Here is a 56529-nt window from a genome sequence, read left to right as displayed (position 1 = left end):
CTTTTGTTCAGGATAAGCCCGCCATCGAACGTGGTTTGTTCGATGAAGAGCTGATTCCTGAAGAATTAACACAGGTTCGTATGGGTAAGATCATCAAAGATAAGTATCCTGAACTTGACGCTGAAGATCAGGAGGCTGTGCGTCAGCACGCTATCGCAGCGCTTAACCTCACGCAGCAGGCCAAACGTATTGTCAACGGCGAGAACGATGGCACGCTCAATACTGCCCTTATTGACGGAGTGCGTCGCTTTGCGATGGACGTACGCGATTTAGACATAGACCTTATCGACCGCATCAATCCCTTTGGTGAAGCCTACGCCATCCTTGCTAAGACAATGAGCGAAGATAGCTTGAAGCAGGTCGCGGCGGCCATCTCGGCCAAGCGTACCTCGGTCACGCCTGAAGATGCCAAAGTGATCGCCAAGCGCGCGGCAGAATTCAAACGTGAACGTGGGCGCCTCCCATCGTTAACTTCACCGGATGCCTGGGAAAAGCATCTTGCTGAAGGCGCAGCCGCGTTTATGCGTTTTAGGGCGGAGGGACGTTATGAGTAAATCTGATCTAGACGATTTGGCTGATGAACTTGCCGAGTTTGCACCACCTGAGAAGAAAAAAGGACGTCCAGCCAACGAGGAACGCATCATCGCAGGTTTTGAGGAAATCCAGCGCTTCGCTGACCAACATGGACGTGCACCGCAACATGGCGAAGATCGTCAGATCTTCGAGCGCCTCTATGCAGTGCGGCTCGATCGGCTACGCAGCCTCCCAGCCTGCCGTGCCTTGTTAGAGCCGCTGGATCATCAGGGCTTGTTGGCCGGAGGGGCCGAGGTAGCGGATTCAGTGGACGAAATTATCGATATCGATAATTTGGCTGCCGAACTGGCGGATGTTATCAGCGAGGAAGATATCACTGTCTTGCGTCATGTTCGTGCTAGCGCCGAAAAGCGTGCTGTACAAGCGATCGCGGATCGCAAGCCGTGCGAGGATTTTGATACGTTCAAACCGCTATTTGAACAGGTACGCAGTGATCTAAGTTCAGGATTAAGAGTTACCCGACCTTTTGGGCAGTATGCAACGATTGAAGTAGGCCATTGGTTCATCCTGGATGGTCAAACGGCTTATGTGGCTGAAGAAGGTGAAGAGTTTGATTCGCCACAGGGAAAGAAAGATGCTCGGCTGCGTGTCATTTATTCGAATGGTACGGAAAGCAACCTACTTCGGCTGTCATTGGTTCGTGCCCTGTATAAAGACGAAACAGCACGCCGAATTACCGATCCAGACATGGGGCCTTTATTCAGCGATGCTCTAGAAGAGAGCGATCTTGAAAGTGGCACCATCTATGTGTTGCGTTCGCTATCTGATAACCCTTATGTGGCTGAACATCGTGATGTCATTCACAAGATTGGTGTGACTGGCGGCAAGGTAGAGACTCGTATTGCCAATGCTGAACACGATTCCACCTATCTATTGGCGAAGGTCGAGGTGGTAGCTTCATACAAGCTCGCTGGCATCAACCGCACCCGGATGGAAAACCTGTTTCACAGGTTGTTTGCACCCGCACGGCTTAACATTGCCATTAATGACCGTTTCGGCCATCCAGTGCAGCCCGAGGAATGGTTTCTCGTTCCGTTATTCGTCATCGATGAGGCTGTAGCACGTATCAAGGATGGTAGCATCATTGGGTATGTCTATGACCCCATGTCTGCGAAGCTGGTGAAGTCATAGGGCAGCGAAACGCATAAATAACTTTGGCCCGAGGCCATAGTTACCGGGAAAAGAAAGGCATGACAGTAATGTACCAAGGTGATCGGACCAAGTAGTTTTTATCACCTAGCAAGTTGCGAACAAAATGATCACTGGGCCGTTGTAAGTTCGAGCAACTGCCCAAGCGTTTGCGTGACGTGTTGGAGGATATCAGCAAGGCCATCTACACAACAAACGCTATCGAATCGCTGAACAGCTTGATCCGGGCTGCCATCAAGAAACGCAAAGCGTTCCCGACAGATGACTCAGTGCAGAAGGTTCTCTATCTGGCAATCAATGATGCGTCGAAAAAATGGTGTTTGACGATCCAGAACTGGCTGCTGGCAATGAGTCGAGTTCGGTGACCGCCTGAGCGATCACCTTTAACGAGTGGGCAGTTACACAGAATTACTGACAGGCTCGTTTCGGCTGTTTGAATTGTACTCCTTCACCACAATGCCAACGCCCATATGTCCATATGGGTAAAATCAATCCACGCGGTTATTTTTCATGTTCTTTTGTAAACAACTCTCCAATACATCTCGTAAATCATCATATCTCTTACACCATGTTAATATTGCATTATAAAGATTATCGGTTTTCAAATTTATTTTGTTGTTGTTAACAAAAACCTCAAGCTGACCTACAACAGCGCCAATGGCTGCGGCTTTAGTTTTCCATCCTTCTGCCGGGCAGTTTACTTTAAGTAACCGTTTCAACTCATCCCGTGCGGGTGCTAAAGCCGTGGCGGTAGCCTCCCCTCCCTTCTTTCCATGATCTTGCTTTTTCTTTAACGCCAATTCAGCAGTCTCTACACGGTCAGCGTATAGCCCAGCCCCCTGCCAGACTCCACCACAACCAGCTGCTCTTGCCATAAATAGCAATCCTTCACGCCGGTACCCAGAGGAATAACAATACTGCCCCCAGTGGTAAAAGAAGAATGCAATGCCAAGATACGTTCCAAACTTTCCATTCCATTGTGCAGAAAAATTAGCATCGTAAAGCAAGCATTCAAAATTATCATCCATGATATGGCCGCCTTCCTCCTTGAATTTATTGATTTTTTCTTTTGCTTTACTCTCGCACCGGTCACGGAGTTCATTGTAACTACTGACATCATCATGACTACCGCTGAAGCAAGACATAAAACGCTCAGCTTCCTTCTTTACTGAATCAAAAATGCCATCCAGAACACTATCGTCTGTCATGCCAACCTCTCTTAAAACGTCATATTCCACAGTTTTTTTTTACTTTTGGTACATATCTGGATCCCATTTTGCCCTCTCGGTAAAGTTAGCCCCATCCATACAGGGCCAACAAGGAACAAATCGGTATGAACACTCAACACATAAAAATCCTTCGTATGTCTAGCGTTGTCAACAAGATAGGTGTAGCCCGTTCTACCATCTACGACTGGATTAACCCCAAGTCACCACGATATGACGCCACATTCCCTAAACAACGTCGCCTGGGCATGCAATCTGTCGGCTGGCTTGAGTCTGAATTGGATGAGTGGTTGCTGAAACGTCATCTGGCATCATCAACTACTATTGCCGAACGACCATAAATGCAGCGTTATCTGCTGTCCACTTATCAATAGCACGTGATAAACAAGAGTACTAATAATAAATTTATCATTAAACAGCTAGTGTATTTCAGCCTCATTTGAGATATACGCACCTTAATTACTAACGATGTATTAAAAATACTATAAATCATAATCATGATTAGTGAGTAACTCTTTATTTATCATGCAACATGATTGACTGTGATAAGAGTCTTATTATGGCTATTTGTAAAAGAAATAACTGTACGCTCTCAATTGGTGAATTACCTGATGAGCGGAAACTGCGCCTATGCCCAAAACATTATCAGGGTAAGCTATCTAATGCAGCTAAAAGAGCCCAAAGGTGTGGGCTGACGTGTCAGTACCCATCCTGTGGTATTAGTCTGTCTGGTACTCGTAATCAACGGTATTGCTGTATTGAGCATCGTAATAAAGACAGAAGGCTCGTAGATGACGATGCCATCGTCAGTCTGGTAAAGCATTCTTACTGGATCAACGTGGAGTCTATGCTGAAGAATAACCCCCTCGGGCTGGGAAGTATCACCGGTCCGGCGGATATTGCGGAACTCATCAGGTTATACGAGCGTAAGGCAAGCCACCAGAAGGCGTATAACACGCTAAACGGATATAGGGTTTGTGACTCATCCGGTAGAGCAGTAAAACGTCCAATCCCCTGGCTGGAGCTGGAATTATGCCATATTTACCCCAATTCCAAAGGCGGTGCCAATACTACATACAACATCATTATCGCTCCATCATTGATTAATAGAATGATGAAGGACTCAATACCTGTTTGTATCACCAGAAGAACATTCTGCGGCATAAAAGCAGCAGGTTCATTCTTGCCTGTTAAATCTACACTATTGAAATCGCTCACAGAGCAATACAGCCAGGTTGAAGTTCAGGAGGCTTTAAACCCAGTTAAAAATATTACATTTGCTGACCCTAGTGTATCACGCAGGCTGTTTGGTACAGATATTTATGCTTACCCACCTTTACTAAAACTTTTAAAGGAGGAATCATCACGCTTGGAACTCTGGGATTTAAGGGAATCTATTAATCATATTGAAAGTAGCCACTGGCTGTTTGCTGGCCCTGCAAATGAGTTATTTGCTGTCGCTGCTTTTCATGCCATGTTAAATGGAGATGCTGATAGTTTACTTGAGATATTTTCCGGGTTGCACGAAGACGTAATGGAACGGGCCAGGCAAAAAGCGACTTTGAATCATGCATATTACCAAAGCACTCTGGACCAGTATATGTCCCATCATTTTCGTCTTGACTTGCATAATCAAGAAGCCTGCTTTTTATTTTACAACACATTTTTCACAGTGCCGCCGCTGGACAAACGTGGGGTATTAATCATACCTCATCACTTCTAATGCTAAGTTGCGTACTAGTATCTGGGACCTTGTTGGGGACAGCTATAGTCAGCCAAATCCGGCTTTCTTTTAACTGAGAAATGGACAAAACCGGCCTATTGTTAACGCAAAGAGATCAGATTTAACATATTCGAAAGGTGGTATCATCATGCGATTTACCACCTTTCCTATTCCGTTCCAAACGGACATCTGCCTGAAGCCTTACTCAGCAAAATCTCTCTTTTATATTTAAATTACTCCTCCACAAATAAACGATAGTACTGAAATTAAAATTGGCGTTAGCCATCAAAGTGGGGGGCATAGATTACAAAATATCATGAAACAACACACAGCAAAAAAACAAATGAAAGTTCATTAATATTTTATAAATATATAATTACCATGAACCAGTACAAAACAGGGAAACAGCCAAACTCACAAATCATTATCATTATATTGATAATATTCATATACGATAAAAATCATTATGGCTGTTTGGACCCTCCCCTATATTTCCAGACACGCCCTGTCCGTATACATTTCTTTAGAGCATATATTAACCATTTTCGATGACACATCCGTGCAACAGTCCCTTTTACAGTGTGACCTCACATCACACTGACTGAGGACGGATAATGGCTGTCTACCGTAATGATACTGATTTGAATCTGCTGGGCCAGTGCAGCAATGAAGAACTGCAATTACTGGTTTCCATCCTGACCACTGACCCACGCGATGGCGACACTCGCTGGACAGAGAGTCTTACCGGAACCCCGGAGTTTCGTCTGCTGGCACCAGACCATCGCCGCTACTGGCAACTGATAGCCGCTGAGCTTCAGCGTTACGGCGCGAATACCCTGGCGAGTCTGGTCCGGCTGGGGCAAGGCGTGACCTATCGGGAAATTCTCGTTGATGTCTGTGACAAGCTTGATGTGAATTACAACCAGAAAAGTACTACCGAAACCATTGAGCTTGCTCTGTTGATGAAGGTACTGGAAAAGAGCCTGGATCAGATGACACCGGAAGAGCTGGCTGCTTTTTCCCGCAATATGCATCTGGATCTGACAAACCCCACGCCGCAACTCATTCTTATCGCCGTTCAGGCTGCCATACGGACTTCCTCGCTGGCTGCGCTGGAGCTGGCAACGATGTTGTCTGCCAGTGTCATTGCCTCTCTGGGTGGTATTGCCACCTGGGGGACAGTTGTGGTTACTTCGCGCGCACTTTCCGTACTGGCGGGTCCTCTTGCCATCGCACTGAGCTCAGCGTGGATGATTTCCGACCTCGCCGGTCCGGCTTATCGGGTCACGATACCCGCCTGCATCATTGTGTCCTGGCTGAGACAGCAGCACCTTTCCCGCTAACAACGTTTTACTTTAACCTCCAGCCCCGACGGGGCTGCTATTTGCGCAGGAAGCATCCCTCATGTCTGAACAGGAACAACGTTATGACCGCCTGGCAAGCCGTCTCGCCATACTGGTCAGCCGCCTCTTTATGGGGGAAACGCTCAGTGTCAGTCAACTTGCTCAGGAGTTTGGCGTCTCTGAGCGCACCGTTCAGCGCGACCTGCGTGAACGACTGCGCTATATCGACACGGAATATTCCGGGGGGAGTTTTCGCCTGCGGGATGCACGGGGCCCCTTTCGCACTAACAGTGACATTATCCGCTTTGCCCGGATAACCAGCGTGGCACATTACTTTCCGGCACTAGACCCCAAGTTGTTGTCTGTCCTGCTCGACAGCGGTCAGGATTCCCCCTGCATTATCTGGAATGCGCCACCCCTTCAGGCTCCGGCGTTGTTTGGCGGTTTTCAGGTCATTATCCAGGCCATCATCAGCAGTCGCCGCATTCATTTTCTGCACCACGGACACCATCAGTCCGCCGTTGCTCCTTACCGGCTTATCTGCCTGGAAGGCGAGTGGTACCTGACTGCAGTGACTGGCGAGCGGATTCAGGTATTTACCCTTTCAGCCATCTCCGATGTGGTCATGACCATCGGGGGCTTCACCAGAAGCAGCCATATCCGGCGGATTTTTGAAGACCCGCGATTTATTCAGGCCCTGCCGCATTTTCAGTACATCAGTGGGCTTATCCGGGAATGAACCGCATGTTCATTCGTCAGCCCACCAATTTACCTAACAGAAGGAGTTCATCTTGAAAAATGTATCGCTCAGCGCCCTGGTACTGGCAGGCAGTCTGCTGCCGGTTATGGCGCAGGCATCTGGCAACCAGGATACCTGGACCCGTGGATGGGGGCAGGGAGTATCAGAGTTTGTTATCAACGGGGAAGGTCAGTCGCAACTGTCTCTGACCTGTGAGGATTACGGCTCGCAACCGGCCACGGTCATATTTACTGACGCCAGCGGGCATCAGGTCAGTATGGATGAAGATAAAAGCCTTCAGGTCAGCATTGACGGCGGAGCCCCCATCGATATCAGCGAATCTGAAAGTCGTGTGGGCGGTAATAACCTCGCGCAGGCCTGGGCCCAGTTACGTAATGGCAAGCAGGTCTCAGTGACAGGAGACGGTGTTAAGCCTGCCACATTCACGCTGGCCGGGGCGGCCAAGGTTTTACCGGTATTCGGGACCCACGGCTGTGTGGGTAAAGATGCACTCTAGCCCGCATCTGAATTTGACGCCTGTTGATTACGTTATTTTTAAAAGGAACATATTATGAAATTTAAATACATGCTGGTACCCGCACTACTTGTATTCTCAGCCTATACGCTGGCAGAGCCAACGCCCCCCATCAAAGTGGAGACCAGTAACCAGGTCCATCCTGCCGGAACACGCTACGTCACTGTTGTGGTCACCTCCCTGGATGACAGTATCAACGTTGAAAACATAGATGTGAACCGCGGTAACTGTCGTATCGATAACCAGAAGTACCTGTCTTCAAAAAATAAGGAAACCATTCTGCCTGCTGCCCTGCGCTACGGGCAGTCCGTCAGAGTGAATTTTTATAATAACTGCGTGGCTTCTGAAGTCGTCGTCACCACGGATAAGGGGGGATGGCGTTACACCTACCACTGAGCCACTTTCCTGTATTAGCTTCCTCAAATAAATCTTCACTCCACCAGAGGGCTGCCGCTAGGCAGCCCGGAGCAAACCCTATGACCTTTCTGAAAATGCTGGTGACGGCCATGAGCCAGGTGCTGACCTGGTGCGGCGGACATCAGGCCCGGCAGTATATTGAAATTCGCCTGCGTCAGGCAGGCTACGATGACAGCAGCATTGATACAGCCCGGGAAGCGGTCACGTTGCTGGTCACTGCACTTATCACCGCCCTGATGGCGCAGATACTTAAGATTCTGGATACGCAGTAGTCCCGCCTGCCCTATCCGTTCATTGAGAACAACACATCCAGCCCCTGCCTCCTTACGGAGCAGGGGCTTTTGCTTTTATGCCGTCAGAGTAATCAGATGAGGAATCAACTATGCGATTAGCCAGCCGTTTTGGTCGGGTGAACCAGATTCGCCGTGACCGCCCCTTAACCCGCGAAGAACTGATGCAGCATGCCCCCAGCGTCTTCGGGGAAGACAAGCACTACTCCAGAAGCGAAAAGTACACCTACATACCCACCATTACCTTGCTGGAGAACCTTAAACGCGAAGGGTTCCAGCCGTTCTTTGCCTGTCAGTCACGTGTGCGCGACCAGAGCCGACGGGAACATACAAAGCATATGCTGCGCCTGCGTCGTGCCGGTCAGATAAACGGTCAGCAGGTGCCGGAAATCATTATTCTGAATTCGCACGATGGCGCATCAAGTTTTCAGTTACTGCCAGGGATATTTAGAAGCGTCTGCACCAATTCGCTCGTCTGCGGACAGTCGTTTGGTGAGATTCGTGTGCCACACCGGGGGGATGTTGTCGGGAAGGTGATTGAGGGAGCCTATGAGGTTCTCAGCATCTTTGACCGGGTGGAAGAGAAACGTGACGCCATGCAGTCCGTGCAACTACCGCCACCAGCACAGCATTCACTGGCTAAAGCGGCGCTGACATATCGTTTTGGAGCAGAGTACCAGCCAGTGACGGAATCGCAAATTCTTGCACCCCGCCGCTGGCAGGACGAGAGCGATGACCTGTGGACCACTTACCAGCGCATTCAGGAAAACCTGCTGAAAGGCGGGCTAAGCGGCCGTACCGCGCAGGGTAAACGTACCCACACCCGCGCAGTAAACGGAATTGATGGCGACGTTAAGTTAAACCGTGCGCTCTGGGTGATGGCCGAGAACATGATGGACCTGTTGGGCAGGTAATCACACGCGCCCCGCCACCGAACTTAAACCCCGATTCGACACTTCCATTCGACATCTCCATGCATAAGGAAAATTAACATGACCGATATTATTAATATTAACGATAAGCATCAGCGACCTCTGCAGGCTATAGATGCCAGTCCTGCACCAGCTCTGGCAGCCACGCCCGTACCGGACGAACAGCGTGTGGAATTCTGGCCGCAGCACTTTGCCAACATCCCGCAGTGGATAACCCTTGAACCGCAGGTCTTTGCGTGGATGGATCGGTTCTGCGCTGACTACAGCGGTGGTATCTGGAATTTTTATACTATCAGCAACGGCGGGGCCTTCATGGTTCCGGAAACGGACAACGATGCCTTCTGGTCGCTGTTCAACGCCATGAATGGCAACTCCGCAGACATGAGCGCCGAAGCAGCAGGGATTGCAGTCTGCCTTGTCGCTTACAGTCATCACGCATGCCGCACAGAATGCGACGCCATGACGGAACATTACTGGCGTCTGCGTGACTATGCGCTGAACCACGCAGAATGCAGCGCCATCATGCGCATTATCGACTGAGCGACCCGCCATGCCATATGAACTGTCTCACCTGAATGCCCTGTGGGATGCGCTGGGGAAAACAACGGTCAGGGATGAGGACGGAGAGGTTGTGACCGACGAACCCTTCCTGCAATTCCCGACGGGTACCCCTCTCTTCCATATATGGGCATGGTTCGAATCCCAGCACGACGAGTTCGTCGTTGCCGTGAAGTTGTACAACACATCCCCTCCCGACGCGTCAACAGACAGGAAAAGCAAATGAATACCACCACTTGTCCTCCCGGCAGCGGGGAAATATCTCCCACTGCACAGCGCACCATCAGACGTGCACTGACCTTACTGGAACGCCAGTTACGCGAGCCCGGCGCGGCATTCACCTCCAGCCAGGCGGTCCGCGACTGGCTTCGTCTGCAGCTCGCCGCGCTGGAGCGTGAAGTATTCATGGCACTCTTCCTCGATAACCAGCATCGTCTTATTGCCCATGAAACGCTCTTCACCGGCACCATCAACCATACGCAGGTACATCCCCGTGAAGTGATAAAGGCAGCACTGAAATACAACGCGGCTGCCATTGTGCTTTCACACAATCATCCGTCAGGTTATGCGGAACCCGGTCATGCTGACCGACTTATCACTGACCACTTGAAACAGGCACTTAAACTCGTGGATATCTGTCTGCTGGACCACCTGGTCGTGGGAGGCATGGACATCGTCTCGTTTGCCGAGCGTGGCTGGCTTTAGGGAGAGAATAACAATGAAAATCATCAGTAAACGTCAGGCAATGGCGATATACCGCCAGTATTCTGAGTCCCGGCTGTTTCGCTTCTGTGCCGGGAAATATAAGTGGTACGGCAGTATCTGTCATTACCACGGCAGGGAAGTGCAGGATATCCGGGGTGTACTGGCCGTGTTTGCTGAGCGCCGACAGGACCGTAACGGTCCGTATGTGATCCTGCGCAGCGTCACCCTGAATTAACTCACCGTTAAGGAGTACTGACATGCAGAAAACAACCCGTGTAATCAGCCATAACATCGCGGAACCCTGGTGGGGCCTCAGACGCAACGTCACGCCATGTTTTGGTGCCCGGCTGCTACAGGAGGGTAACCACCTGCATTACCTTGCTGACCGCGTCAGCATTGCCGGGACATTTAATGACGCAGATTTACGCCATCTGGACCAGGCATTTCCGGTACTGATGAAGCAGATGGAGATCATGCTGAGCAGCAGCGAACTCACGCCCCACATTCAGCGCTGCATCACGCTCCACGCAAAAGGGCTGATATGTGAGGCTGATACACTCGGTTCCTGCGGCTATTTGTATATCGTAATTTATCCGACATCTGCAACAACCGCATAAACCCCGGACGCTTTTCCTTAGTCAAACCAACAAAGAGCTCAAACTATGCAAATACAATCCCGGTCCCCTCAAAGGGCGGCATCGTCACGTCTGTCGTCAGTAGAAATCTGGCAAAAATTACTGAAGTATCTGCTGGAACAACACTACGGTCTGATGCTGAATGACACACCGTTTGGCAACGACGAAGTGATCCAAAAGCACATTGATGCGGGCATCTCACTGTGTGACGCGGTGAATTTTATCGTGGAAAAGTACGACCTTGTACGTACTGACCGTCACGGCTTCAGCGTGAAAGAGCAGTCTCCGTTTATCGGCAACATTGATATGCTCCGCGCCCGGAAGGCTACCGGGCTGATGACCCGCAAGGGATATAAAACCGTTACTGACATCACAGGCGGGAGATTCAGCGGAGGGAAATAATGACGTTACCCCTGATCGCAGAAGCCGACACCAACAGCGAGCAGCCCCTCAACATGAGGCCAATACAGAACAAAGGGAAGAGATCACACAATCGAATTCGCTGCTCTGATTGCCGAAGTTAGTGATCACGATTACTTACTTCGCGCTGCGGCCCCTCGGTGAAGGCCCACTGACGCCTGTACGAGAGCTATGGGTTCCCGGATCAGGCTGTGTTCGCTAAATGGCATAAGCGCCAGCACAATGACTGGCGCTTTTATCGAGTCATTATCAACTGATACGCGGCAGGATCAACTTGTAAAACAGTACTCAAACCCTTTCAATTGTAAGTATTTCACCAGTATCATCTAACTCGTCCGTAATGTACTCGACATCTTGGCTGCATTCGCATTCCGGACATTTGACCTCACCAGTATAAGTGTAAGAAGTTGTGTGATTTCCTGATGATCCATTGCTTTCTTTGTCTAACTGAGCGAGAACAACATCAAATTCAATCCCACATTCTTCATTACTGCATTCAATTGACGGCATCGTGTTATCCCTTTTTTTTGTGTGCCATCAATATTACCTAGGATGAAATGCTGATTCCATAAGAATTTAGCAGGCAAGCCCGAACTTCTAAAGCAACCCAGAATTAATGGGAAAGACAACCATATGAACTGTGATTCGTACGATAATCCAGTACGTGCACTTCAGACCATCTCCCCCCTTAGAACGCTTCAGAGATTACAGCTTGATTGTCGACTCTTTATCTCACTCCAAAAGGGTGAAAAAACTTTTAGGCACCTGTATAGGCACCAACGGAAAGTTGAATCAGAATTTATCTAAATAATTTCAAACAATTACACAACCAATTCAGACTCCGCCAGCCCACCAAAATTCTCCATCGGTGATTACCAGAGTCATCCGATGAATTCCTGAAAGCCCGCACGGTACAAGCCCTGCGGGCTTTTTTGTGCCCTCAATTTATCCCGCGCAGTCCAAAGAGAACTCATTAAATCCGCACCTTTTAGGCCCATTGATAGACCCAACGAAAAGATCTGTTGTTTTCGCGTTACCAATTACCCGGCAACCCATCCCTCTCAGAATTAGACCACCAACGACACCTTTCACCCTCCGGCCGCGTCCGCGGCCGGAGGGATAGATTTACCCCTTGTGAGAATACGCGTCCAGCATGGCAAGGACCGCCCGACGCGCCGCATCGTCTGCGATATTGTCAGGCAGCGCATCAGCCCGCAGGTTGACATAAGCGTCAGCAGCCCTTCGAATGGCAATCCCGACGGAGTGACGATCGTGTGTTGCCAGAGTGGAAGTCAGCAGGCCATCGGGATCAATGCCGAGGGCTTCTATTCGACGAACGCCGCGTTGCGGTAGATTGGCGCGACGAAACAGCATCGGTCCCAGCACTTGTTCCCGGAAGAAAGACAGCATCCCCAGCGCTTCGAAGAGTTCCCCCCTGCCCAGTTTAACCACGGCATAATGCAGCCAGATCCAGGCCCGGGACTCAAACCACTCCGGCGTCATGTTCGGCCAGTGCGCGCTAAATTTTGCCAGCTGTCGCTTGAGAGCATCGTTATCACGGGTAAATAGCACGGCAGGCTCCTCAACGCGCTGAGTGAGCATGTCCAGGGTGATAAATTTCAGATCGACATGCAGAAGTTCCGGGCCAAACAGGCAGATCAGCAGGCGAGGCTCACCGACGTGTTCCCCGGTGAAAGCATGTAGCAGATGGCCGAGCGTTCCGGCGAACGCCATACGCTGAGCCATGATTTCGTCATAATAGAGAGGGTCGATCACCACCACGAAATCCAGATCGGAGTATTGATCAAACCCGCCATGGATAAACGAGCCGCCGGCGAGAAGGGAGTGGATCCGCGAATCAGACTGTAATTTAAGCTTCAGTTGCTCTGCAAAACTTCTGTGTAAATCGGGTAGCGTATTAAGCATACTTTTTCCTGTTCACAAAAAAGACAAAGCATTACAGAATATCGAGTGATTCATCAGCAGACCAGATATTTCTGCTGGAACCCTACCCTCCATCGCGAAGCGCTAAATGCAAGCAATACTCCCCTCAAACCACCTCGCTCATCCACTCAGCAAATGCCCGCACGGCGGGAGAGAGAAAGCGCTGGTGCGGATAGAGCAATGTGACGGGTACCGGGGGCGGCTGCCAGTCCGTCAGCACTTCCACCAGTCTCCCCTCCTGCAGGTGGTCAGCAACGATATTCTCCGCCAGCTGCGCCAGCCCAAATCCTGCCAGGCACATTTTTATATAGAGCCCCGTTTCATTCACCGCGGCGTTGCCGCTGACGGGTACAGAAAAGGTCTCGCCATGGCGAACGAAGCGGAACTCATCGGCCCGCCTCGCCTGACCGGAGAAATAATGCACAGCCCGGTGCTGAGAGAGCGCCTCCGGTGACGGCGGCACACCATATTCCCGAAGATAGTCCGGTGACGCGCAGGTGACCCAGCGAAAGCGGCCCAGAGGGCGGGCCACCAGGCTGGAGTTGTTCAGCTCTCCCGTTCGTATCACGCAGTCGACGCCTTCCTGAATGAGATCGACCTGGCGATCGCTGACGCCGATCATCAGGTAGATATCGGGATAGCGCCGGTAAAAGTCCGGCAGATGCGGCATGACGATGAAATGCGCGATGCCCGCGGGCATATCAACCCGCAGGCGCCCCTGAGGCCGCGCGACAGACTCGCTCAGGCTGGATTCGCTATGTTCGATGAGGGCGAGAATTTCCCGGCACTGCGCCAGATATTGCAGCCCTTCCGGAGTGAGACTCACGCGCCTTGTGGTCCGGTTCAGCAGCCGCACCTTCAGGTATTGCTCAAGGTTTTTAATGGTACTGGTGACAGTGGAGGCAGGCAGGGAAAGGGTTTCCGCGGCGCGCACGAAGCTCCCTGCCTCCGCGACGCGCATAAACATCTGCATAGCCTGGATACGATCCACCTTCTTTCTCTCCTGAAGCAAGCAACTTACCGACAGACGGCATGATTATTCGTTAATTATGAATAATGAAAACAATTTACGCACCTTTTTGCGCTTAATAGCCTGGCGTATCGTTGCGCTATGGGTATCGCGTGAGGGGCCCAAAATGGCCATGCCCTCAATAAATATCCAGAGAATCATAACGTTAAATAACACGCATAAAGGAAAAACCATGTCCGTTCAGCCTGTCGAATTAAGTAAGGCCTATCGTTTATTGCAGGTCGGGTCCACCACCATGATTTCCGCAAAATATGATGGCGTCGAAAATGTCATGTCAGCCGCCTGGGTTGGGCTGGCAGGCGAGCGAAAAGTGGTGGCCTATATTGGCACCCAGGCTTTCACTCGTCAGCTGGTGGAAAAGAGCGGCTATTTCGTGGTGCAGATCCCCGTAGTCAGCCAGATGGCAACCGTCCTCTACGCTGGCGGGCGCAGCTATGCCGACGCGCCGGATAAAAATGACACCATCCCCTTCTTTTATCAGCCGGAATTTGATCTTCCTCTTGTGGCAGGCTGTGCGGGCTGGCTGGTGTGCAAAGTGATGCCCTACCCGGACATTCAGCAGCAACACAATCTGTTTATGGGCGATATCGTCGCCGCCTGGAGCGATGACCGGGTATTCCGCAACGGACACTGGATTTTTGATGATGCGCCGGACGAGCTACGGACCGTTCACTATGTCGCAGGCGGGCAGTTCTATGCCATCGGCAAAGGCAGCAAATTCGATCATGGGCCGGGTCAGGACTGACCCTCCCCGGTCATGCGGATCGCTGACGAGATGTCTGCGCAACAGAGCGGCTGATACTCCGGCGCCAGACGCCGGGCGCCTGGCCGTACTGGCGCTTGAAGCTGCGGTTGAAGGACTGCTGGGAGTCAAAGCCGAGGGCAATCGCCACGTTCAGGATCGGCTCGTTGCTGTGGGCCAAGCGTTCGATCGACTTTTGCAGCTTTTGCGCCCGAATATATTCTCCGAGGGGCTGCCCGGTATGTTCTTTGAAGATCCGCTGCAGGTGCCACTTCGAATAGCCGGCTCGTCGGGCAACGGTGTCAATATCCAGACGGCTATCAAGATGGTTGTCGATCCAGTCGATCAGATCCTGAATGATGGCGCCAGTGTTCATCATGTTACCCCCTCGCGGCCGGTTAAAAGCATCTTTGTCAGTTGCATTTAAAGGTGGCCTATTTTTACACAAAATGCAAGTTTTATTGTTACATTTAAATCCACGCCTGGATCGCGGTTTTTTATCTCCCCCTGGACCGCACATAAAGTGCAACAATTATTCTTGCACTTAGTTAAGCGCCTTCCTACAATCTCCGCGATAGTGTATTCGAAATTGTTACAGTTTTGTGGCGATGATCGACACAAATGGCCTTAAGCCAGCCCGGACAAAGGAAGTGGCGCGGCTTCTCACGCTGCGTCTTGCCCGGCGGCTACATTTACCGGAATAAAAATAATGAGCCTGCAAAAAACCTGGGAAAACATTCACCTGACCGCGCTCGGCGCGATGATGCTCTCCTTTCTGCTCGTCGGCTGCGACGACAGCGTCGCGCAGAATGCTGCGCCTCCCGCCCCGACGGTCAGCGCCGCTAAGGTGCTGGTGAAGTCGATCAGTCAGTGGGATAGTTTTAACGGTCGCATTGAAGCGGTGGAGAGCGTTCAGCTTCGCCCTCGCGTCTCGGGATACATTGATAAAGTGAATTACACTGACGGCCAGGAGGTGAAAAAGGGCCAGGTGCTGTTCACGATAGATGACAGAACCTATCGCGCCGCGCTGGAGCAGGCGCAGGCGGCGTTGGCAAGAGCCAAAACGCAGGCCAGCCTGGCGCAAAGCGAGGCGAACCGCACCGATAAATTAGTCCATACCAACCTAGTCTCCCGTGAAGAGTGGGAGCAGCGCCGGTCAGCCGCGGTTCAGGCGCAGGCCGACATTCGCGCCGCGCAGGCGGCGGTGGATGCCGCGCAGCTTAACCTCGACTTCACCAAAGTGACCGCCCCTATTGACGGCCGCGCCAGCCGGGCGCTGATCACCAGCGGTAACCTGGTCACCGCGGGCGACACCGCCAGCGTGCTCACCACCCTGGTCTCGCAGAAGACGGTGTACGTCTACTTTGACGTCGACGAGTCAACCTACCTCCACTATCAAAACCTCGCCCGCCGCGGGCAAGGCGCGTCCAGCGATAATCAGGCGCTTCCGGTGGAGATTGGCCTGGTTGGCGAGGAAGGTTACCCCCACCAGGGCAAAGTGGATTTTCTCGATAATCAGTTAACGCCGAGTACCGGCACCATCCGCATGCGTGCGCTGCTGGATAACTCGCAGCGTCTGTTCACGCCGGGGCTGTTTGCCCGCGTGCGTCTGCCGGGCAGCGCAGAGTTCAAAGCCACGCTGATCGACGACAAAGCGGTACTGACCGATCAGGATCGTAAATACGTCTATATCGTTGATAAAGATGGTAAAGCACAGCGCCGCGACATTACCCCAGGGCGGCTGGCAGACGGTTTACGCATCGTTCAGAAAGGGTTGAATCCTGGGGATAGCGTCATCGTCGACGGCTTACAAAAAGTGTTTATGCCGGGTATGCCGGTTAACGCCAAAACCGTTGCCATGACCTCCAGCGCCACCCTTAACTGATCCCTAATCAGAGAATCCAAGACATGGACTTTTCCCGCTTTTTTATCGACAGGCCGATTTTCGCCGCGGTGCTGTCGATTTTAATTTTTATCACCGGGTTAATCGCTATCCCGCTGCTGCCGGTGAGCGAATATCCGGATGTCGTCCCGCCGAGCGTCCAGGTGCGCGCGGAGTATCCCGGCGCCAACCCGAAAGTGATTGCCGAGACCGTGGCGACGCCGCTGGAGGAAGCGATCAACGGCGTTGAAAACATGATGTACATGAAATCGGTCGCCGGCTCCGACGGCGTGCTGGTCACCACCGTCACCTTCCGCCCGGGTACCGACCCGGATCAGGCGCAGGTTCAGGTGCAGAACCGCGTCGCGCAGGCCGAAGCGCGTCTGCCGGAGGATGTACGCCGTCTGGGGATCACCACCCAGAAGCAGTCTCCGACGCTGACCCTGGTGGTGCATCTGTTTTCGCCAAACGGGAAGTACGACTCGCTGTATATGCGCAACTACGCCACGCTGAAAGTGAAGGATGAGCTGGCGCGCCTGCCCGGCGTCGGCCAGATCCAGATTTTTGGCTCCGGTGAATATGCGATGCGCGTCTGGCTGGATCCCAATAAGGTCGCGGCCCGCGGTCTGACGGCTTCGGATGTGGTGACGGCGATGCAGGAGCAAAACGTCCAGGTGTCTGCCGGACAGCTTGGCGCCGAACCGCTGCCGCAGGAGAGCGATTTCCTGATCTCCATTAACGCCCAGGGCCGTCTGCATACCGAAGAAGAGTTTGGCAATATCATTCTGAAAACGGCGCAGGACGGCTCGCTGGTCCGCCTGCGCGACGTGGCGCGCATCGAGATGGGTTCCGGTAGCTATGCGCTGCGCTCCCAGCTCAACAATAAGGATGCGGTCGGGATCGGTATCTTCCAGTCACCCGGCGCTAACGCCATCGATCTGTCGAACGCGGTACGCGCCAAAATGGCCGAGCTGGCCACCCGCTTCCCGGAAGATATGCAATGGGCGGCGCCGTACGACCCGACGGTTTTCGTCCGCGACTCCATCCGCGCGGTGGTGCAGACGCTGCTGGAGGCGGTAGTGCTGGTGGTGCTGGTAGTGATCCTGTTCCTGCAGACCTGGCGCGCGTCGATTATCCCGCTGATCGCGGTGCCGGTATCGGTGGTGGGTACCTTCAGCATTCTCTATCTGCTGGGCTTCTCGCTGAATACCCTGAGCCTGTTCGGGCTGGTACTGGCTATCGGTATCGTGGTGGACGACGCCATCGTGGTGGTGGAGAACGTCGAGCGTAATATCGAAGAGGGGCTTGCGCCGCTTGCCGCGGCGCATCAGGCGATGCGTGAGGTCTCCGGGCCGATTATCGCCATTGCGCTGGTGCTGTGTGCGGTGTTCGTGCCGATGGCGTTTCTCTCCGGGGTCACCGGCCAGTTCTACAAACAGTTCGCGGTGACCATCGCCATCTCGACGGTGATCTCGGCCATCAACTCGCTGACGCTCTCCCCGGCGCTGGCGGCCCTGCTGTTAAAGCCGCACGGCGCGAAGAAAGACCTCCCTACCCGGCTGATCGATCGCCTGTTTGGCTGGATTTTCCGTCCGTTTAACCGCTTTTTCCTGCGCAGCTCGAACGGCTATCAGGGACTGGTAGGCAAAACGCTTGGACGCCGTGGCGCAGTGTTTGCGGTGTACCTGCTGCTGCTCTGCGCCGCTGGGGTGATGTTTAAAGTCGTCCCCGGCGGGTTTATTCCCACCCAGGATAAGCTGTATCTCATTGGCGGCGTGAAGATGCCGGAAGGGTCGTCGCTGGCGCGCACCGACGCGGTGATCCGCAAAATGAGCGAGATCGGGATGAATACCGAAGGGGTCGACTATGCGGTCGCTTTCCCGGGGCTTAACGCGCTGCAGTTCACCAACACGCCGAATACCGGGACGGTCTTTTTTGGCCTGAAACCGTTCGACCAGCGCAAACACACGGCGGCGGAAATTAACGCGGAGATCAACGCCAAAATCGCGCAAATCCAGCAGGGCTTTGGCTTCTCCATCCTGCCGCCGCCGATTTTAGGACTGGGTCAGGGTTCCGGCTACTCCCTGTACATCCAGGATCGCGGTGGGCTGGGCTATGGCGCGCTGCAAAGCGCGGTGAATGCGATGTCCGGGGCGATTATGCAGACGCCGGGGATGCACTTCCCGATCTCGACTTACCAGGCTAACGTGCCGCAGCTGGACGTGCAGGTCGATCGCGATAAGGCGAAAGCGCAGGGGGTATCGCTAACCGAGCTATTCGGTACGCTGCAGACCTATCTCGGCTCGTCTTATGTCAATGACTTTAACCAGTTCGGGCGTACCTGGCGCGTGATGGCCCAGGCTGACGGACCATACCGCGAGAGCGTGGAAGATATCGCCAATCTGCGCACCCGTAATAATCAGGGCGAAATGGTGCCGATCGGCAGTATGGTGAATATCAGTACCACCTACGGGCCGGATCCGGTGATCCGCTACAACGGTTATCCGGCGGCGGACCTGATTGGCGATGCCGATCCGCGGGTCCTCTCTTCTTCGCAGGCGATGACGCATCTGGAGGAGCTGTCGAAGCAGATCCTGCCGAATGGGATGAATATTGAGTGGACGGATCTCAGCTTCCAGCAGGCCACCCAGGGCAACACGGCGCTGATCGTCTTCCCGGTGGCGGTGCTGCTGGCGTTCCTCGTGCTGGCCGCGCTGTATGAAAGCTGGACACTGCCGCTGGCGGTGATCCTTATCGTACCGATGACGATGCTCTCCGCGCTGTTTGGCGTCTGGCTGACCGGGGGCGATAACAACGTCTTCGTGCAGGTGGGTCTGGTGGTCCTGATGGGCCTGGCCTGTAAAAACGCCATTCTGATCGTCGAGTTTGCCCGCGAGCTGGAGATCCAGGGGAAAGGCATCATGGAAGCGGCGCTGGAGGCATGCCGCCTGCGTCTACGCCCGATCGTGATGACCTCCATCGCCTTTATCGCCGGGACCATTCCGCTGATCCTCGGCCACGGCGCGGGGGCGGAAGTCCGCGGCGTCACCGGGATCACGGTGTTCTCCGGGATGCTGGGCGTGACGCTCTTCGGTCTGTTCCTGACGCCGGTGTTTTACGTGACGCTACGGAAACTGGTGACCCGCAGGAAGCCGGTCCAGGAGGATCTGCCCGCCTAGCCTGCAGCAGATAACAAAAAAACCGCCTTCACAATTTGAAGGCGGTTTTTTTTCGTCACCAGAAAATGATTAATGCGCTTTTTTAAAGCGGGCGATCATTTCCGGCACCGGGTCGCAGCCGCTGGTATCGGCGTTTTTGACCGCCTCCAGCGCGCTGGCCACGGTATGGCGAGCGAGGACGTTTAACGAAGCCTGCTCTGCTTCATCGGCAACCGATTTGAAGTACCAGCAGGCGTTGGCGCTGACCACGCAGCGGGCCGGGACGTCAGGACGCGACGCCCACAGTTTTTTATCTTCGATAACCGAAAGATAGATATCACGCAGGGTGATCTTGTCCGCCGGACGGCCAAGATGAATTGAGCCGTTGCGGCCAAGCGTGGAGACGATAATGCCGTCACTAGTTAGCGGAACCATTAGTTTACGGATAAAGCTCGGGTTCGCTTCCAGGCCGTAGGCCAGAATCGCACTCGTCGAACGTTCACCCATCTGCTCCGCCATTGCTACGCTGAGAACCATCTGCAAAGCTGTCGGGAAGCGGTAATCTAACATGGCAGTGTCCTGGGTTGCGGTGAATCTTGTTCTTTTTGGCACCGCAGAGGTGAATAATCAATGAACAACAATATAACAAATACGGGAATTTTTTTGAAGCAATCTGCGGTTAGCCTGCGAAGTAAATTTTCTGATTTCACGGGCAAAGGCGGGGCAAACACAGATTCCCCTTCGTACCGTTTTATTTAACGCAAACGCCATCCTTTGTTCCGCTAGCCGCGCCCTGTCGCCCCGCGACCTGTCCACACCAGCGGCGCCTAACCCTGTGGATAACCTGGAGGCAGTTGCCTGGCAGCCGCAGCCCGGGCGGGCTACCGGCTGCCGTTCGTTTTTTGAACAGGGAAAACTCCCCCGCCGGGCAGCGCGCTAAGCGCGAAAATCACCACCCCGGCGCAGGGAAGCGCCCGCCCCGCTTAATAATTCCACTTCGGCCGCGCCACCGTATTTTTCTTCAGCAGGTCGCGGAACGCTTTCAGGTAGGGCTCATTGCTGCGCCCGCGCTTACAGATGGCCGAGAACGGCGACTGAAAGCCAAACTCGTTGGGCAGCAGCACCCGCAGGCGGTTCTCTTTGATCCACGGCCAGGCGTAATGCTCCGGCAGATAGCCAATATATTTCCCCGAGAGGATCAGCAGCAGCTGGGCGTCGACGGTCTCGACGGTGGCGCTCCCTTTGCTGAAGCCCCGACGGCGGAGATCGCTGGTGTTCCAGTAGCTGCGGGTCACCAGCGGGCACTGGCTGATCTGCTCTTTATCGAGCTGGCGGCTGAAGAACATCGGGTGCAGATCGCTGCAGTAGAGCCAGTGCTGTTCACGGTACAGCGGCTCGCTGATGATGTTATGCACCTGCGAGTTGTAGCTGCCGATAGCCAGGTCGATATGGTTGTTCAGCACGCCGTTCAGTTGCTCCGCCGGGGTGCGGATAATCAGTTTGATATGCACATGGGGAAATTTGTCGCTGAAGCTGCGCAGAACCACCGGCAGCGAGAGCGCCGTTTCGGTCTCGATGGAGTCGAGCGTCGAGATGCACAGGGTGCCGCTGTGCTCCCCTTTGAGCAGCGCCGACTGCCGCTCCAGCTCATTGAGTTCGCTCAGTACGCGGATCGCCTGCTGTAAAAACTGCTGACCTTTCTCGGTCAGAGAAAAGCCGCCGCGCCCGCGCTGGCAGAGGGTGAAGCCGAGCTGTCCCTCCAGCTGCGACATGGCATTGCTGATGGCGGAGACCGAAATACCCAGCTCCTGCTGGGCCCGGCTGTAGCTCTCCAGGCGGGCCACCGCCTCGAAAACCTGCAGCTGGCGAATATTGAGGCTGGCGTCGTGATGCATCGTATTTAGTTCACCAATAAATGAACTGAGTATTTACGCCAGACGATGTAAAGTCCAGCGCGGGTTGCGCACTATCTCTCCTGTTACGTTTCATCCGTCAGATTCAGGAGCAGACATGGATAACCTCTTTCACCAACCGCAGGGTGGCAATGAGATGCCACGCTTCGCCGGACGCGCCACAATGATGCGCCTGCCGTTTATCGAAGATTTACAGGGACTTGACGCGGCATTTGTCGGCATTCCGCTGGATATCGGCACCTCGCAGCGCTCGGGCACGCGCTACGGACCACGCTATATTCGCGCCGAATCGGTGATGATCCGTCCGTACAATATGGCGACCGGCGCCGCGCCGTTCGACTCGCTGTCGGTGGCTGATATCGGCGATGTGCCGATCAATACCTACAGCCTGCTCAAATCGGTGCAAATTATCGAAGATTACTACACCGGTTTGAATAGTTATCCGCTGATCCCGCTGACCCTCGGCGGGGACCACACCATTACCCTGCCGATCCTGCGGGCGCTGACCAAAAAACATGGTCCGGTGGGCCTCATCCACGTCGACGCCCATACCGACACCAATGATGAGATGTTCGGAGAGAAAATCGCCCACGGCACCACCTTCCGCCGCGCCGTAGAGGAGGGACTGCTCGACCTCAAACGGGTGGTGCAGATTGGCCAGCGCGCCCAGGGCTATGCCGCCGGCGACTTCCAGTGGGGCGTTGACCAGGGCTTTCGCCTGGTGCAGGCGGAGCAGTGCTGGCATACCTCGCTGGCGCCGCTGATGGCCGAAGTCCGCCAGCAGATGGGCGACGGGCCGGTGTATCTCAGCTTTGATATCGATAGCCTCGATCCCATCTGGGCTCCAGGAACCGGGACGCCGGAAGTTGGCGGTCTGACCTCCATTCAGGCGCTGGAGATCGTCCGCGGCTGCCGCGGCCTGAATCTGATTGGCGCCGATCTGGTCGAGGTCTCGCCCCCCTACGACGTGAGCGGTAATACCTCCCAGCTGGCGGCCAACCTGCTGTACGAGATGCTCTGCGTCCTGCCCGGCGTGAAGTACGCCTGAGGAAGCCGCCATGGAGCTGAAATGCTTTCGCACCCTCTGGGGAGTGACGACCCCCTGGCCGCAAACGCTGGATGAACTGCAGCGCGTCGGCTGCTGCGGCATCGAAGCCCGCGTGCCGTTAACGGTGGCCGAGCGGCGGCAGCTCGCCGACCGCCTGCAGGCGTCGGGGCTGGAGTATATCGCCATTCTTTTCAGCGGCGGCGGGGTGCTCCCCGCCCAGCATGAAACGCCCGAGCAGCATCTGGCGCGCCTGCAGACCCGCTTCGCCGAGGCCAGCAGCCTCAACCCGCGCTTTGTCAATTTGCTGGCGGGCAACGATCGCTGGCCGCTGGCGCAGCAGGTCGATTTTCTCGGCAAGGCGCATGAGCTGGCAGCCGGGTTTGGTTTGACCTGCAGCTTTGAAACCCATCGCGCCACCTCGCTGTACAGCCCGTGGCTCACCCTGGAGATCATTCAGCAGCTCCCCCAGCTGCGCTTTACCGCCGACATCAGCCACTGGGTGGTGGTCAGCGAGCGCCTGCTGGATGACCCCAGCGATGACTTCAGCGCCTTTATCGACCGCGTGCATCACGTGCAGGCTCGGGTGGGCTACGACCAGGGGCCGCAGGTGCCGCACCCGGCGGCGCCTGAGTATCAGCCGGCGCTGGCTTTTGCCGAGCGCTTCTGGCAGCAAATCTGGCGTTCGCAGCGCCAGCGCGGCTACCCGCAGACCACGCTGACCCCGGAGTTTGGCGCCGACGGCTATCTGCACCATCTGCCGTTCACCAACGTTCCGGTGGCCGATCTCTGGTCGCTCAACGCCTGGATGGCCACGCGCCAGCAGGCCCACTTTCAGCAGTTTTTATCGCTCACTGAACAGGAACCGCAGCCATGACCGCCGTGAAGCACGCTTTTACTGAACTCCCGACCATCGATATCCGCGATCTGGCCGGCGATGACCTCGCCAGGCGTCAGGCGGTGGCAGACGCCATCGGCCGCGCGGCGCGCGAGGTGGGCTTTTTCTACATCACCGGCCACGGTATCGACCCGGCGCTGATCGCCGGCGTCCGCGAGGCGGCGAAGCAGATCTTCGCCCTGCCGATGGAGGAGAAGATGAACTATTACATCGGCCACTCCAAAAGCCATAAGGGCTACGTTCCGGAAGGAGAAGAGATCTACGGCTCCGGCAAGCCGGACCATAAAGAGGCTTTCGATATCGGCTTCCAGGCAGCGGATGACCATCCGCTGGTGCTCGCCGGTACGCCGCTGATCGGTGCCAACGAGTGGCCCGATCTGCCGGATTTCCGCGCGCGGGTGCTGGCCTACTACGACGCGGTTTTCGCCCTCGGCCACCGTCTGTTCGACGCTTTCGCCCTCGCGCTCGGCCTGCCGGAAGGTTATTTCAAACCGATGGTGAACTGCCCGCCGGCTAAGCTGCGGCTGATCCATTACCCGTTCGACGCCAGCGTCGAAGATGTTCCCGGAATTGGTGCACACACCGACTATGAGTGCTTCACCCTGCTGCTCGCCGACCAGCCCGGCCTTGAAGTTCTCAATGAAGAAAGCGTGTGGATCGATGCACCTCCCGTCAAAAACGCCGCAGGAGAAGAGGCGTTCGTGATCAATATCGGCGACATGCTGGAAGTGCTCAGCGCTGGCACATTTGTTGCTACAGCCCACCGGGTGCGCAAAGTGCCGCAGGAGCGGTACTCCTTCCCGCTGTTTTTCGCCTGCGATTACCACACGCTGATCCGCCCGCTGCCGACCTTTCTCGCCGCCGGCGAAGCCGGTGAATATCAGGAGCTCAGCATCGGGGAGCATATGTGGAGCCAGGCGCTGCAAACCTATCGCTACCTGCGCGAGAAGGTCAATCGCGGTGAACTTCAGCTACCGGAGCGCGCGCGCGGCACCAATACGTTTGGCCATTTGAAAAAACAGGCTCAGCAAAAAAACCCCTAACCACCCGTGAGGATCCATGATGACTAGCACCTTGAAAAAAATCTCGCGCCGTGTCGCGCTTACCCTCGCCGTCAGCGCCTGTTTCTCCCCTGTCACCCAGGCGGCGGAACTGCTGACCGAGGGTGTCTTTAAGGTGGGGATGGAGGTCACCTACCCGCCGTTTGAGTCTTATGACAGCAATAACAATATCGTCGGTCTCGACCCGGAGTTTGCCGCACTGATCGCCCAACATCTGCAGGCCAAACCGCAGCTGATCGACACCAAGTTCACCAGCCTGATCCTCGGCATCGGCAAGAAATATGACGCGGTGATCTCCGGGATGTACGTGACGCCGGAGCGCCAGAAACAGGCCGACGCCATCCCTTACGCCCTCTCCGGCGCGTCGATCATCGCCCTGAAGGGCGGCGCGGTGCAGCCGAAAACCGAAGATGAGCTGTGCGGTGTGAAGGTCGGTCTGCAGGCGGGCACCACCTGGGTGACCAGCCTGAAAAAACACTCCGATGAGTGGTGCCTGAAAAACGGCAAACCGGCCATCACCATTCAGGAGTTCCCGACGGCGCCGGAAGCCTCGCAGGCGCTGCTGTCGAAGAACATCGGCGCTCAGCTTGAGATTGCCCCGGCGGCGCAGATCATCGTCGACAAGAGCCGCGGCCGCCTGGCGATAAGCTCTACGCGCCTGGTCTACCCGCTGCCGCTGGGGATCTACGTCGCCAAAGGCAACACCGAGCTGGCGGAGGCGATCAAGGCCACCCTGGCCACGCTGAAGGCCAACGGCCAATATGCCGCGTTGATCAAAAAATACAACTTAGAAAGCATCGATTAAGACAATAAGCACTGCGCAACAGGAGTCAGTATGGCGTTCGATTGGGGATACTTTTTTTCATTGTTTAGCATTGGGGCATTCTGGCAGGCGTGCGTGACCGTCATCGTAATCAGCACCTTGTCCTGGGGGATCGGCCTGGTGGTCGGTTTTCTGTTAGCCTGCGCGAAGCTCTCGGCGCCGCGCTGGGTCAAGATCCCCGTCGAACTCTATATCTGGTTTTTTCGCAGCGTGCCGCTGATGGTGCTGCTGGTGTTTGTCTACAACCTGCCGCAGCTGTTTCCGGTGACCCAGCCGCTGCTCGGGGTGCCGTTTATCGCCGGGCTGGTGTCGATGACCGTCACCGAGGCGGCCTATATGGCGGAGATCCACCGCGGCGGGCTGCTGTCGGTGGCCAAGGGGCAGAGCGAGGCAGGCCATGCGCTGAGCTTCAGCTTTATCGGCATCCAGCGGCTGATTGTGATCCCTCAGGCGTTTCGCATCTCGCTGCCGACGCTGATCAATGAATACATCACCATCATTAAGCTGAGCTCGATTCTGTCGGTGGTCTCCTTACCCGAGCTGCTGCTCACCGGCCAGCGCTTGTATGCGCAGAATTTCCTTGTGATGGAGACCCTGCTGGCGGTAGCGGTGTACTACGTGATGGTGGTTACCGTCTTCACCTGGCTGTTCCGGGCGCTGGAAAATCGTCTCGATATTCAGCGTAAGCGTCCGCAAACCCTCAGCGAGGCGGAATGCCAGGCGCTGCGCCAGAGCCTGCCGGCGCTGAGCGAAGAGAGCAACACCCCGGCCGTCAACGGCGCGCCGCCGGCGCTCGATCTGCGGGGCATTCGCAAATCCTGGGGGCAGCATGAGGTGCTGAAAGGCATCGATCTGCAGGTGGAGAACGGGGAGGTGATCAGCATCATCGGCCCGTCCGGCTCCGGCAAAACCACCCTGATCCGCACCATCAACGCCCTCGAAAGCCTTGATGGCGGGGAGATCATTCTCTACGGCGAGGACTATCTTAAGGGCGGAGCTATCGTCGACAAACGCCAGATGCGCGCCGGGGTACGGCGCATCGGCATGGTCTTCCAGAGCTTCAACCTGTTCCCCCACCGCACGGTGCTCGACAACGTGATGCTGGCCCCGCGCTATCACCAGCTGCTGGACCAGCCGGTCGCCCGCGAGCAGGCCCTGGCGCTGCTCGACCGCGTCGGCCTGCTGGCCCATGCCCACAAGTACCCCGGACAGCTCTCCGGCGGCCAGCAGCAGCGCGTGGCGATCGCCCGGGCGCTGGCGCTCAAGCCGGACATTATGCTGTTTGACGAACCGACCTCGGCGCTGGATCCCGAGCTGGTAGGCGAAGTGCTGAAGGTCATTCAGTCGCTGGCCCGCGAAGGCATGACCATGCTGATTGTCACTCACGAGATGGACTTCGCCCTGTCGATTTCCGACCGCGTGGTGCTGATGGAGAACGGCGTGGTGCAGGCCGATATCGCCCCGCAGGTGATCCGCAGCCCGCTGGAGGCGCCTTCTCTGCAACGAATCCGTGAATTTATGGGAGTACGCTAAATGGCAACTGAGCAACACCTGCGCCAGCAGCTGGCCGCCGCCTACCGGCTGGCGGCGCTGTTCGGCTGGGAGGATACCCTCTACACCCACTTCTCCGTGCGCCTGCCCGGCGACGGCGAGCCGCGTTTTTTAATTAATCCCTTCGGCATGATGTTTGACGAAGTCACCGCCAGCAACCTGATCGTAGTGGATATGCAGGGCAAGGTCGTAGCGGGCGACGCGCCGGCTAACTCGGCGGGCTTTACCATCCACAGCGCGGTGCATATGGCCCGGGAAGACGCCCACTGCGTGATCCACACCCATACGCTGCCGGGGATGGCGGTGGCCGCCTGCGAGGATGGCCTGCTGCAGCTCAACCAGATCAGCACCGAGTTTTACCAGCGCGTCGGCTACCATCCCTATGAAGGGGTGGCCTTTGACCTCGACGAACGGGCGCGCATCCAGCGCTCGCTGGGGAATAATATCGCTATGATCCTGCAGAGCCACGGCCTGCTGTCGGTGGGCCGCACCGTGGCTGACGCCTTTTATATCATGTACTACCTGAACCGCGCCTGCGAGATCCAGATGGCCGCCGCCCAGCTGGCGGCCCTCAGCCCGATCCACACCATCGCCCCGCACCTTAGCCAGCACGCCTGCGAGCAGCTGATGGGCGTGGAGCATGAACGTCAACAGGTCTGGCAGGCGTGGCTGCGCCGTCTTGACCGTCTCGATACCTCTTACAAAGACTAACGCCTATGTCTGATATCACTATCGTGGTGGATTGTAACGACGCGGATTTCGCCCGCGATATCTGCGCCGCCCTGCAGCAGTTTCCCGACGTCACGGCGCTTCTGCCCCATCACCAGGCGGCGCGCGACGCCCAGTACGCCAGCTGCTGGTTCCCGGACCCGCAGCTGTTGACCCGTTCGCCGGGGCTGAAGCTGATCCAGGCCGCGTCCGCCGGGGTCGATCATCTGCCGCCCGCGCTGTTCGCCAGCGAGATCCCGCTGTGCCGGGTGATCGATGAAGATTTTCGCCACGGCATGTTCGAATATGCCCTGTGGAGCGTCCTGTGGTTTCAGCGCCATTTCGACCGGGCGCTGGCCCACCAGCGGACCCAAGCCTGGAAGCTCTATCCCCAGCGCGCCGCCGCCGACTTCCATATCGGCATTATGGGGCTCGGCGAAATTGGCGGCTATATCGCCGACCAGCTGGCCCGCCTCGGCTATCGGGTCTCCGGCTGGTCGCGCAGTGAAAAGCAGCTGGCTGGCGTCATCTGCTATCGCGGCGAGGAGGCGCTCGACCACTTTCTTGGGTCGCTTGACGGGCTGATTAACCTCCTGCCGCTCACCGCGCAGACCCGAGGTATCCTCGCCGCGCCGCTGTTCAGCAGGCTTCCCGCCGGAGCGGTGTTAATCAACTGCGGCCGCGGAGAGCATATGGTCAATGACGATGTGCTGGCGGCGCTGGAGAGCGGCCAGCTCGCCGGGGCGGTGCTCGACGTCTTCCCGCAGGAGCCATTGCCGGCGGACGATCCGCTGTGGCGCCATCCGCAGGTGGTCATCACCCCACATATGGCCTCTGCGGCCTCTGCCGAGGTGATCGCCCGCCAGCTGCTGGAGAACATTCAGCGCCAGCGCCGCGGGCTGCCGCTGAAAAACCTGGTCAATAAGCACGCCGGTTACTGATCCCCGGCTATATCGCCGCTGCTACGCTTAATAGGAGATCCACAACCAGAAGGCATGAACATGAAGATTGATTTAGCGGGAAAGGTCGCGCTGGTCACCGCCTCCACGGCGGGTATTGGCTTCGCCATCGCCAAAGGCCTGGCGGAGAGCGGCGCAGAGGTCATCCTTAACGGGCGCAGCGAGCAGAGCGTGAACGCCGCGATCGCCCGGCTGCAAAATGAGGTGCCGGGCGCGAAGGCGCGCCCCGCCATCGCCGACCTCAGCGACGCCGACGGCGCAGCGCAGCTGCTGCGGGCGGTGACCGGTGTCGATATTCTGGTCAATAACGCCGGGATCTATGGCCCGCAGGATTTCTACGCCACCGACGACGCGACCTGGGACAACTACTGGCAGACCAACGTCATGTCCGGCGTACGCCTGTCGCGGGGGCTGCTCCCGGCGATGGTCAGTAAAGGCTGGGGGCGGGTGGTGTTTATCTCCTCAGAATCGGCGCGCAATATCCCGGCGGACATGATCCACTATGGCGTCACCAAGACCGCGCAGCTGTCGCTGGCCCGCGGCCTGGCGAAATATGTCGCCGGCAGCGGAGTGACCGTTAACAGCGTACTGCCAGGGCCGACGATTTCCGACGGCTTTGCCGAGATGCTGAAAGACGACGTGGCGAAAACCGGCCAGTCGCTGGAGGAACTGGCGAAAGCGTTTGTCATGACCCATCGTCCGAGCTCGGTGATCCAGCGGGCGGCCTCGGTGGCAGAGGTCGCCAATATGGTGGTCTACGTCTGCTCGCCGCAGGCGTCAGCCACCTCCGGCGCCGCGCTGCGCGTCGACGGCGGCGTGGTGGATGATATTCTCTGAATCCCCTTTATGCAGGGGAGCCCCCTCCCCTGCCGCCTTCCCGGGCGCTAAAAAGCGCAAAATGTTAAAAAACAGCCGCAAAGTCGCACAAAGTGAACAGGAACATGTATTCCCAGAACTTATGATATTTGTTTTAAGCATAAGTTGTGGTGTTAATGTCTCTGTTACGAAGCTTGCTTTTCTTTTTCGGCGCGGCGGTCGCGGCCGCCCTCGCGGTACTCTGCCTGTGGGTGGATATTCGGGTGTTTGGCAACGACATCCCGGAGGTGTCGCTCACCGAAGTGGTCCAGGAGAGCGTGCTGGCCGTTATCGTGCTGGTTCATCTGCTGCTGGCGCGGAAATATGCCCACTTGCGCTATAGCAATATCCTCATCGGCGGCTTCTTTCTCGCCATGCTGATCCGTGAGCTGGATGGCCTGTTTGATTTACTCTCCCACGGCAGCTGGGTGTGGTTTGCCCTGCTGGCCACCGCGGGGTCGCTGCTGTTGCCGCTGCGCCATCTGCGTCAGACCCTGTCGCAGCTGGCGGAGTATACCCGCACCCCGTATTACGGGATAATGATTAGCGGCCTGCTGGCGATTCTGGTCTTCTCGCGGCTGTTTGGCATGCACGGCCTGTGGTACGCCGTGCTGGAAGAGAACTACGCCCGGGTGGTAAAAAATACGGTCGAGGAAGGCAGCGAGTCGTTTGGCTATATGCTGTGTCTGACCGCCACCCTCGGCTACGCCTGCTACTTTCGCGGTCTGGCGCGACAGGCGCTGTCGCCGCAGCGCTAACCGTGGACGATAGCCACCGCCGGACATATCTGCCGGTGGTGGCGCGCCGCCGCGGTTAACCGCGAATTTTCCACTTCCGTTTGAGAACCTCTTTGTCCTGGCTATCCAGCCACTGGTTCACTTTCTCCAGTAGCGCCGGGTTATCTTTACTCATCATATACACCTTGTTGCTGGCGGTACCGGCGAACGGCGTTTCGTTAGCAACGCAGAACACGCCGGGCTCTTTGCTCTGGTAATAGTCGCCTTCAATCAGATCGGTCACCATCATATCGGCCGTTTTCTGCCGCAGCGCCTGCAGGTTATCGACATTGTTCTGCACGCGAATAATTTGCGCCTGCTTGATGTGTTCATCGACAAAGCTCTGGTTTGTGCCGCCAGGGTTGACGATCACTTTCACGTCCGGACGGTCAATTTTTTCCAGCGAACCGAGCTGCGGGGCGGCCTGGCAGTTGGCTAAGGCGATTTTTCCGTTCGCCACCACCGGATGGCTGAGGGCGAAGGCTTGCGCCCGCGCCGGGGTCTCGGTAACCCCACCCATCGCAATATCAAACTTGTCCGCCTGCAGATCGGCGGCGAGCGCGGGCCAGCTGGTGTAGACGAAGCTCACCTTGAGTCCGAGCGTGCGCCCGAGATCGCGGGCCATGTCCACGTCATAGCCCTGCAGTTCGCCGGCGGCATTGCGAAACGCCAGCGGCGCGTAATCGCCCGGCACGCCCACCTTCAGTTCACCGCTGTGCTCGATGGATTGCATATCGCGCGCCTGGGCGCCGCAGGTCATAATCGCCAGCGTCAGCGCCAGCCCCACCGTCAGTCTCATTTCGCCATCCTTAAAGTTATCGTTTTTCATGCCAGAGTGACCGGCCGCATCAGTCACAGTATCCGCAGTGCGAGCCAGGGCATTCATCCTATTTTTAAACACCGGGACATACAACCCGACGGCGCGGTTGCCGATCGCAAATCTGGCGATAAAACACAGCCCCATCCGGTGAATGATCCCTCATCCGCCGGGCATAGCCTTACGTGAACGATCGTATTTTACACAATGAAGCGGGTTCGTTCGCTTGGCAAAAAAGAGCAATAAGCTATTTATAACACACTGATATAAAACAGAAAATTTTTTTATTGAGAGTTATTTGGCATTCAACTCGCGTCAATAACCGTCTTATTTACGCCGCAATTCCCCCGCGCTACTATCCTGACAAAAGCAGCCCATAAATAACAAGCCAGTTTATTTCCAGGCATTAATAAATTAGTCAGTTAAATGAATAAATAAAAAAACATACCTGGCGTAAATAAGACTCATCAAAATAACGGCCCTGGCGCCAGCTTTACGGGCAATAGAGAAGGAAAGAAAATGAAAATAATCACGCTGTGTCTGGCGACGGTCTTTGCCGGACTGGCCGCCGGCTCTGCACTCGCGGCAGAGGGCAAGCTGAATTTCATCGGCAAGGTCGTGAACGCCTCCTGCAAGCTCGAAGGGGTGAGCGACAGCGGGGTCATCGGCGTCAGTATGGGCGCTATTCCGCTGTCGAGACTGAAAAACAGTCAGTCTGGGACCGGGCCGGCGGTCGGCATCGACATTCGCGTTAAAGATTGTGAGAAAGGCACTTACTATATTGTGGTTGACGGCCCCTCGCCTGCCGGCACGCCTGAAAACCGCGTGCTGGCGCTCGACGGCAGCGGCAAGCCGGCCAGCAACGTAGGTATTCTGCTCACGGACCGCACGGGCACCCCACTCAGCCTCGATGAGCGCCTTGATCCGCAACACGATCCTCGCATAGAGATCTCGGTGGACGGCGGCTCCGGAACCTTCAGGCTGAACGCCTTCTATTACACCTGGGATAAAGCCCACATGGTTCCTGGCGACGGCAACGCGACGGCCCGGTTTACCATTATGCAGGAATAGCTTTCCGGTCAGGGATGAAACGTCGACGTAAAGGAAGCGATCATGAAAACTCAGGTGGCTGTTTTGCTCAGCGCATTGGCCTTTCAGGCCTGCGCCGGGATAACCATTAATGCCTCACGGGTGATCTATTCAGGAAAAGACAAAGTCGCCAGCCTGAATATCAATAACCGCAGCAGCACCCCCTATAAAGTGCAGATCTGGCTGGATGCCGGGCTCAATGCCTCGCGCGTCGGCCTGCCGATGGTGGCGACGCCGCCGCTGGTCTATTTATCGCCGCAGCAATCCGCCCAACTGCGCTTTATCTATCTCGGCAGCGGGCTGCCCGACGATCGGGAAAGCCTGTTCTGGGTCAATATCCAGGAGACGCCGCCGACCGCCGGCGGCAATCATACGCTGCAATTTGTCGTCCGCACCCGTCTGAAGCTGTTTTATCGTCCACCCACCATCGCCACCACCCTCGTCAAAGAGGTGCAAAAGCTGCAGTGGCAGCAGAGCGGCAATAACCTGCGCTTGACGAACTCAGGCCCACTTCATATCACCCTGGTCAACGGGGCGCTGATCGATAATAAAGGCCACCTCTCGCCGATAAGAAACGTGATGCTCCGGCCCTACAGCAGCCATACCGTAATGACCACCGACAGCGCTCGCCTGTACCAGTTGAACTATATCGACGACTACGGCGCGGTAGTGCCGATCCCGCTGCAGGGCAGTCTGCCCACGGGGCCAGGCTAGTTATACTCCAGGGCGAAGGTCACCATGCTGTTGGCCGTGCCCGCCGCCACGGTGGCGTCGGTTTGCACATACTGCGCGTTAAAATTGATAGCCTCGGCGGTCCCGGCGCTGGCGCCGGTCACCCTTTTCAGGATCGGCAAGTTGCTGGCCTCATTGATCTTAACGCTGGTGCCGTCGGGCACTGCCGCACCGGGGTTATTGCCGTAGGTCAGCTTCACGCCGACGCCGCTGGCGCTGTTGCTGGCCTGGCTCAGGGCCAGGGTATCGCTCTCCACGCTGACGCCGAAAAAGCCGATGCGCACGTCGGTCGGCGTCGGACAGAAGACCGGAATCGAAAAGCGCTTCGCCTGGCCGCCGGTAGTCCCTTTGCCATGAAACTCCCCCCGGTTAACCGTACCCAGACTGACCTGGATCGTCGATGTCGCTACCTGGCAGCTGCCGCTGCTGCCAATGTCCACATTCAGGGCGGCGATATCGATGCTGACCGGCGCGCTGGCGACAAAGCTGGCGCTTGCGCTGGTCTGCTGTTCAATGGTCATCTCCCCCACCTGCGGCAGCGGCGGCGAGTTGGTATGCGTCCCGTCCGCCAGTTGCACCGTTCCGGTTTTATAGAAGGTTACCGCAATCCTCACCGTGGTTTGCTGCTGCGTCATCAGCGCCGGGAGCGTCGCACTGTCGCATATCACCACCGACTCGCCGCCGGCGGAGTGGCTGCCATCGATGGCACGCATCGGGCCGCCGGCGCACTGGAAGCTGAGGGCGTAACCAATGCCGTCGATAGCGCTGGGGTAGACATGCTGTCCGTTAATCACCATCGGCGAGCCGCCGGTTTTCAGCTGCTTATAGACGATGCGTTTGGCGCTCGCCGTCGGCAGCTGCAGGTCGCAGGAAAAAGGGATCCCGCTGCCGTTATCCGCCATCGCGCTGGTCATCTGGGTATTGACCGGCAGCGTGGGTAAATACTTGATATTAGGAATATTGACCGTGGTCTGGCCGATATTTGCGCGGCAGGTTTCAGCCCGCACGCCGGGAAGATAGGCGCTCAGCCCCAGCAGAAAGAGGAAAGGAAGTAGACGAAAAACAGATTTCATAGCCGCCTCAGCGTGTCTGGCACAGTCCGGAGACGGTTTTCACCGTATTCAGACTCTGCTGTGGGTTATCCGGAAGATGAAAATGCAGCGTGCAGCTCTGCGACTGGTTGTTGACGATCCAACTCACCGCCAGGGTTCCCTCCTGCGGCACACCGCTGAGATACACCTGGCCGCCGTCGGCCACCATGCCGCCCGGCGGATTGCCGCTCTCCTCCTCCTCGACCAGCCGCGCACTGGCGCCAAACGGTAGCGGCCCCTGGGCATTGCGCAGGGTAAACAGCACCCGGTTGCCAATGTGGGTCTGGTAGTTGGCCATCACCACCGCGCCGCCGCCGGGGATCACGGTCTGCCCCTGCTGGTCGACGTCGGTGTCGTCGGCCATCGACTCCGTATCGAGGGTAATGACATTTTTCCGGTAGGCGGTCAGAGAGGGCACCACGGCATAGCCGCGCCAGTCGGTGTGCACATTGTTGCCGTTTTGCACCGCCACGCCGGCGGCCCCCGGCGCCCGGACGATGGCGAAGCTCTCACCCACCGTCTGGCCGAAGGTGACGCCGTGCGGATGCGCGACCACCGAGCCGGCGCCTCCCCAGGTCAACTGGTTGCTGGCGGCGTCATGGCGATAGCCGATCTGGGCGTTGCCGAAGCCGCCGTGGTAGTCCAGGGAGGCGCTGCTGTTGCTGCCTCGTCCCTGGTTGCCATAACCTTGCTGAACCGAGTAGAACAGATTTGGCCGCGTCGGCACCGCGCCATACAGCGACATCTGCTGCGAGGTATAGCCATTGCTGTCCGAGGTGGTGTTGTAGCTCACCGCGCTGTCGGACAGCGGACCACCCAGCGGAATATTGATATTGAATGACCAGGAGCGGTCATTTTTTTGCTGGCCGCTGGCGCGGGTGTAGTAATAGCCCACGCCCCAGGAGATCCCTTTCCAGGCGCTGTAGAACCCAAGGTGCACCGTCTCATCCCGACTCTGCCGATGCCAGTACTCCTGCGACCAGGCGGAAACCGCCAGACTGCCCAGGCCACCAAGGCTTTGCGACACCGACAGCTCTTCCCGGCGACGCCGGTTGTCTACTTGCCCCTGGGCGCTTTCAAGGGCGCTGGCTTCGGCAAAATCGTAATAGCCGCTTGACGAGTAGCGATAGCTGGCGAGGCTGAACGCAGTGCCCGAGCTGACAAAATTTTTCTGATACTGAGCGCGCAGCGAATGGCCCGTATAGCGCTTGCCCGACGGCGTACGGGTGACGGCCTGGGTGACATCCCCTCCCAGCGATCCGAACTCGCCAAAACCGCGGCCCAGGCCCAGCGCCCACGCCTGATAGTCCCGGGCCAGCTGCGTACCACCGTAGAGGGTGAATCCCGCCGTCAAACCGTAGAACAAAGTGCCCTGCAGAAATTCCGGCGAGCGCACCGACTCCCCCCCGGAGTGGTAGCGGCCGGCGCTGAGACTGAATTTGCCGCGCCCTTCGCGCAGCATATATGGCACCGCGGAATAGGGCTGGGTAAAGGTACGCACCGCGCCATTGCTCTCGGTCACCTTCACCTCCAGATCGCCGCTCTGCGAGGTGGGGTAGAGATCGCTGATGGCGAATGCCCCCGGTGACACAAAGGTCTCGTAGATCACATACCCGTGCTGAGAGACGGTCACTTTGGCATTGCTGTGCGCCACGCCACGAATAGTGGGGGCAAAGCCGCGCTGGCTGTCCGGGAGCATTTCATCGTCAGACATCAGCTGGACGCCGCGAAACTGTATGCTGTCAAACACATCGCCGGTGGTGTAGGTATCGCCGATCCGCAGCAAGCTCTTCAGCGAGCGGACATCGCGCTGCAGCCAGGTGCTCTGGGTATCCCAGTGCCGGCGCTGCTGGTCATACTGCATTGAGGAGATGTTGCGCAGTCGCCAGGCGCCCAGGTTGAGGCCGCTGCGTAAATTGAGATAGTTTGAGCGGCTGCTCTCCCCTTCGTCGGCGTTCTTTATTTGCGCGCCGGAAAAATAGTAATCGACAAACGCGGCCGGCACGCCATCGTCCCAGCGCGACGGATCGACATAGCCGCGGCTTTGCACGTTCATCGCCGCCTGGGGAATACTCAGCGTCAGGCGCTGGTTAGCGAAGCTGAACCGACTGCTGGCGTCGGGAATAAACTTCTCGATCCGGGTGAAGGTTTCGCCTTCATGCAGCGCTTGAAAGGCGGGAAACGCGCTGACGTTGACGCCATACTCCGCCAGCTGACCGGGCGTCAGCACCGGGCGCAGCTGCCCGCCATCGTCAACAAACGTGATATCAGCCTGACCCAGCTCCTGGTCATTAACCACCACGGTGACAGGATAAGTCCCCGGCTGCTGGCCGCCGGGTTTGGCGAAGTAGTGCAGATCGGAGGTTTGCTGCTGCGGGTCAGCAAACTCCAGCGCCGCCGGGTCAAAATAGTCGTCGGCCATCGCCCGGCCCAACGGACTGAGACAAAACATCATCGTCGGCACCGTCGCCAGCGCCACCGCCCGCCCGGCGGTAACGGGCAACAAGGCATACTCCCGCACCCTGGCTGTTGTTATTCTTTTCATGCTGGCGCCGTCCGGTAAGCTCATCAAAAAGGGGAATTACTGCTGGGCGAAATCGCTGACGCCGCCGTAGTCGTTAATCGCCCGCCATTTGACGGTGCCGTGCCCGTTCACCGGCCACGTTTTCTCGCCGAAGGGAGCCACCATGCCGGGATCGTCGATGCTTTGCCCGCCCACTTCGACGGCGTAAAAAGAGACGAAGTAGGGAGTGGGATTTATCACCGTCAGCCGACCGCCGGACTGGCTAAACTTCAGCTGCTGCCAGGCCTTTGCCGGGTCGCCCTCCAGGTCGTTGGGGCGATAGAAGATTTTGAATTTCGATTTAATATTCACCTGCAGCTTATTCACCTCGCCCTGAGGCGTCGGGGCGATACTTTTGACGTTCAGCCAGAAGACCGATTCACGGTCGCGGGGCAGCGAGGCGCCAATAAAGTTAATCCGCAGAACGTTATTTTGCTCCGGATCGAGACGGAACAAGGGCGGCGTTACAATGAAGGGCACCCTGGCCTTATCGTTTTCCGCGTAATTTTCCACCCACGACTGCACCAGATAGGGCGTATGGGTATCGGCATTGGTGACTGAAATAGCGGCTTCACGCTTCCCTTCCTGATAAATCACACGGGTTCCACCCATGACAATACCGGCCTGCGCTGCCGTGGTGCACAGCAGAAAAGCCGCAACGGCAATTATTTTCTTCATCATGACTTACCATCAGGTAAAAGTTGAACAGACAACAAAATAAAGCAGTGAATAACAGAGCCAGTACTCGACGGGATAATTAGCAAAAACAACTATACCGTCACGAATATATTTCGTGACTTCATGACAATTAACACATTAGCTATCTGTAATTAATCAAGACGCAGTGGGCTGACTCTGAATAACGCGCAATTAGATCAGTTATAAATCATATTGAAATTAGCTGTACCGTCGGCTTTACCTGCCGTCACGGTCGCCGCGGTGGAGATATAGTCGGCGTAAAACTCGAGGTCGGCAGAGCCGGTGCCGCCGCTGGTACCCGGAGTGACCGTCTGTTTGGCTGACGTTTTACCGAGGCTGACAGCCGTCGACCGATCGTGCTCATACAGCTTAATCGCTACGCCGCTGGCGCCGCCGTTGATGGCCAGCAGGGAGTTATCAGACTGATCGCGCGCGCCGTCAAACAGCACGGCGACCGTAGTCACGCTGGCCGGGCAATCTTTCACTTTGATATGGAAGGGGGTTTTGGTGGTTTCAAAACCAGTGCCGGTAAAATAGTTGCTGGCCCATTTGCCCAGATCAACCTTCTGGCCATTAGAACTACTATCGACGTTGCAAGAGCTGTCGGTGATTGACCCATTGAAGATGACCTGCCCGCCGGCGCCTTCCGAACTGGTGCCCGAGTCAGGATTGATAGTGTTGGCCGCGGTAGCCTGCAAGGCTACGCCAGAAAGCAGCGCTCCTATGAGGATGGTTATAAAGCGAGGTTGTTTTTTCATTATTTATCTCATCGTTAACGAACATATTTTCCATCATCGACAATAGCCCTAAAGCTATCACGAAACGGCTCGTCAGCTCCTCCCTGTAAATGTACGTTGCGTTCCTTCCGCAGGATATTAGGCACATCCCCCTCTACTCTGCCTTATTTCGCCAATAGATGGCCATGAATAACAAACAGAAGAAAAAAGAGTTATTTTGATGTGCGAAATAAATATATTACCCGAAGTATCAAAAGGCAATCCGGGAAGATGTTAACTATAAGTTAATAGCTATACTCGCCATATATTTAATTTTTGAAATGGCTTTTCAATGTTAATTTACATATCTATACAAAAGAAATTCAAATACCTTTAAACAACAACAGATCAATTCAATTAACAAACTTAAAGACAATTGTTCAAAAATTCGTCTTGTTTTATTGTGCGCTCGTCAGAGCGTACACAAAAATTAGGAATTTTCCTGGTATTAATATTCATAATTTCTACACAAACGACGCCAGGGTGCGCCACCTCCACCCGCTAATCCCTTATTATGGAAGTGTTTTTATTTTCAAGTGAAAGCCAATACATAAGTGACATAAATACATGGGCGCTGCCGCCGGCAAAATAACCACCCTCTTCGAATGGTTATTTTGAAGTTAAAAAAAATCCGCAACCCGAATGGATTGCGGACTGAGGATCGGTCAGAAATGAGATGGACTTCAGAACAGGCCCAGCGGCGCGGTGCCGTAGCTCACCAGCAGGTTTTTGGTTTGCTGATAGGCATCCAGCGCCATCTTGTGCGTTTCCCGCCCGACGCCGGACTGTTTATAGCCGCCGAACGCCGCATGCGCCGGGTAGACATGATAGCAGTTGGTCCACACGCGACCGGCTTTAATGCCGCGACCCATGCGATAGGCGAGGTTGGTATCCCGCGTCCACACCCCGGCGCCGAGACCAAACTGGGTCTCATTGGCGATAGCCAGCGCTTCCGCTTCGTCCTTAAAGGTGGTCACCCCGATCACCGGCCCAAAGATCTCCTCCTGGAAGGAGCGCATATCGTTGCGACCTTTAATCAGCGTAGGCTGAATATAAAAGCCATTATCCAGCGCCGGCGCGATAGCCGCCCGCTCGCCTCCGGTCAGAATTTGCCCACCCTCTTCCCGGGCAATCTGAATATAGGAGAGGATCTTGTCGAACTGCTGGCGGGAAGCCTGAGCGCCGATCATGGTGTCGGTATCTAACGGATCGCCGCGGCGGATCTGCGCCACCTTCTCCATGACCCGTGCCATAAAGGGCTCATAGATGGACTCATGGATCAGCGCCCGCGACGGGCAGGTACAGACCTCACCCTGGTTGAAGAAGCCGAGCACCAGCCCCTCCACCGCCTTCTCAATAAATTCCTCTTCTCCGTCCATCACGTCGGCGAAGTAGATGTTGGGCGATTTCCCCCCCAGCTCGACGGTGCAGGGGATAATATTTTCCGCCGCGCAGGCGAGAATATGCCGCCCGACCGGCGTGGAGCCGGTAAACGCCAGCTTGGCGATACGCTTGCTGGTGGCCAGCGCCTCGCCCGCCTCTTTGCCGAAACCCTGCACCACGTTAAGCACCCCGGCCGGGAACAGATCGCCGATCAGCTCCAGCAGCAGGGTAATGCTTAGCGGCGTCTGTTCCGCCGGTTTGAGCACCACGCAGTTCCCCGCCGCCAGGGCCGGGGCCAGCTTCCACGCGGCCATCAGCAGCGGGAAGTTCCACGGGATAATCTGTCCGACCACCCCCAGCGGTTCATGGAAATGATAGGCCACCGTGGTTTCGTCAATTTCGGCGGTACTACCCTCCTGGGCGCGCAGGCAGCCGGCGAAGTAGCGAAAATGATCCACCGCCAGCGGCAGGTCAGCATTCAGGGTTTCGCGGATCGGTTTCCCATTGTCCCAGCTCTCCGCCACCGCCAGATATTCCAGATGCTGTTCAATACGATCGGCGACCTGTAGCAGCAGCCTGGAGCGCTGTTGCACTGAGGTTTTACCCCACGCCGGCGCCGCGCGATGGGCGGCGTCGAGGGCGAAGTCAATGTCTCTGGCATCCGAGCGGGGAAACTGCGCAATGTTGCTGCCGTCGACCGGCGAAGTATTCATAAAGAATTCACCGCTCAGCGGCTCGACAAATCTACCGTCAATAAAGTTGCCGTAAGCCGATTTAAATGAAACCACGGCGCCGGGCTGGCCAGGATGTGCATAACGCATCGCAAATCTCCTTCTGTAGGGTTGAGACGCAGCGGCATATTGATTTTTTAAGTTTGCCGCCGAACGCTTCTCACTTTGCAGGGGTTATGCCAGTTTTTTATTTTCTTTAAATATTTTTATTTATTAATACGTTGCCTTCACTAACCGAGCAGATGGTCAGCCACTGTCGCACGGGTTTCCACTTATGTGTTGCAAATCGCAACACCAAATAAACCAAATGGCTACAATATTGCAACACAGCAACATCGACCCAGAGGTGCCCTGTGGCAGGCAATCCCTTTCTTCTCGCACCAGAGGTTAATGCGAATCCCCTGCTGAGCGATTCGTGGTCTCGCTGCCAGCGCTACGGGCTGGATCCCGCCACCGAGGATTTTCCCCGCCTCGGCGCCGGCGAGCTGGCGGACCGGCTCGCCAGCCACCGCGGCCTGCAGCAGCTGGCGCAGCCGGTGGTGGAAGCCCTGTCGCGCCAGGTCGCAGACCTGCAGTCGGTGGTGATCCTTTCCGACCCCGACGGCCTGGTGCTGCATACTCTCGGCGATACCCAGGCGCTGCAAAAGGCCCAGCGCGTGGCGCTGGCTCCCGGCAATCTGTGGAGTGAAAGCGGGCGCGGGACCAACGCCATCGGCACCGCGCTGGCGATTGACGATGGCTGCGAGATCGATGGCCGTCAGCACTTTCTTACCCGCAACCAGAATCTGTACTGCGCAGCGATGCCGCTCCAGCGACCGGACGGAAGCATCGCCGGGGTGCTGGATATCTCCGGCCCGGCGAATTTTCCCCACCAGCACACCTTTGGCTGGGTAAAAGCGGCGGCAAAGCAAATTGAATATCTGTGGGTGAAACAGAGTCTGCATCCTGAGCAGTGGCTGATGAGCCTGCACCGGCAGGTGGACAAACTCGACAGCGTCGAGGAGCTGCTGCTGGTCTTTTCCGACAACGTCCTCACCGCCGGCAACCGGCTGGCGATGCGCGAGTTCGGCCTGAGCGCGGCGCAGTTTGGCCAGCTCACCTTTGCCTCGCTTTTTCCGACGCTGACGCAAACGGCGGTCAGCGTCCCGCTGCCGCTGACCACGCCGCAGGGCCGCTACCACTATCGCCTGCGGGAGCCCACCCGCCGCCGGGTGGCGGTAAGCGCCCCGCCGGCCATGCATCTCCCCTTTACCAGTCCGCGCGAAGGCGAAAAGCTGCTGCGGCTGCTCAACGCCGGCATCGCCCTGTGCATTGAAGGAGAAACCGGCAGCGGCAAAGAGTATGTCAGCCGCACGTTGCACCGGCACAGCCGCTGGCGCAGCGGTAAATTTGTCGCCATTAACTGCGCCGCCATTCCGGAATCGCTGATCGAATCCGAGCTCTTCGGCTACCAGCCGGGGGCGTTTACCGGCGCCAGCAAAAATGGCTATATCGGTAAAATCCGCGAGGCTGACGGCGGGGTGCTGTTTCTTGATGAGATCGGCGATATGCCGCTGGCGCTGCAGACCCGCCTCCTGCGCGTCCTGCAGGAGAAAGAGGTCGCTCCGCTGGGCGCCAGCCGCAGCGTGCCGGTGAATTTCGCCTTGATCTGCGCCACCCACCGCAACCTGACCCAGCGGGTCAGCGCCGGAGAATTCCGTGAAGATCTGCTGTGGCGCCTGCGGGAATACGCCCTGGCGCTGCCTCCGCTGCGCGAGTGGCCGGCGCTGGAAACCTTTATCGCCACCCTGTGGCACGACCTGGGCGGTGCTTCACGCCGGGTGACGCTTTCAAACGCGCTGCTGGTTCACCTCAGCCAGCTGCCGTGGCCGGGAAACGTACGCCAGCTGCAGAGCGTCCTGAAGGTAATGCTGGCTCTCGCCGATGAGGGCGACACGCTGACGCCCGACGCGCTGCCGGAGGCGTATCGCGCCGCGCCTGCGCCGTTGCCGCGCGGGGGATTGCAGGCCCATGATGAGCAGTTGATTGTCGATACCCTGGCCAGGGTCAACGGCAACGTCAGCCGGGCGGCGCAGATACTGGGTATCGCCCGCAGCACGTTGTACCGCCGTGCCGCCCGTGCCGGACGGCCTCGTCGCTGAGGCTATGGCGTAAAGCGCGCCGGTAGCTTGCACGCTGTCGGAAAACCTCCGCCGCCATAGATGGCGGTTATTTCTCTCTGCGCTAACCAGGTGTTGCGGTAAGAGGCAGCCCTTCCCGCAGGGCATCGATCGCCGCCCGCGTTTTTTGCGGCAGCCACGGCCCCTCCGGCCATACCGCGTGGATGGCGAAACGCACCTGAGCGCTGGGCGCCAACACCTGCTGCAATGTCCCATCGGCAAGCGCCTGCGCCACCAGCCAGTCCGGCAGCCAGGCGATGCCCATCCCCTGCTGCACTGCCGCCGCGATGGCGGCAAAATCATCCTGTATCAGCCACGTCTGCGGACTGAAGCGCACGTCGCCCTGCTGCGGGTCATACAGTTGCCATTTTTGCAGCTGGCCGTTGTGCAGATAGCCGAGGGTACGGTGCTCGTTCAACCCGGCAATAGTCTGCGGCGCTGGCTGCTGGCGCAGGTACTCCGCCGCCGCGCACAGCACCATGCCGTGCTCTCCCAGCGCCCGGGCCCGCAGCGACCCGGTATCGGCCAGGCTCCCGATACGCACCGCAAGATCAAACCCCTCCTCCAGCAGATTGACCTGCCGGTCGCTGTAGTGGAGCTCGAGCTTCAGTAACGGATAGCGCTGGCTGAGGCGGAACAGCAGCGGTGCCACGCAGCGCTGGCCAAACAGCACCGGCAGCGACACCCGCAGCCGCCCCTGCACCTCATCTTTGCCGCGCTGCAGCGTCTCTTCGGCCTCGCGGATGCGCTCCAGCGCTTCCCGGCACTGGAGATAGAATTGCTCCCCCTCTTCCGTCAGCAGTTGCCGTCGGGTGGTACGCTGGAATAACGCCACGCCGAGACGCGCTTCCAGCCGGGCAATGGTTTTTCCCACCGCCGAACGCGTCACATGGAGGATCGCCGCCGCGCTGGCAAAGTTGCCGCTCTCGACCACGGTGACAAATACCGGGATCGCATTCAGATCGTCGCGCACAGATTGGTTCCTTACGGGATACAATAGGGAAAAATAATGTCACTCCTGAGACAAAAAAGACAGTGTTAGTCTTTGCTTCTATCTTTCATTTGAGGCACTCATCATGGCTAACGTTCTGGTTTTAAAATCCAGCATTAATGGCGAAACATCCCTCACCAATCAGTTGATTAACGAATTTCTCGCGGCGCGCCAGGCGGCGGGACACGGCGATCGGCTCATCGAACACGATCTCAGCGCCATGGCGCTGCCAACGCTGGATCGCCCCCTGTTCGCCGCCCTGCGCGGGGCAGTGGATCCGCAGCCTGCTATCCGCGAGGCGGTCGCCCTCTCCGACCAGCTTATCGCCGAGTTAAAGGCCAGCGACCTGCTGGTGATCGGCGCGCCGATGTATAACCTCAACGTCCCGACCGATCTAAAAAAATGGTTCGACCTCGTGGCGCGGGCGCGGGAAACCTTTCGCTACACCGAGAGCTGGCCGCAGGGGCTGGTGGAGGGCGTCCGGGCGGTGGTCGTCAGCAGCCGCGGCGGTATTCACCAGGGAGAAACTACCGATGCCGTCACGCCCTATCTGCGCGCGGTACTGGGGCTGATGGGGATCCAGGAGGTGGAATTTATCTATGCCGAAGGGCTGGACAATCGCCCGCATGGTCGCGACGCCGGGATCGCCAGCGCCCGGGCGCAGATTGCCCGGCTCGCCGTTCCGGCCTGAGTCGTGAAGAAATTGTGCTGGCGCTGGCGGCCTTTTTATTTTAGAGTTATCTAAATTTAGACAAAGCTAAAATAAATGACCACACCTGAAGACCTGCAGGCCCGCGCCGGAGAAGCCGCCGCGCTGATGAAAGCGATGAGCAATCCTCACCGATTGCTGATCCTGTGCATGCTGTGCGATGCGCCCAGGGCCAGCGCCGGCGAACTCGCCCGGGCTACAGGGCTGAGCCCCTCCGCCACCTCGCAACACCTCGCGCGGATGCGTGACGAGGGGCTGATCGACAGCGAGCGCGACGCCCAGCGTATCCACTATTTCATTACTCACCCTGCGGTACAGCAGGTGATCAATACGCTGAAAACGCTCTATTGCCCGTGAGGATCCTATGACCATCGCCACCTTAACTCCCGCCGAGGCCCAGGCGCAGATTGCCCAGGGCGCCAGACTGATTGATATCCGCGATGCGGATGAATATGCGCGCGAACATATCCCCGATGCCGAGCTGGTGCCGCTCGCCACTCTGACCAGCGGTGCGCCCCTCAATGCCCGGGCCGGAGAGACGGTCATCTTTCACTGCCAGGCGGGTTCCCGGACGCAGAATAATGCGATTCGTCTGGCCGCGGCCGCCGCGCCGGCGCAGGCCTGCCTGCTGGCAGGAGGAATTCAGGCGTGGAAAGCCGCGGGGTTGCCGGTAGTGGAAGATTCATCACAGCCGCTGCCGCAGATGCGCCAGGTGCAAATTGCCGCTGGCGTCCTGATTTTACTGGGGGTGCTGCTGGGCTATACCGTTAACGGCGGCTTTTTCCTGCTCAGCGGCGCGGTCGGCGCCGGGCTCACCTTCGCCGGCGTAACCGGCTTTTGCGGCATGGCGCGTCTGCTGGCGACCATGCCGTGGAACCGGCGCCAGGGGGTTAAAACGCGCTCCAGATAAGCCAGGCAATGCCGCCGAAGAGCAACCATTTGACGATGTAATAGACCGTCTTATTCCATTTTTTCAACCGCTTACCAACAATACGGATCTGGTAAATATAGCGAAACGCCCGGTTAATCCCGCCGGTGCGATCGCCGATATCGTTGGGCGCCGAAGCGGCGCTCATCAGATGGCGTCCCAGCCAGTGGTTAACTTTCTGCGCCCAGCGGTAGCGCATCAGCCGTTCAATATCGCAGAACAGAATCAGGCGATTCTCACCACTGGTATTTTCCGCATAGTGGATATAGGTCTCGTCAAACAGCACGCCTTCTCCATCGCGCCAGCTGTAACGCTGGCCATCCACCTCGATAAAGCAGCGGTCATCGTTCGGCGTTGCCAGGCCCAGATGAAAGCGTAGCGAGCCGGCGTAGGGGTCGCGATGGCGCGGCAGACGGCTACCGTCCGGCAGAGTGGCAAACATGGCCGCTTTCACCGACGGGATATCGCGCAGCAGCGCGGTAGTTTGCGGACAGAGCTGGCTGGCGGAAGGATGGGCATCCTCATACCATTTCAGATAAAAGCGTTTCCAGCCGGTTTTGAAAAATGAGTTAAACCCGGCATCGTTATATTTATCGGCCGCTTTAATCTGCTCCAGTTGCTGAAGGTGGAGACCTTCGTCGCGAATAACCTGCCAGTTTTGCTGCAATATCGCCAGCTCGGGAAACATCTCCGGCCGCAGATAAGGCGTATTCGGCACGCGGGAAAATAAATACATAAATCCATTCAGCGGCGCGGTAAATGTGGAATGGTCGGAGAGCTGCCGCCAGAAACGATAGCGCACCCGTCCGCGGTAATGGACATACAGTACAGCAATAACAATGATCAACAGAATGATATACTTCATGGTGTCTTTCCTGACCTGATTGGTGGTAACCCTACCCTCGCCGTCCCCCTTTCTCAGCAGCGGTATGGCGCCAGCAAAACATTAACAATATTAATACATATAACTCCAAATTGTTTTAACAAAAAACAGCACGCCCGGTGTTCAGTGAGCGGGCGTTGAGCTATGGTTTAGATTTATCCATGGTGTTAACAGTGAGGAGTGAATTATGTTTGCTGTCGGCGATCTGGTACAACCCCGAGCGGGCGGACCAAAACTGAAAGTGGTGGAAGTGCAAGGGGAGCAACTGGTGGTGGTTCAGGCCGCACAGGAGCAGGGAGAGCGCTATTCGCTGAAGTCGGACGAGGTCACGCCGTATCAGGAAGAGGGAGACTTCGGCGTCTGCTAAAGCCCCTCGCTTAAAGTCGTAAGGCCAGGCCGGTGGGTCTCTCACCACCGGGCTGGCGCTGGCCCGAAGGCGTTAAATTAAAAAGCTATCCAGCGATTTACCCTGGGCGACAGCCTCGGCAATCGGCTTCGGCATTCTTCCCTGTCCGGTCCAGGTTTTCTCTGCGCCAGTATGATCGGTATAACGATATTTCGCCGGGCGCGGTTGACGCTTTTTGCCTCCCGCCTTTGGCGGCTGAATATCGGCCACCAGCTCGTCAGGAGAAATACCGTCGGCGCGCATCAGTTCAAGCCAGGTATTCACTTTCTCCTGATATTCAGCCTGCTGCTGAGCTGCCTGCTGCTGTTGCGTACGTTTTTCTTCAGTGACGATCCTGAGCTTTTCCAGCATCTCTTCAAGCACGTCAATGGAGAATTCACGGGACAGGGCACGCAGTGAACGGATATTATTCAGTTTGTGTAACATTGAAGACATAAAATTAAAAAATTCCAAATAGCAAATTAAAAGATACACTGCGGCAAGTGTAATAGAAACGTTTATTTATTTCCAGCCTTCGGTTGTCCAGATAAATATATAAGGTGGATATTAGCGGTTATCCCCTGAAGCTATATTGGCAAATACCCGAGCCTTTTTCATAAGCACAGGCAAAAAAGAGAGTGAATAAATAAAAAAGGCAGAATGACGGGAAAAACCACCGTTCTCGACAGGAATATTAGCTTTATGGTCAGCGGGTTACCTGCTGTTCATACGTGGCCGCTCTGATACATACCTTTGGCCGCAGTGAATAGTTAATCAGACAATGGGAATAAAACAACAATTCGCAATTCAGAATTTTTCACCATAAAAACGCGACTTACGGCATAAAAAATCCTAAAAGAGAGCGGAATCACACACTCGCGTGATGTTGCGCCATGGTTGGCTATCAGGCGCCGTTCCCTCGGCCAGTCTCGATTTCGCAATCAAGATTAACTCATTGATAAATATTGATATTTTCAAAAACAGGAATAAAAGTAGCGTAACGAACAAAAAACAAACCAGCGCAGAGTATTTTATCGACAAAAAGGCGATAAATAAAAATTTATAGCTAGTTGCCACTTTTAATGCAGAGATATACTCTACGCACATCAAAACAGGCAGCCCAAAAACGCTATACCAACGCGCATTTTTCGGCGTTAATGACTTCATTTTCGAGGAGCACTCCGATGTTCTCTGCGCACTCCCGCTTGCGGCATGCGGTTGCAGACACCTTTGCGATGGTGGTTTACTGCACCGTCGTCAACATGATGATCGAAATTTTTCTCTCTGGTATGACGTTTGAGCAGTCGTTATCGTCGCGTCTGGTGGCGATCCCGGTCAACATTATTATTGCCGTACCCTATGGGATTTATCGCGATTTCGCCATGCGTCAGGCCCGGCGCATCAGCCCGGCCAGGTGGATGAAAAATATGGCCGACGTGCTGGCCTACGTCACCTTTCAGTCGCCGGTGTATGTCGCTATTCTGTGGAGCGTGGGTGCTGACTGGCACCAGATTGTCGCCGCGGTGAGCTCGAACCTGGCGGTATCGATGATGATGGGCGCCGCCTACGGCTACTTCCTCGACTATTGCCGCCGCCTGTTCCGCGTGGCGCCCTATCAGCAGGCGAAGGCCTGACCAACGCGTTAGCAGCGACTGGCTCTGCCAGTCGCCTCTTCCCGCCAGCCCGCCTCGCCTGGATCCTTAAATGCCTATCGGCGTATTAATTCGTCGACATTGCCGGCTGGGCTTCGCCAAATAGCCCATTCAGAAAACGCTCAAGCGCCATGCGTGAGCTAAATCCATGCGGAATACCATAATGTTGTTGCGCATCCCCGGCTAAATACAGCGGAAACTGTTCATAATGATCACAGGTTTTGATATCTGAAGCCGGTTCGGCCAGCATATTGCTGCGCTCTTTTAACGCCGGATGAATAACTAACGCTGTTCGCCCCATGCGCGCTTCGCGGTTCACATAAACATAATTATCGCCGCGGCGATAGCCGTACGCTTTTTGCGTCACAACATCCATGGTGAAGCCGGCTTTTTCAAGAACACGCGCCACCTCATCGGGTCTTAAATACATACTGATTCCTCGTTATCTTTTACCGCACATTGACCTTACCTTATTCATTAAGGACAGTGCTTTCGGAAAATTCCAGAAACCACAACAGTAAGCATAATTCAAAATCTTGTCCTACACTTACTCACTCGATGGAATTAAGGGAGATAACGATGGCTAACCATGTGAACCGCAACAATTTTGACGAGAACGCCGAAGATATTCATAACGATGTCAGCCAATTAGCGGATACGCTGGAAGAGGTGCTGAAATCATGGGGCAGTGACGCCAAAGAGGAAGCGGAAGCGGCGCGTGTCAAAGCGCAGTCGCTGTTAAAAGAGACTCGTGCCCGTCTTAATGGCCACAACCGGGTGCAGCAGGCGGCGCTGGATGCGCGCCAGGCAGCGTGCGATGCGCTGGGCTGTGCCGATACCTACGTGCGCAATAAACCGTGGCACAGTGTGGGCGCCGCCGCCGCCGTCGGGGTATTTATTGGCGTATTGCTCAATTTACGTCGATAATAGCTTAAGCGTCGGCTGCCGCCGCGCGATTGGCGCGCGGTAGCCCGCGAGCTTTACGGAAGGCAATGAAGATAACAAATACGCGTCAGCCCCTGCGCGCCTCTGGCCGCAGGGGTTTTTCTGCTTCCCCGACTTAAGCGCCATCAAATCGCTATCGCCTCTCTCAGCCGTCGGGCAAGTCCGTCAGCCATCGCCGGCGAACGTATATTGGTAAAACTCATCAATAATCCCCCCTCGCCCGCGTGGCGAATCCGCCAGTCGCTCAGCGCCTGCACCGCCAGCCCGGCCACAACCGCCCGCCGCGCGAGCAGCCGATCGTCGCCGCTGACCGACATAACCAGTTGAATTCCCCCCAGCTGCGGCGTGACCTGAAAGCCCTGCGCCTGCAGAGCCGACTCCAGCCACTGTCTACGCTGGCTATAGCTGGCACGCATTTTCTTCAAATGACGCCAAAAATGTCCCTGCTGGATAAAATCCGCCAGCGTCTGCTGCCACAGGGTGGGAACGGTGCAGGACTGGCGCTCCGCGGTCTGGTGAAAACGCGCCACCAGCGGGGTCGGCACCACCAGCCAGGCGGTGCGCAGCGCCGGGAACATCGACTTACTGAAGGTGCCCGCGTAGATGACCCTCTGCGGCGCATCAAGGCTTTTCAGCGGCGGCAGCGGTTTGCCGTGATAGCGAAACTCGCTATCGTAATCGTCCTCAATGATCCACGCGTCGCGCTCCGCGGCCCACGCCAGCAGCTAGCGGCGTCGGGGAAGCGACAGCGCGACCCCCAGCGGACTCTGATGGGCTGGTGTGAGCAGGGCAAATCGCGCCTGCGGGTGATGACGCTGGCCCCAGCTGACGTCCATCCCTTCGTCGTCCACCGGAATCGCATCCACCGCCAGCTGCCCAGCCTCGACGACCGGCCGGATAAAGGGATACCCCGGATCTTCCATCCACATATGCTGTCCCGGCTGCGCCAGGGTACGCAGGATAAGGTTCATGGAGGCGGCATAGCTGCCGGTGATCAACACCTGATCCGGCTGACAGTCGATACTGCGCGACAGGCGTAGATAATCGACGATAGCCTGGCGCAGAAGCGGATCGCCGCCGGGATCGCCGGGTGCAAGATCGAACCGCGACTGCGTCCGCAGCCGACGCCCCATCACCCGCGCCCACTGCCCGCGCGGAAAGAGATCCAGTGCCGGCAGCCCCATCTGAAACGGCAGCGGCTCCGTCGGCGCGGCCGGTTGCACTGGCGGTACCGGCGCCAGCTGGCGCGGGCTGAGCCGCTCGCTGACAAAGGTCCCCGCCTGCCCACGCCGCTCGAGCCATCCCTGGGCGACCAGCTCTCCCCAGGCGTTTTCGATGGTCGCCCGGGAGACGCCCTGCTCCTGAGCGTACACCCGGCTGGCGGGCAAACGGCTGCCCGGGGTCAGTTCGCCACGTTCAATCGCCGATTTCAACTGGCGGGCGATACGCTGATAAAGCGGGAGGTTAATCGCTTCCATTATGGTCTGCTTTTTTCGTCACAATATGGCTGTCTTTTGCAGTCCATTATAGTGCTATTTTGGCTGCCGTCTTAGAGAGGAGAACACCATGAACCAATTACGTCAGCCATTCAGTGAACTGAGCCCGGAAGTCTATAAAGGGCTGGTACAGGCCAGCATCGCGCTGGAGAAAAGCGAGCTGGGCAACGCCCTGGTAGAGCTGGTTTATTTACGCGTCTCGCAGATCAACGGCTGCGCCTTCTGTCTTGAGAAACATAGCCAGGCGCTGCGCAAAGGCGGCATGGCGCAAAGCAAACTGGATGCCCTTGCGGGCTGGCGGGTAAGCGCCCACTTTACTCCGGCCGAACGCGCGGCGCTGGCTTGGGCCGAGTCGGTCACCGACATTGCCACCAGCCATGCGGAAGATGAGGTTTACCAGCCGCTGCGCGAACATTTTACCCCGCGTCAGATAAGCGATCTGACCTTCGCCGTCAGTCTGATGAACGCCTTTAACCGCCTCGCCGTGGCCATGCGCCTGTAGTTCCGCACAGCCTCCCCCCTCCTCCGCCGATCTATCCCGGCGGGGGACTCGCTTGCCAAAAACGCTATATATTGAGTGGTTGAAGTTTTAAATAACTACATCTAGTATTTCCTTATCGAATGGCCCACTACGTTCGACGCTATGTTTAGCGCCGTGCTGTTATCTTAAATGGAAATACGAATCATGCGCATTATTATTTACACTCGAAATGACTGCGTGCAGTGCCATGCCACCCGGCGAGCCATGGAGAGCCGGGGACTGGCCTTTGAAATGGTCAACGTCGACCAGCAGCCGGATGCCGCCGACACCCTGCGCGAGCAGGGATTTCGCCAGCTGCCGGTGGTGATCGCCGGTGAGCTGCGCTGGAGCGGCTTCCGCCCGGATATGATCAATCGCCTGCGCCCCTCCTTTACGGCGGCCAGCGCATGAGCCTCATCGTCTACTTCTCCAGCCGTTCGGAGAATACCCATCGCTTTGTGCAGCGCCTGGGGCTGCCGGCGGTGCGCATCCCGCTGAACGAGCGTGAACATCTGCGGGTAGACGAGCCCTATATTCTCATCGTTCCCAGCTATGGCGGCGGCGGCACCGCCGGCGCGGTACCGCGTCAGGCGATCCGCTTTTTAAACGACGTGCATAACCGCCAGCTGATCCGCGGAGTGATTGCCGCCGGCAATCGCAACTTTGGCGACGGCTGGGGGCGTGCCGGAGATGTCATCGCGCAAAAATGCGCCGTGCCCTATCTCTACCGCTTCGAGCTGATGGGAACCCCCGACGATATCAACACCGTGCGTAAAGGAGTCAGCGAATTTTGGCAACGACAACCGCAGAACGTATAACCGCCGCCGTGGATTTTCACGCCCTCAACGCGATGCTGAATTTGTACGACAGCGAGGGCCGCATCCCGTTTGAGAAAGATCGCCAGGCGGTTGAGGCCTTTATGGCGACCCAGGTTCAGCCCAACGTCCTCACCTTCCCCAGCCAGGAGGATAAGCTCAGCTGGCTCGTCAGCGAGGGCTATTACGATCCGCAGGTGCTGGCCGGCTATGACCGCGGGTTTGTGCTGGCGTTGTTCGCCCATGCCCGGCGCGCTCCGTTTCGCTTTCAGACCTTCCTCGGCGCCTGGAAGTTCTATACCAGCTATGCGCTGAAGACCTTTGACGGCAAGCACTACCTCGAGGATTTCGCCGAACGCAGCGTGATGGTGGCCCTGACGCTGGCCCGGGGCGATGAACAGCAGGCGCGGCAGCTGACGGAGGAGATACTCAGCGGCCGCTTTCAGCCCGCCACACCGACCTTCCTTAACGCTGGCAAACAGCAGCGCGGGGAGCTGATCTCCTGCTTCCTGCTGCGTATTGAGGATAATATGGAGTCCATCGGCCGGGCGGTGAACTCGGCGCTACAGCTGTCGAAGCGCGGCGGCGGGGTGGCCTTTTTACTCTCCAACCTGCGCGAGGCCGGGGCGCCGATCAAGCGCATCGAAAACCAGTCTTCTGGGGTGGTGCCGGTGATGAAGATGCTGGAGGACGCCTTCTCCTATGCCAATCAGCTCGGCGCCCGCCAGGGGGCGGGTGCGGTCTGGCTGCATGTTCACCATCCCGATATTTTACGCTTTCTTGATACCCGGCGTGAAAATGCCGATGAGAAAATCCGCATCAAAACCTTGTCGCTGGGGGTGGTGATCCCTGATATCACCTTCCAGCTGGCGAAAGAAGATGCGCAGATGGCCCTGTTCTCGCCTTATGACGTCGAACGGCTGTACGGCAAACCTTTCGCCGATTGCGCCATCGGCGACCTCTATCCGCAGCTGGTGGCCGACGAGCGGGTCCGCAAGCGCTGGATCCGCGCCCGCGACCTGTTCCAGCGCCTGGCGGAGATCCAGTTTGAATCCGGCTACCCGTACATCATGTTTGAAGACACCGTGAACCGCGCCAGTCCGGTGGCCGGGCGGGTCACCATGAGCAATCTGTGTTCGGAGATCCTGCAGGTCAGTACGCCGTCCGCCTATAATGAAGACCTCAGCTATGCGCATATCGGGGAAGATATCTCCTGCAACCTCGGCTCGCTGAACATCGCCCATACCATGGACTCGCCGGATTTCGGCCGCACAATCGCCACCGCGGTGCGCGCCCTGACCGCCGTGTCCGACATGAGCGACATTCAGTCGGTTCCCTCGGTGGCGGCCGGCAACGCGGCCTCCCACGCCATCGGCCTGGGGCAGATGAATCTGCACGGTTACCTGGCGCGGGAGGGCATTGCCTACGGCAGCCCGGAGGGGCTGGACTTCACCAATATCTACTTCTACACCGTGACCTGGCACGCGCTGCACACCTCGATGCAGCTGGCCCGCGAGCGCGGCCAGCGCTTCGCCGGCTTCGAGCAGTCGCGCTACGCCAGCGGGGCGTACTTCGACAAATATCTGCAGGAGGAGTGGCAGCCGAAAACCGAACGGGTGCGCACGCTGTTCGCCCGCGCCGGCATCTCTCTGCCCGACCGGGAAAGCTGGCGCCAGCTGCGCGACGATGTCATGCGCTATGGCATCTACAATCGCTATCTGCAGGCGGTGCCGCCCACCGGCTCGATCTCGTACATCAACCATGCCACCTCCAGCATTCACCCGATCGTCTCGAAGATTGAGATCCGCAAAGAGGGGAAAACCGGACGGGTGTACTACCCCGCGCCATTTATGAATAACGACAATCTGGCCCTCTACCAGGATGCGTATGAGATAGGGCCGGAGAAGATCATTGACACTTACGCCGAGGCGACGCGCCACGTCGACCAGGGGCTGTCGCTGACCCTGTTCTTCCCCGATACCGCCACCACCCGCGATATCAACAAGGCGCAAATTTACGCCTGGAAGAAAGGCATCAAGACGCTCTACTACATCCGTCTGCGCCAGCTGGCGCTGGAAGGCACTGAAATTGAAGGCTGCGTGTCCTGCGCGCTGTAAGGAGAACAGGATGACCCATTTAACGCGCGTCAGCGCAATCAACTGGAACCGCATTGATGACGATAAAGATCTTGAGGTCTGGAACCGTCTCACCAGCAACTTCTGGCTGCCGGAGAAAGTGCCGCTGTCGAACGACATTCCCGCCTGGCAAACCCTCAGCGCGGCGGAGCAGCAGTTGACCATTCGCGTCTTTACCGGATTGACCCTGCTTGACACCATTCAGAACACCGTCGGCGCCCCGGCGCTAATGGCGGACGCCTTAACCCCGCATGAGGAGGCGGTGCTGTCGAACATCAGCTTTATGGAGGCGGTTCATGCCCGCTCTTACAGCTCCATCTTTTCCACGCTGTGCCACAGCAAGGAAGTGGATGCCGCCTTCGCCTGGAGCGAAAGCTGTGCTCCCCTGCAGCGCAAGGCGCAGCTGATGCTGGGTTACTATCAGGCCGACGAGCCGCTGAAGAAAAAAATCGCCAGCGTGTTCCTCGAATCCTTTCTCTTCTACTCCGGCTTCTGGCTGCCGATGTACTTCTCCAGCCGGGGAAAGCTGACCAACACTGCGGATCTGATCCGCCTGATCATTCGCGATGAAGCGGTGCATGGCTATTACATCGGCTACAAGTACCAGAAAGGACTGGAGATCGTCAGCCCCGGCAAGCGCGAAGAATTGAAAAATTTCGCCCTCGATCTGCTGATGGATCTTTACGACAACGAACTGGCCTACAGCCGGGAGCTGTACGGCGAGAGCGGCTGGTTCGACGACGTCAGCGCTTTCCTGTGCTACAACGCCAACAAAGCGCTGATGAACCTCGGCTACGAGGCGCTGTTCCCGGCGGAGATGGCGGCGGTCAATCCGGCAATCCTCGCAGCGCTGTCGCCCAACGCCGACGAAAACCATGACTTTTTCTCCGGTTCCGGCTCCTCCTACGTGATAGGAAAAATGGAAGAGACCGCCGACGACGATTGGGACTTTTAACCGTACTTTCACCAGGAATATCGCAGGCGGATTCCTGGTGATTAATTTCACAAAATAGCGTTTAATCCACCAAATATTCTCTCCATGACCTAACCGTCATCACTTCGTCATATTTAGCAGAAAACCGGTCCATTTCAGTAGAATTATCCAAAGATAATCAAAAAATATTACCAACAACAAATTACCGCCCAGCCCTTATATCACGGGGGCTTAGCCACAGTTGCCCCCATCTGATTTTGCCGAGAGTTTGCCATTGAGGGTTGTCACAGAATCTGAGTATGTTAGGGTGTAAAAAGATCATAATCACCATCGGGTATCATATCGCAATAAACAAATAACAGGAACTTCTCTATTGCATGGCAATTAAATTAGAAATCAAAAATCTTTATAAGATATTTGGCGAGCATCCACACCGTGCTTTCAAATATATTGAGAAAGGACTCAACAAAGCGCAAATACTGGAAAAAACGGGGCTGTCGCTTGGCGTCAAAGACGCCAGTCTGGCCATTGAAGAAGGCGAGATATTCGTCATCATGGGGCTCTCCGGCTCGGGGAAATCCACCATGGTTCGCCTTCTCAATCGCCTGATTGAACCCACCCGCGGCCAGGTGCTGATTGACGGGGTCGATATCGCCAAAATGTCGGATGCCGAGCTGCGCGAGGTGCGTCGCAAGAAAATTGCGATGGTTTTTCAGTCCTTTGCGCTGATGCCGCACATGAGCGTGCTCGATAACACGGCGTTTGGCATGGCGCTTGCCGGCGTTCCCGCCGCCGAACGAGAGCAAAAAGCCCGGGAGGCGCTGCGTCAGGTGGGGCTGGAGAATTATGCCCACGCCTGGCCGGATGAACTCTCCGGCGGCATGCGCCAGCGCGTCGGTTTAGCTCGCGCCCTGGCGATTAATCCCGATATTCTGTTAATGGATGAAGCCTTCTCTGCGCTCGATCCGCTCATTCGTACCGAAATGCAGGATGAGCTCATCAAATTACAGGCGAAGCATCAACGCACTATCGTCTTTATTTCCCATGACCTTGATGAAGCCATGCGAATTGGCGATCGTATCGCCATTATGCAAAATGGCGAAGTGGTCCAGGTCGGCACTCCGGATGAAATATTAAATAATCCGGCCAATGATTATGTGCGCACCTTCTTCCGCGGCGTGGATATTAGCCAGGTATTCAGCGCGAAAGATATTGCCCGCCGCAGCCCGGTTGGCCTGATTCGTAAAACGCCTGGTTTTGGCCCCCGTTCGGCGCTGAAATTATTACAGGATGAAGACCGGGAATATGGCTATGTCATAGAGCGCGGTAATCGCTTTGTCGGGATTGTCTCGATTGATTCTCTGAAAACAGCCCTCAGCGCCGGGCAGGGGATCGAGGCGGCGCTGATTGACGCCCCGCTGGCGGTGGAAGCGCAAACCCCGCTCAGCGATCTGCTCTCCCACGTCGGCCACGCTCCGTGCGCCG

The 56529-nt window shown here is 56.7% G+C and carries 59 protein-coding genes and 2 pseudogenes (2 of these 61 cut by a window edge); 43 read left to right on the top strand and 18 right to left on the bottom strand.

All coding sequences use genetic code 11. From position 1 onward, the window contains the following. From ACR809_RS05950 to ACR809_RS05940, 3 genes and pseudogenes are all read left to right on the top strand, one after another. A protein-coding gene (locus tag ACR809_RS05950; protein WP_060436579.1) for a DEAD/DEAH box helicase crosses the window boundary here: on the top strand, nt 1-554 show its 3' end. The gene continues 1492 nt to the left of window position 1, outside the view; only the last 554 of its 2046 coding nucleotides appear in the window; its start codon lies off the left edge, out of view; its stop codon occupies nt 552-554. Then, entirely contained in the window at nt 547-1725 is a 1179-nt protein-coding gene (locus ACR809_RS05945; RefSeq protein WP_060436577.1) for a GIY-YIG nuclease family protein, read from the top strand. Before ACR809_RS05950 ends, ACR809_RS05945 begins: the two co-directional genes overlap by 8 nt. 185 nt (nt 1726-1910) lie before the next feature. Continuing rightward, nucleotides 1911-2130, top strand: a pseudogene (locus ACR809_RS05940) (transposase); the annotation flags it as partial. Nucleotides 2131-2231: 101 nt separating this feature from the next. Here ACR809_RS05940 and ACR809_RS05935 read toward each other — a convergent pair. After that, nucleotides 2232-2951 (bottom strand): hypothetical protein, encoded by a 720-nt coding sequence (locus ACR809_RS05935; protein WP_122051104.1) that lies wholly within the window; start codon nt 2949-2951, stop codon nt 2232-2234. A gap of 125 nt (nt 2952-3076) precedes the next feature. Between ACR809_RS05935 and ACR809_RS05930 the strand changes: the two genes are divergently transcribed. From ACR809_RS05930 to ACR809_RS05870, 13 genes are all read left to right on the top strand, one after another. Beyond that, the gene (locus tag ACR809_RS05930) at nt 3077-3310 is read left to right on the top strand and encodes a helix-turn-helix transcriptional regulator (protein WP_049010718.1); all 234 of its coding nucleotides are present in this window, start codon (nt 3077-3079) and stop codon (nt 3308-3310) included. A gap of 506 nt (nt 3311-3816) precedes the next feature. Next, the gene (locus ACR809_RS05925) at nt 3817-4692 is read left to right on the top strand and encodes a hypothetical protein (protein WP_162992523.1); all 876 of its coding nucleotides are present in this window, start codon (nt 3817-3819) and stop codon (nt 4690-4692) included. A 614-nt stretch (nt 4693-5306) separates the two neighbouring features. Beyond that, a complete protein-coding gene (locus tag ACR809_RS05920) occupies nt 5307-6035 on the top strand; it encodes a DUF3944 domain-containing protein (protein WP_060436572.1) in 729 nt (242 codons plus the stop codon). A 61-nt stretch (nt 6036-6096) separates the two neighbouring features. After that, nucleotides 6097-6774: a helix-turn-helix transcriptional regulator gene (locus ACR809_RS05915; protein ID WP_122051103.1), complete on the top strand. Its 678-nt coding sequence runs from the start codon at nt 6097-6099 to the stop codon at nt 6772-6774. Between the two features lie 106 nt (nt 6775-6880). Further along, nucleotides 6881-7291 (top strand): hypothetical protein, encoded by a 411-nt coding sequence (locus ACR809_RS05910; RefSeq protein ID WP_060436705.1) that lies wholly within the window; start codon nt 6881-6883, stop codon nt 7289-7291. Nucleotides 7292-7345: 54 nt separating this feature from the next. Then, the gene (locus ACR809_RS05905) at nt 7346-7705 is read left to right on the top strand and encodes a hypothetical protein (RefSeq protein WP_060436569.1); all 360 of its coding nucleotides are present in this window, start codon (nt 7346-7348) and stop codon (nt 7703-7705) included. 80 nt (nt 7706-7785) lie between these two features. Further along, nucleotides 7786-7998 (top strand): hypothetical protein, encoded by a 213-nt coding sequence (locus tag ACR809_RS05900; RefSeq protein WP_060436568.1) that lies wholly within the window; start codon nt 7786-7788, stop codon nt 7996-7998. 110 nt (nt 7999-8108) lie between these two features. Next, nucleotides 8109-8930 (top strand): DUF932 domain-containing protein, encoded by an 822-nt coding sequence (locus tag ACR809_RS05895; protein ID WP_060436566.1) that lies wholly within the window; start codon nt 8109-8111, stop codon nt 8928-8930. Nucleotides 8931-9008: 78 nt separating this feature from the next. Next, nucleotides 9009-9488 carry an antirestriction protein gene (locus ACR809_RS05890; RefSeq protein WP_122051102.1) on the top strand — a complete coding sequence of 160 codons (480 nt, stop codon included), beginning with the start codon at nt 9009-9011 and terminating at the stop codon, nt 9486-9488. A gap of 240 nt (nt 9489-9728) precedes the next feature. After that, nucleotides 9729-10211, top strand: coding sequence for a RadC family protein (gene radC, locus ACR809_RS05885; protein WP_122051101.1), 483 nt, complete (start codon nt 9729-9731; stop codon nt 10209-10211). A gap of 13 nt (nt 10212-10224) precedes the next feature. Further along, complete coding sequence (locus ACR809_RS05880; protein WP_060436560.1) at nt 10225-10446, top strand: DUF987 family protein; 222 nt, start codon at nt 10225-10227, stop codon at nt 10444-10446. 22 nt (nt 10447-10468) lie between these two features. Continuing rightward, nucleotides 10469-10828 (top strand): type IV toxin-antitoxin system YeeU family antitoxin, encoded by a 360-nt coding sequence (locus ACR809_RS05875; protein ID WP_122051100.1) that lies wholly within the window; start codon nt 10469-10471, stop codon nt 10826-10828. Between the two features lie 45 nt (nt 10829-10873). After that, on the top strand, nt 10874-11248 hold the full coding sequence (locus ACR809_RS05870; RefSeq protein ID WP_060436555.1) for a TA system toxin CbtA family protein: 375 nt from the start codon (nt 10874-10876) through the stop codon (nt 11246-11248). Between the two features lie 306 nt (nt 11249-11554). Here the strand turns inward: ACR809_RS05870 and ACR809_RS05865 are convergent, their stop codons facing one another. The 3 genes from ACR809_RS05865 to ACR809_RS05855 all read right to left on the bottom strand — a co-directional run bounded on the left by ACR809_RS05865 (nt 11555) and on the right by ACR809_RS05855 (nt 14201). Continuing rightward, nucleotides 11555-11776, bottom strand: a complete 222-nt coding sequence (locus ACR809_RS05865) for a hypothetical protein (protein WP_133306285.1) — start codon at nt 11774-11776, stop codon at nt 11555-11557. Between the two features lie 615 nt (nt 11777-12391). After that, nucleotides 12392-13192: a hypothetical protein gene (locus ACR809_RS05860; RefSeq protein WP_004180956.1), complete on the bottom strand. Its 801-nt coding sequence runs from the start codon at nt 13190-13192 to the stop codon at nt 12392-12394. Nucleotides 13193-13316: 124 nt separating this feature from the next. Beyond that, entirely contained in the window at nt 13317-14201 is an 885-nt protein-coding gene (locus ACR809_RS05855) for a LysR family transcriptional regulator (protein WP_102098026.1), read from the bottom strand. A 211-nt stretch (nt 14202-14412) separates the two neighbouring features. Between ACR809_RS05855 and ACR809_RS05850 the strand changes: the two genes are divergently transcribed. Then, nucleotides 14413-14985 carry a flavin reductase family protein gene (locus ACR809_RS05850; protein ID WP_108452483.1) on the top strand — a complete coding sequence of 191 codons (573 nt, stop codon included), beginning with the start codon at nt 14413-14415 and terminating at the stop codon, nt 14983-14985. A gap of 10 nt (nt 14986-14995) precedes the next feature. On the opposite strand, the gene ACR809_RS05845 is transcribed toward ACR809_RS05850, so the two are convergent. Further along, complete coding sequence (locus ACR809_RS05845) at nt 14996-15358, bottom strand: helix-turn-helix domain-containing protein (protein ID WP_024264608.1); 363 nt, start codon at nt 15356-15358, stop codon at nt 14996-14998. A 333-nt stretch (nt 15359-15691) separates the two neighbouring features. Between ACR809_RS05845 and oqxA the strand changes: the two genes are divergently transcribed. After that, complete coding sequence (gene oqxA / locus ACR809_RS05840) at nt 15692-16867, top strand: multidrug efflux RND transporter periplasmic adaptor subunit OqxA (RefSeq protein WP_016831575.1); 1176 nt, start codon at nt 15692-15694, stop codon at nt 16865-16867. A gap of 23 nt (nt 16868-16890) precedes the next feature. Continuing rightward, nucleotides 16891-20043 carry a multidrug efflux RND transporter permease subunit OqxB25 gene (locus ACR809_RS05835; RefSeq protein ID WP_016947602.1) on the top strand — a complete coding sequence of 1051 codons (3153 nt, stop codon included), beginning with the start codon at nt 16891-16893 and terminating at the stop codon, nt 20041-20043. Between the two features lie 69 nt (nt 20044-20112). On the opposite strand, the gene ACR809_RS05830 is transcribed toward ACR809_RS05835, so the two are convergent. Together ACR809_RS05830 and ACR809_RS05825 are read right to left on the bottom strand one after the other, a co-directional pair. After that, nucleotides 20113-20592 (bottom strand): RrF2 family transcriptional regulator, encoded by a 480-nt coding sequence (locus ACR809_RS05830; RefSeq protein ID WP_122051099.1) that lies wholly within the window; start codon nt 20590-20592, stop codon nt 20113-20115. A 413-nt stretch (nt 20593-21005) separates the two neighbouring features. Next, nucleotides 21006-21917 carry a LysR family transcriptional regulator gene (locus ACR809_RS05825; protein WP_002914199.1) on the bottom strand — a complete coding sequence of 304 codons (912 nt, stop codon included), beginning with the start codon at nt 21915-21917 and terminating at the stop codon, nt 21006-21008. A 115-nt stretch (nt 21918-22032) separates the two neighbouring features. Here ACR809_RS05825 and speB point away from each other — a divergent pair, with 115 nt between their 5' ends. The 9 genes from speB to ACR809_RS05780 all read left to right on the top strand — a co-directional run bounded on the left by speB (nt 22033) and on the right by ACR809_RS05780 (nt 30593). Then, nucleotides 22033-22983 (top strand): agmatinase, encoded by a 951-nt coding sequence (speB, locus tag ACR809_RS05820; protein ID WP_004145693.1) that lies wholly within the window; start codon nt 22033-22035, stop codon nt 22981-22983. A 10-nt stretch (nt 22984-22993) separates the two neighbouring features. Further along, on the top strand, nt 22994-23857 hold the full coding sequence (locus tag ACR809_RS05815) for a sugar phosphate isomerase/epimerase family protein (protein ID WP_004145694.1): 864 nt from the start codon (nt 22994-22996) through the stop codon (nt 23855-23857). Continuing rightward, complete coding sequence (locus tag ACR809_RS05810; RefSeq protein WP_064145158.1) at nt 23854-24921, top strand: isopenicillin N synthase family dioxygenase; 1068 nt, start codon at nt 23854-23856, stop codon at nt 24919-24921. Before ACR809_RS05815 ends, ACR809_RS05810 begins: the two co-directional genes overlap by 4 nt. A 19-nt stretch (nt 24922-24940) precedes the next feature. Then, a complete protein-coding gene (locus ACR809_RS05805; protein ID WP_019704833.1) occupies nt 24941-25744 on the top strand; it encodes an ABC transporter substrate-binding protein in 804 nt (267 codons plus the stop codon). Between the two features lie 30 nt (nt 25745-25774). Beyond that, a complete protein-coding gene (locus tag ACR809_RS05800) occupies nt 25775-27295 on the top strand; it encodes an amino acid ABC transporter permease/ATP-binding protein (RefSeq protein WP_004151026.1) in 1521 nt (506 codons plus the stop codon). Continuing rightward, nucleotides 27296-28024 carry a class II aldolase/adducin family protein gene (locus ACR809_RS05795; RefSeq protein ID WP_004180964.1) on the top strand — a complete coding sequence of 243 codons (729 nt, stop codon included), beginning with the start codon at nt 27296-27298 and terminating at the stop codon, nt 28022-28024. 5 nt (nt 28025-28029) lie between these two features. Next, nucleotides 28030-28962: a 2-hydroxyacid dehydrogenase gene (locus tag ACR809_RS05790; protein ID WP_094326627.1), complete on the top strand. Its 933-nt coding sequence runs from the start codon at nt 28030-28032 to the stop codon at nt 28960-28962. Between the two features lie 60 nt (nt 28963-29022). Continuing rightward, nucleotides 29023-29817, top strand: a complete 795-nt coding sequence (locus tag ACR809_RS05785) for an SDR family NAD(P)-dependent oxidoreductase (protein WP_004180966.1) — start codon at nt 29023-29025, stop codon at nt 29815-29817. 155 nt (nt 29818-29972) lie between these two features. After that, a complete protein-coding gene (locus ACR809_RS05780; RefSeq protein WP_023282923.1) occupies nt 29973-30593 on the top strand; it encodes a hypothetical protein in 621 nt (206 codons plus the stop codon). Between the two features lie 55 nt (nt 30594-30648). Here ACR809_RS05780 and ACR809_RS05775 read toward each other — a convergent pair whose 3' ends face one another. Beyond that, the gene (locus tag ACR809_RS05775) at nt 30649-31497 is read right to left on the bottom strand and encodes a transporter substrate-binding domain-containing protein (RefSeq protein WP_042937537.1); all 849 of its coding nucleotides are present in this window, start codon (nt 31495-31497) and stop codon (nt 30649-30651) included. A 450-nt stretch (nt 31498-31947) separates the two neighbouring features. Between ACR809_RS05775 and ACR809_RS05770 the strand changes: the two genes are divergently transcribed. Together ACR809_RS05770 and ACR809_RS05765 are read left to right on the top strand one after the other, a co-directional pair. Next, nucleotides 31948-32499, top strand: coding sequence for a fimbrial protein (locus ACR809_RS05770; protein ID WP_102097970.1), 552 nt, complete (start codon nt 31948-31950; stop codon nt 32497-32499). Between the two features lie 42 nt (nt 32500-32541). Continuing rightward, nucleotides 32542-33231, top strand: a complete 690-nt coding sequence (locus ACR809_RS05765; protein ID WP_023282925.1) for a fimbrial biogenesis chaperone — start codon at nt 32542-32544, stop codon at nt 33229-33231. Here ACR809_RS05765 and ACR809_RS05760 read toward each other — a convergent pair. From ACR809_RS05760 to exaC, 5 genes are all read right to left on the bottom strand, one after another. Continuing rightward, nucleotides 33228-34322 (bottom strand): fimbrial protein, encoded by a 1095-nt coding sequence (locus ACR809_RS05760; protein ID WP_016532246.1) that lies wholly within the window; start codon nt 34320-34322, stop codon nt 33228-33230. The two genes, ACR809_RS05765 and ACR809_RS05760, sit on opposite strands and share 4 nt — an antisense overlap. Before the next feature lie 7 nt (nt 34323-34329). After that, the gene (locus ACR809_RS05755) at nt 34330-36885 is read right to left on the bottom strand and encodes a fimbria/pilus outer membrane usher protein (protein WP_050503298.1); all 2556 of its coding nucleotides are present in this window, start codon (nt 36883-36885) and stop codon (nt 34330-34332) included. A gap of 36 nt (nt 36886-36921) precedes the next feature. After that, nucleotides 36922-37584 (bottom strand): fimbrial biogenesis chaperone, encoded by a 663-nt coding sequence (locus ACR809_RS05750; RefSeq protein WP_094326631.1) that lies wholly within the window; start codon nt 37582-37584, stop codon nt 36922-36924. Nucleotides 37585-37778: 194 nt separating this feature from the next. After that, complete coding sequence (locus tag ACR809_RS05745; RefSeq protein ID WP_004145710.1) at nt 37779-38360, bottom strand: fimbrial protein; 582 nt, start codon at nt 38358-38360, stop codon at nt 37779-37781. Between the two features lie 701 nt (nt 38361-39061). After that, a complete protein-coding gene (gene exaC, locus ACR809_RS05740) occupies nt 39062-40582 on the bottom strand; it encodes an acetaldehyde dehydrogenase ExaC (RefSeq protein ID WP_004174747.1) in 1521 nt (506 codons plus the stop codon). Between the two features lie 263 nt (nt 40583-40845). On the opposite strand from exaC, the gene ACR809_RS05735 reads away from it, so the two are divergent. Continuing rightward, nucleotides 40846-42633: a sigma-54-dependent Fis family transcriptional regulator gene (locus tag ACR809_RS05735; protein ID WP_004151036.1), complete on the top strand. Its 1788-nt coding sequence runs from the start codon at nt 40846-40848 to the stop codon at nt 42631-42633. An 82-nt stretch (nt 42634-42715) separates the two neighbouring features. Here the strand turns inward: ACR809_RS05735 and ACR809_RS05730 are convergent, their stop codons facing one another. Next, nucleotides 42716-43624: a LysR family transcriptional regulator gene (locus ACR809_RS05730; protein WP_004149434.1), complete on the bottom strand. Its 909-nt coding sequence runs from the start codon at nt 43622-43624 to the stop codon at nt 42716-42718. A gap of 103 nt (nt 43625-43727) precedes the next feature. Here ACR809_RS05730 and ACR809_RS05725 point away from each other — a divergent pair, with 103 nt between their 5' ends. The 3 genes from ACR809_RS05725 (at nt 43728) to ACR809_RS05715 (ending at nt 45261) form a co-directional block, all read left to right on the top strand. Then, a complete protein-coding gene (locus ACR809_RS05725; RefSeq protein WP_004174743.1) occupies nt 43728-44333 on the top strand; it encodes an FMN-dependent NADH-azoreductase in 606 nt (201 codons plus the stop codon). Between the two features lie 75 nt (nt 44334-44408). After that, a complete protein-coding gene (locus tag ACR809_RS05720) occupies nt 44409-44708 on the top strand; it encodes an ArsR/SmtB family transcription factor (protein WP_002914277.1) in 300 nt (99 codons plus the stop codon). 7 nt (nt 44709-44715) lie between these two features. Continuing rightward, complete coding sequence (locus tag ACR809_RS05715) at nt 44716-45261, top strand: rhodanese family protein (protein WP_023280443.1); 546 nt, start codon at nt 44716-44718, stop codon at nt 45259-45261. Here the strand turns inward: ACR809_RS05715 and lpxO are convergent. Next, on the bottom strand, nt 45242-46144 hold the full coding sequence (gene lpxO / locus ACR809_RS05710; RefSeq protein ID WP_122051098.1) for a lipid A hydroxylase LpxO: 903 nt from the start codon (nt 46142-46144) through the stop codon (nt 45242-45244). The two genes, ACR809_RS05715 and lpxO, sit on opposite strands and share 20 nt — an antisense overlap. Before the next feature lie 205 nt (nt 46145-46349). Here lpxO and ACR809_RS05705 point away from each other — a divergent pair, with 205 nt between their 5' ends. Beyond that, nucleotides 46350-46529 carry a hypothetical protein gene (locus tag ACR809_RS05705; RefSeq protein WP_002914284.1) on the top strand — a complete coding sequence of 60 codons (180 nt, stop codon included), beginning with the start codon at nt 46350-46352 and terminating at the stop codon, nt 46527-46529. Nucleotides 46530-46601: 72 nt separating this feature from the next. Here ACR809_RS05705 and stpA read toward each other — a convergent pair whose 3' ends face one another. Next, nucleotides 46602-47003, bottom strand: coding sequence for a DNA-binding protein StpA (gene stpA / locus ACR809_RS05700; protein WP_002914287.1), 402 nt, complete (start codon nt 47001-47003; stop codon nt 46602-46604). A gap of 728 nt (nt 47004-47731) precedes the next feature. Between stpA and alaE the strand changes: the two genes are divergently transcribed. Beyond that, a complete protein-coding gene (gene alaE, locus ACR809_RS05695) occupies nt 47732-48181 on the top strand; it encodes an L-alanine exporter AlaE (protein WP_002914289.1) in 450 nt (149 codons plus the stop codon). An 85-nt stretch (nt 48182-48266) separates the two neighbouring features. Here the strand turns inward: alaE and ACR809_RS05690 are convergent, their stop codons facing one another. Next, on the bottom strand, nt 48267-48629 hold the full coding sequence (locus ACR809_RS05690) for a DUF2002 family protein (RefSeq protein ID WP_002914291.1): 363 nt from the start codon (nt 48627-48629) through the stop codon (nt 48267-48269). 149 nt (nt 48630-48778) lie between these two features. Here ACR809_RS05690 and ACR809_RS05685 point away from each other — a divergent pair, with 149 nt between their 5' ends. Beyond that, nucleotides 48779-49126, top strand: coding sequence for a DUF883 domain-containing protein (locus tag ACR809_RS05685; protein ID WP_002914293.1), 348 nt, complete (start codon nt 48779-48781; stop codon nt 49124-49126). Nucleotides 49127-49269: 143 nt separating this feature from the next. Here the strand turns inward: ACR809_RS05685 and pdxR are convergent. Continuing rightward, nucleotides 49270-50622 (bottom strand): annotated as a pseudogene (pdxR, locus tag ACR809_RS05680) (MocR-like pyridoxine biosynthesis transcription factor PdxR). A gap of 88 nt (nt 50623-50710) precedes the next feature. Between pdxR and ACR809_RS05675 the strand changes: the two are divergent. The 6 genes from ACR809_RS05675 to proV all read left to right on the top strand — a co-directional run. Continuing rightward, nucleotides 50711-51142, top strand: coding sequence for a carboxymuconolactone decarboxylase family protein (locus tag ACR809_RS05675; RefSeq protein WP_004145727.1), 432 nt, complete (start codon nt 50711-50713; stop codon nt 51140-51142). Between the two features lie 183 nt (nt 51143-51325). Then, nucleotides 51326-51571, top strand: a complete 246-nt coding sequence (gene nrdH / locus ACR809_RS05670; protein ID WP_002914320.1) for a glutaredoxin-like protein NrdH — start codon at nt 51326-51328, stop codon at nt 51569-51571. Continuing rightward, nucleotides 51568-51978: a class Ib ribonucleoside-diphosphate reductase assembly flavoprotein NrdI gene (gene nrdI, locus ACR809_RS05665; protein ID WP_002914321.1), complete on the top strand. Its 411-nt coding sequence runs from the start codon at nt 51568-51570 to the stop codon at nt 51976-51978. Before nrdH ends, nrdI begins: the two co-directional genes overlap by 4 nt. Continuing rightward, complete coding sequence (gene nrdE / locus ACR809_RS05660) at nt 51951-54092, top strand: class 1b ribonucleoside-diphosphate reductase subunit alpha (RefSeq protein ID WP_004900041.1); 2142 nt, start codon at nt 51951-51953, stop codon at nt 54090-54092. Before nrdI ends, nrdE begins: the two co-directional genes overlap by 28 nt. 10 nt (nt 54093-54102) lie before the next feature. Next, entirely contained in the window at nt 54103-55065 is a 963-nt protein-coding gene (nrdF, locus tag ACR809_RS05655) for a class 1b ribonucleoside-diphosphate reductase subunit beta (RefSeq protein WP_023158623.1), read from the top strand. Between the two features lie 356 nt (nt 55066-55421). Continuing rightward, on the top strand, nt 55422-56529 hold the 5' portion of the coding sequence (proV, locus tag ACR809_RS05650; RefSeq protein WP_002914328.1) for a glycine betaine/L-proline ABC transporter ATP-binding protein ProV. Its footprint extends 95 nt past the window's final position; 1108 of the gene's 1203 nt are visible here — the first part of the coding sequence; the start codon lies at nt 55422-55424; its stop codon lies beyond the right edge, outside the window.

Origin of the sequence: Klebsiella sp. CD33, assembly GCF_051992865.1 — a bacterium.
In the GTDB taxonomy this organism is placed as follows: Bacteria; Pseudomonadota; Gammaproteobacteria; order Enterobacterales; family Enterobacteriaceae; genus Klebsiella; species Klebsiella pneumoniae.
Note: the sequence above shows the minus strand (reverse complement) of the source record. Positions and strands in the feature narration are given on the sequence as shown.

Coding starts and splice junctions, on each gene's coding strand:
- ACR809_RS05910 (WP_060436705.1), top strand. CDS start 6,881: ATGGCGCAGGCATCTGGCAACCAGGATACCTGGACCCGTGGATGGGGG.
- lpxO (WP_122051098.1), bottom strand. CDS start 46,144: ATGAAGTATATCATTCTGTTGATCATTGTTATTGCTGTACTGTATGTC.
- oqxA (WP_016831575.1), top strand. CDS start 15,692: ATGAGCCTGCAAAAAACCTGGGAAAACATTCACCTGACCGCGCTCGGC.
- ACR809_RS05745 (WP_004145710.1), bottom strand. CDS start 38,360: ATGAAAAAACAACCTCGCTTTATAACCATCCTCATAGGAGCGCTGCTT.
- ACR809_RS05675 (WP_004145727.1), top strand. CDS start 50,711: ATGAACCAATTACGTCAGCCATTCAGTGAACTGAGCCCGGAAGTCTAT.
- ACR809_RS05750 (WP_094326631.1), bottom strand. CDS start 37,584: ATGATGAAGAAAATAATTGCCGTTGCGGCTTTTCTGCTGTGCACCACG.
- ACR809_RS05925 (WP_162992523.1), top strand. CDS start 3,817: ATGCTGAAGAATAACCCCCTCGGGCTGGGAAGTATCACCGGTCCGGCG.
- ACR809_RS05705 (WP_002914284.1), top strand. CDS start 46,350: ATGTTTGCTGTCGGCGATCTGGTACAACCCCGAGCGGGCGGACCAAAA.
- speB (WP_004145693.1), top strand. CDS start 22,033: ATGGATAACCTCTTTCACCAACCGCAGGGTGGCAATGAGATGCCACGC.
- ACR809_RS05795 (WP_004180964.1), top strand. CDS start 27,296: ATGGCAACTGAGCAACACCTGCGCCAGCAGCTGGCCGCCGCCTACCGG.
- ACR809_RS05870 (WP_060436555.1), top strand. CDS start 10,874: ATGCAAATACAATCCCGGTCCCCTCAAAGGGCGGCATCGTCACGTCTG.
- ACR809_RS05930 (WP_049010718.1), top strand. CDS start 3,077: ATGAACACTCAACACATAAAAATCCTTCGTATGTCTAGCGTTGTCAAC.
- alaE (WP_002914289.1), top strand. CDS start 47,732: ATGTTCTCTGCGCACTCCCGCTTGCGGCATGCGGTTGCAGACACCTTT.
- ACR809_RS05755 (WP_050503298.1), bottom strand. CDS start 36,885: ATGAAAAGAATAACAACAGCCAGGGTGCGGGAGTATGCCTTGTTGCCC.
- ACR809_RS05770 (WP_102097970.1), top strand. CDS start 31,948: ATGAAAATAATCACGCTGTGTCTGGCGACGGTCTTTGCCGGACTGGCC.
- ACR809_RS05880 (WP_060436560.1), top strand. CDS start 10,225: ATGAAAATCATCAGTAAACGTCAGGCAATGGCGATATACCGCCAGTAT.
- ACR809_RS05720 (WP_002914277.1), top strand. CDS start 44,409: ATGACCACACCTGAAGACCTGCAGGCCCGCGCCGGAGAAGCCGCCGCG.
- ACR809_RS05935 (WP_122051104.1), bottom strand. CDS start 2,951: ATGACAGACGATAGTGTTCTGGATGGCATTTTTGATTCAGTAAAGAAG.
- ACR809_RS05920 (WP_060436572.1), top strand. CDS start 5,307: ATGGCTGTCTACCGTAATGATACTGATTTGAATCTGCTGGGCCAGTGC.
- ACR809_RS05830 (WP_122051099.1), bottom strand. CDS start 20,592: ATGTTAGATTACCGCTTCCCGACAGCTTTGCAGATGGTTCTCAGCGTA.
- nrdH (WP_002914320.1), top strand. CDS start 51,326: ATGCGCATTATTATTTACACTCGAAATGACTGCGTGCAGTGCCATGCC.
- ACR809_RS05845 (WP_024264608.1), bottom strand. CDS start 15,358: ATGAACACTGGCGCCATCATTCAGGATCTGATCGACTGGATCGACAAC.
- ACR809_RS05790 (WP_094326627.1), top strand. CDS start 28,030: ATGTCTGATATCACTATCGTGGTGGATTGTAACGACGCGGATTTCGCC.
- ACR809_RS05905 (WP_060436569.1), top strand. CDS start 7,346: ATGAAATTTAAATACATGCTGGTACCCGCACTACTTGTATTCTCAGCC.
- ACR809_RS05915 (WP_122051103.1), top strand. CDS start 6,097: ATGTCTGAACAGGAACAACGTTATGACCGCCTGGCAAGCCGTCTCGCC.
- ACR809_RS05685 (WP_002914293.1), top strand. CDS start 48,779: ATGGCTAACCATGTGAACCGCAACAATTTTGACGAGAACGCCGAAGAT.
- ACR809_RS05775 (WP_042937537.1), bottom strand. CDS start 31,497: ATGAATGCCCTGGCTCGCACTGCGGATACTGTGACTGATGCGGCCGGT.
- ACR809_RS05715 (WP_023280443.1), top strand. CDS start 44,716: ATGACCATCGCCACCTTAACTCCCGCCGAGGCCCAGGCGCAGATTGCC.
- ACR809_RS05765 (WP_023282925.1), top strand. CDS start 32,542: ATGAAAACTCAGGTGGCTGTTTTGCTCAGCGCATTGGCCTTTCAGGCC.
- ACR809_RS05900 (WP_060436568.1), top strand. CDS start 7,786: ATGACCTTTCTGAAAATGCTGGTGACGGCCATGAGCCAGGTGCTGACC.
- ACR809_RS05810 (WP_064145158.1), top strand. CDS start 23,854: ATGACCGCCGTGAAGCACGCTTTTACTGAACTCCCGACCATCGATATC.
- ACR809_RS05780 (WP_023282923.1), top strand. CDS start 29,973: ATGTCTCTGTTACGAAGCTTGCTTTTCTTTTTCGGCGCGGCGGTCGCG.
- exaC (WP_004174747.1), bottom strand. CDS start 40,582: ATGCGTTATGCACATCCTGGCCAGCCCGGCGCCGTGGTTTCATTTAAA.
- ACR809_RS05865 (WP_133306285.1), bottom strand. CDS start 11,776: ATGCCGTCAATTGAATGCAGTAATGAAGAATGTGGGATTGAATTTGAT.
- ACR809_RS05690 (WP_002914291.1), bottom strand. CDS start 48,629: ATGTATTTAAGACCCGATGAGGTGGCGCGTGTTCTTGAAAAAGCCGGC.
- ACR809_RS05850 (WP_108452483.1), top strand. CDS start 14,413: ATGTCCGTTCAGCCTGTCGAATTAAGTAAGGCCTATCGTTTATTGCAG.
- ACR809_RS05860 (WP_004180956.1), bottom strand. CDS start 13,192: ATGCTTAATACGCTACCCGATTTACACAGAAGTTTTGCAGAGCAACTG.
- radC (WP_122051101.1), top strand. CDS start 9,729: ATGAATACCACCACTTGTCCTCCCGGCAGCGGGGAAATATCTCCCACT.
- ACR809_RS05785 (WP_004180966.1), top strand. CDS start 29,023: ATGAAGATTGATTTAGCGGGAAAGGTCGCGCTGGTCACCGCCTCCACG.
- ACR809_RS05895 (WP_060436566.1), top strand. CDS start 8,109: ATGCGATTAGCCAGCCGTTTTGGTCGGGTGAACCAGATTCGCCGTGAC.
- ACR809_RS05890 (WP_122051102.1), top strand. CDS start 9,009: ATGACCGATATTATTAATATTAACGATAAGCATCAGCGACCTCTGCAG.
- ACR809_RS05760 (WP_016532246.1), bottom strand. CDS start 34,322: ATGAAATCTGTTTTTCGTCTACTTCCTTTCCTCTTTCTGCTGGGGCTG.
- ACR809_RS05805 (WP_019704833.1), top strand. CDS start 24,941: ATGACTAGCACCTTGAAAAAAATCTCGCGCCGTGTCGCGCTTACCCTC.
- nrdI (WP_002914321.1), top strand. CDS start 51,568: ATGAGCCTCATCGTCTACTTCTCCAGCCGTTCGGAGAATACCCATCGC.
- ACR809_RS05875 (WP_122051100.1), top strand. CDS start 10,469: ATGCAGAAAACAACCCGTGTAATCAGCCATAACATCGCGGAACCCTGG.
- ACR809_RS05815 (WP_004145694.1), top strand. CDS start 22,994: ATGGAGCTGAAATGCTTTCGCACCCTCTGGGGAGTGACGACCCCCTGG.
- ACR809_RS05945 (WP_060436577.1), top strand. CDS start 547: ATGAGTAAATCTGATCTAGACGATTTGGCTGATGAACTTGCCGAGTTT.
- stpA (WP_002914287.1), bottom strand. CDS start 47,003: ATGTCTTCAATGTTACACAAACTGAATAATATCCGTTCACTGCGTGCC.
- ACR809_RS05725 (WP_004174743.1), top strand. CDS start 43,728: ATGGCTAACGTTCTGGTTTTAAAATCCAGCATTAATGGCGAAACATCC.
- ACR809_RS05825 (WP_002914199.1), bottom strand. CDS start 21,917: ATGCATCACGACGCCAGCCTCAATATTCGCCAGCTGCAGGTTTTCGAG.
- ACR809_RS05835 (WP_016947602.1), top strand. CDS start 16,891: ATGGACTTTTCCCGCTTTTTTATCGACAGGCCGATTTTCGCCGCGGTG.
- nrdF (WP_023158623.1), top strand. CDS start 54,103: ATGACCCATTTAACGCGCGTCAGCGCAATCAACTGGAACCGCATTGAT.
- ACR809_RS05800 (WP_004151026.1), top strand. CDS start 25,775: ATGGCGTTCGATTGGGGATACTTTTTTTCATTGTTTAGCATTGGGGCA.